43 protein-coding genes (1 of these 43 running past the window's edge) are annotated in these 57,671 nt (G+C 76.7%); 17 read left to right on the top strand and 26 right to left on the bottom strand.

Going from position 1 to position 57,671, the window contains the following annotated elements; genetic code table 11:
• Positions 1–508, top strand: partial view of a TetR/AcrR family transcriptional regulator gene (locus tag VER05_RS07680; protein WP_324844788.1) — the 3' portion only. It extends 119 nt beyond the left edge of the window; 508 of the gene's 627 nt are visible here — the last part of the coding sequence; the start codon falls outside the window, past its left edge; its stop codon occupies positions 506–508.
• Between the two features lie 43 nt (positions 509–551).
• Here the strand turns inward: VER05_RS07680 and VER05_RS07675 are convergent, their stop codons facing one another.
• The 9 genes from VER05_RS07675 to VER05_RS07635 all read right to left on the bottom strand — a co-directional run bounded on the left by VER05_RS07675 (position 552) and on the right by VER05_RS07635 (position 10,669).
• Positions 552–1,421, bottom strand: a complete 870-nt coding sequence (locus VER05_RS07675) for an EI24 domain-containing protein (protein WP_324844787.1) — start codon at positions 1,419–1,421, stop codon at positions 552–554.
• A 9-nt stretch (positions 1,422–1,430) separates the two neighbouring features.
• The gene (locus VER05_RS07670; RefSeq protein ID WP_324844786.1) at positions 1,431–2,954 is read right to left on the bottom strand and encodes an MATE family efflux transporter; all 1,524 of its coding nucleotides are present in this window, start codon (positions 2,952–2,954) and stop codon (positions 1,431–1,433) included.
• Between the two features lie 170 nt (positions 2,955–3,124).
• Positions 3,125–3,835, bottom strand: a complete 711-nt coding sequence (locus VER05_RS07665; RefSeq protein ID WP_324844785.1) for a CoA pyrophosphatase — start codon at positions 3,833–3,835, stop codon at positions 3,125–3,127.
• The gene (locus tag VER05_RS07660; RefSeq protein WP_324844784.1) at positions 3,832–4,536 is read right to left on the bottom strand and encodes a type 1 glutamine amidotransferase; all 705 of its coding nucleotides are present in this window, start codon (positions 4,534–4,536) and stop codon (positions 3,832–3,834) included. Before VER05_RS07660 ends, VER05_RS07665 begins: the two co-directional genes overlap by 4 nt.
• A 137-nt stretch (positions 4,537–4,673) precedes the next feature.
• A complete protein-coding gene (locus VER05_RS07655) occupies positions 4,674–6,128 on the bottom strand; it encodes a GuaB1 family IMP dehydrogenase-related protein (protein WP_324844783.1) in 1,455 nt (484 codons plus the stop codon).
• Positions 6,129–6,223: 95 nt separating this feature from the next.
• The gene (locus VER05_RS07650) at positions 6,224–7,042 is read right to left on the bottom strand and encodes a carbohydrate ABC transporter permease (RefSeq protein WP_324844793.1); all 819 of its coding nucleotides are present in this window, start codon (positions 7,040–7,042) and stop codon (positions 6,224–6,226) included.
• A 92-nt stretch (positions 7,043–7,134) separates the two neighbouring features.
• Complete coding sequence (locus tag VER05_RS07645) at positions 7,135–8,316, bottom strand: sugar ABC transporter permease (RefSeq protein WP_324844782.1); 1,182 nt, start codon at positions 8,314–8,316, stop codon at positions 7,135–7,137.
• A 5-nt stretch (positions 8,317–8,321) separates the two neighbouring features.
• Positions 8,322–9,596, bottom strand: coding sequence for a sugar ABC transporter substrate-binding protein (locus tag VER05_RS07640; protein WP_324844781.1), 1,275 nt, complete (start codon positions 9,594–9,596; stop codon positions 8,322–8,324).
• 44 nt (positions 9,597–9,640) lie between these two features.
• A complete protein-coding gene (locus tag VER05_RS07635) occupies positions 9,641–10,669 on the bottom strand; it encodes a LacI family DNA-binding transcriptional regulator (RefSeq protein WP_324844780.1) in 1,029 nt (342 codons plus the stop codon).
• A 192-nt stretch (positions 10,670–10,861) separates the two neighbouring features.
• Here VER05_RS07635 and VER05_RS07630 point away from each other — a divergent pair, with 192 nt between their 5' ends.
• From VER05_RS07630 to pflA, 4 genes are all read left to right on the top strand, one after another.
• Positions 10,862–12,931: a glycogen debranching N-terminal domain-containing protein gene (locus VER05_RS07630; protein WP_324844779.1), complete on the top strand. Its 2,070-nt coding sequence runs from the start codon at positions 10,862–10,864 to the stop codon at positions 12,929–12,931.
• Between the two features lie 169 nt (positions 12,932–13,100).
• A complete protein-coding gene (gene dxs / locus VER05_RS07625) occupies positions 13,101–15,008 on the top strand; it encodes a 1-deoxy-D-xylulose-5-phosphate synthase (protein ID WP_324844778.1) in 1,908 nt (635 codons plus the stop codon).
• A gap of 140 nt (positions 15,009–15,148) precedes the next feature.
• Positions 15,149–17,416 carry a formate C-acetyltransferase gene (pflB, locus tag VER05_RS07620; protein ID WP_324844777.1) on the top strand — a complete coding sequence of 756 codons (2,268 nt, stop codon included), beginning with the start codon at positions 15,149–15,151 and terminating at the stop codon, positions 17,414–17,416.
• A 113-nt stretch (positions 17,417–17,529) separates the two neighbouring features.
• Positions 17,530–18,417, top strand: a complete 888-nt coding sequence (gene pflA / locus VER05_RS07615) for a pyruvate formate-lyase-activating protein (RefSeq protein WP_324844776.1) — start codon at positions 17,530–17,532, stop codon at positions 18,415–18,417.
• Positions 18,418–18,432: 15 nt separating this feature from the next.
• Here the strand turns inward: pflA and VER05_RS07610 are convergent, their stop codons facing one another.
• From VER05_RS07610 to VER05_RS07595, 4 genes are all read right to left on the bottom strand, one after another.
• Positions 18,433–20,664: a 3-hydroxyacyl-CoA dehydrogenase NAD-binding domain-containing protein gene (locus VER05_RS07610; protein WP_324844775.1), complete on the bottom strand. Its 2,232-nt coding sequence runs from the start codon at positions 20,662–20,664 to the stop codon at positions 18,433–18,435.
• A 340-nt stretch (positions 20,665–21,004) separates the two neighbouring features.
• Positions 21,005–22,339, bottom strand: a complete 1,335-nt coding sequence (locus VER05_RS07605) for an HRDC domain-containing protein (protein ID WP_324844774.1) — start codon at positions 22,337–22,339, stop codon at positions 21,005–21,007.
• A gap of 86 nt (positions 22,340–22,425) precedes the next feature.
• The gene (locus VER05_RS07600; protein ID WP_246855068.1) at positions 22,426–23,001 is read right to left on the bottom strand and encodes a helix-turn-helix transcriptional regulator; all 576 of its coding nucleotides are present in this window, start codon (positions 22,999–23,001) and stop codon (positions 22,426–22,428) included.
• A gap of 148 nt (positions 23,002–23,149) precedes the next feature.
• Positions 23,150–23,731 (bottom strand): DUF3000 domain-containing protein, encoded by a 582-nt coding sequence (locus VER05_RS07595; RefSeq protein WP_324844773.1) that lies wholly within the window; start codon positions 23,729–23,731, stop codon positions 23,150–23,152.
• Between the two features lie 111 nt (positions 23,732–23,842).
• Between VER05_RS07595 and gndA the strand changes: the two genes are divergently transcribed.
• Both gndA and VER05_RS07585 read left to right on the top strand, forming a co-directional pair.
• The gene (gene gndA / locus VER05_RS07590) at positions 23,843–25,282 is read left to right on the top strand and encodes an NADP-dependent phosphogluconate dehydrogenase (RefSeq protein ID WP_324844772.1); all 1,440 of its coding nucleotides are present in this window, start codon (positions 23,843–23,845) and stop codon (positions 25,280–25,282) included.
• On the top strand, positions 25,279–26,550 hold the full coding sequence (locus VER05_RS07585) for a hypothetical protein (protein ID WP_324844771.1): 1,272 nt from the start codon (positions 25,279–25,281) through the stop codon (positions 26,548–26,550). The genes gndA and VER05_RS07585 overlap by 4 nt, the downstream gene beginning before the upstream one ends.
• A gap of 84 nt (positions 26,551–26,634) precedes the next feature.
• Here the strand turns inward: VER05_RS07585 and VER05_RS07580 are convergent, their stop codons facing one another.
• Both VER05_RS07580 and VER05_RS07575 read right to left on the bottom strand, forming a co-directional pair.
• Positions 26,635–27,120, bottom strand: a complete 486-nt coding sequence (locus VER05_RS07580) for a hypothetical protein (RefSeq protein ID WP_324844770.1) — start codon at positions 27,118–27,120, stop codon at positions 26,635–26,637.
• Positions 27,121–27,173: 53 nt separating this feature from the next.
• The gene (locus tag VER05_RS07575; RefSeq protein WP_324844769.1) at positions 27,174–27,977 is read right to left on the bottom strand and encodes a dihydrofolate reductase family protein; all 804 of its coding nucleotides are present in this window, start codon (positions 27,975–27,977) and stop codon (positions 27,174–27,176) included.
• On the opposite strand from VER05_RS07575, the gene zapE reads away from it, so the two are divergent.
• Positions 27,976–29,064, top strand: coding sequence for a cell division protein ZapE (zapE, locus tag VER05_RS07570; protein ID WP_414647581.1), 1,089 nt, complete (start codon positions 27,976–27,978; stop codon positions 29,062–29,064). The two genes, VER05_RS07575 and zapE, sit on opposite strands and share 2 nt — an antisense overlap.
• A 159-nt stretch (positions 29,065–29,223) precedes the next feature.
• Here the strand turns inward: zapE and treZ are convergent, their stop codons facing one another.
• Genes treZ through glgX form a run of 3 tightly spaced genes read right to left on the bottom strand, consistent with a single transcriptional unit; the run spans position 29,224 to position 35,869 of the window.
• Positions 29,224–31,080 carry a malto-oligosyltrehalose trehalohydrolase gene (gene treZ / locus VER05_RS07565; RefSeq protein ID WP_324844767.1) on the bottom strand — a complete coding sequence of 619 codons (1,857 nt, stop codon included), beginning with the start codon at positions 31,078–31,080 and terminating at the stop codon, positions 29,224–29,226.
• Positions 31,077–33,608, bottom strand: a complete 2,532-nt coding sequence (gene treY, locus VER05_RS07560) for a malto-oligosyltrehalose synthase (RefSeq protein ID WP_324844766.1) — start codon at positions 33,606–33,608, stop codon at positions 31,077–31,079. Before treY ends, treZ begins: the two co-directional genes overlap by 4 nt.
• Positions 33,605–35,869, bottom strand: coding sequence for a glycogen debranching protein GlgX (gene glgX, locus VER05_RS07555; RefSeq protein ID WP_324844765.1), 2,265 nt, complete (start codon positions 35,867–35,869; stop codon positions 33,605–33,607). Before glgX ends, treY begins: the two co-directional genes overlap by 4 nt.
• Before the next feature lie 275 nt (positions 35,870–36,144).
• Between glgX and VER05_RS07550 the strand changes: the two genes are divergently transcribed.
• On the top strand, positions 36,145–36,354 hold the full coding sequence (locus tag VER05_RS07550; RefSeq protein ID WP_166942434.1) for a hypothetical protein: 210 nt from the start codon (positions 36,145–36,147) through the stop codon (positions 36,352–36,354).
• Positions 36,355–36,481: 127 nt separating this feature from the next.
• On the top strand, positions 36,482–37,666 hold the full coding sequence (locus VER05_RS07545; protein ID WP_324844764.1) for a class I SAM-dependent methyltransferase: 1,185 nt from the start codon (positions 36,482–36,484) through the stop codon (positions 37,664–37,666).
• Here the strand turns inward: VER05_RS07545 and VER05_RS07540 are convergent.
• Entirely contained in the window at positions 37,648–40,938 is a 3,291-nt protein-coding gene (locus VER05_RS07540) for an AfsR/SARP family transcriptional regulator (protein ID WP_324844763.1), read from the bottom strand. The two genes, VER05_RS07545 and VER05_RS07540, sit on opposite strands and share 19 nt — an antisense overlap.
• Positions 40,939–41,126: 188 nt before the next feature.
• Here VER05_RS07540 and VER05_RS07535 point away from each other — a divergent pair, with 188 nt between their 5' ends.
• Positions 41,127–42,425 (top strand): amidohydrolase, encoded by a 1,299-nt coding sequence (locus VER05_RS07535; protein ID WP_324844762.1) that lies wholly within the window; start codon positions 41,127–41,129, stop codon positions 42,423–42,425.
• A gap of 17 nt (positions 42,426–42,442) precedes the next feature.
• Positions 42,443–43,282 carry an RNA methyltransferase gene (locus VER05_RS07530; RefSeq protein ID WP_324844761.1) on the top strand — a complete coding sequence of 280 codons (840 nt, stop codon included), beginning with the start codon at positions 42,443–42,445 and terminating at the stop codon, positions 43,280–43,282.
• Positions 43,283–43,313: 31 nt separating this feature from the next.
• On the opposite strand, the gene VER05_RS07525 is transcribed toward VER05_RS07530, so the two are convergent.
• The 3 genes from VER05_RS07525 to VER05_RS07515 are packed head-to-tail and all read right to left on the bottom strand — an operon-like array spanning position 43,314 to position 46,248.
• A complete protein-coding gene (locus tag VER05_RS07525; protein ID WP_324844760.1) occupies positions 43,314–43,709 on the bottom strand; it encodes a hypothetical protein in 396 nt (131 codons plus the stop codon).
• A complete protein-coding gene (locus tag VER05_RS07520) occupies positions 43,706–44,335 on the bottom strand; it encodes a nucleotidyltransferase domain-containing protein (protein ID WP_324844759.1) in 630 nt (209 codons plus the stop codon). Before VER05_RS07520 ends, VER05_RS07525 begins: the two co-directional genes overlap by 4 nt.
• A gap of 44 nt (positions 44,336–44,379) precedes the next feature.
• Positions 44,380–46,248 (bottom strand): SpoIIE family protein phosphatase, encoded by a 1,869-nt coding sequence (locus VER05_RS07515; protein ID WP_324844758.1) that lies wholly within the window; start codon positions 46,246–46,248, stop codon positions 44,380–44,382.
• A gap of 282 nt (positions 46,249–46,530) precedes the next feature.
• On the opposite strand from VER05_RS07515, the gene VER05_RS07510 reads away from it, so the two are divergent.
• Together VER05_RS07510 and VER05_RS07505 are read left to right on the top strand one after the other, a co-directional pair.
• Positions 46,531–47,172: a M15 family metallopeptidase gene (locus tag VER05_RS07510; protein WP_324844757.1), complete on the top strand. Its 642-nt coding sequence runs from the start codon at positions 46,531–46,533 to the stop codon at positions 47,170–47,172.
• A 63-nt stretch (positions 47,173–47,235) separates the two neighbouring features.
• Complete coding sequence (locus tag VER05_RS07505; RefSeq protein ID WP_324844756.1) at positions 47,236–48,267, top strand: serine hydrolase domain-containing protein; 1,032 nt, start codon at positions 47,236–47,238, stop codon at positions 48,265–48,267.
• Positions 48,268–48,308: 41 nt separating this feature from the next.
• On the opposite strand, the gene VER05_RS07500 is transcribed toward VER05_RS07505, so the two are convergent.
• On the bottom strand, positions 48,309–48,521 hold the full coding sequence (locus tag VER05_RS07500; protein ID WP_324844755.1) for a DUF3072 domain-containing protein: 213 nt from the start codon (positions 48,519–48,521) through the stop codon (positions 48,309–48,311).
• Positions 48,522–48,665: 144 nt separating this feature from the next.
• Between VER05_RS07500 and VER05_RS07495 the strand changes: the two genes are divergently transcribed.
• Both VER05_RS07495 and VER05_RS07490 read left to right on the top strand, forming a co-directional pair.
• On the top strand, positions 48,666–50,375 hold the full coding sequence (locus VER05_RS07495) for a BCCT family transporter (RefSeq protein WP_414647580.1): 1,710 nt from the start codon (positions 48,666–48,668) through the stop codon (positions 50,373–50,375).
• An 84-nt stretch (positions 50,376–50,459) separates the two neighbouring features.
• Positions 50,460–51,917 carry an amino acid permease gene (locus VER05_RS07490; RefSeq protein WP_324844754.1) on the top strand — a complete coding sequence of 486 codons (1,458 nt, stop codon included), beginning with the start codon at positions 50,460–50,462 and terminating at the stop codon, positions 51,915–51,917.
• 16 nt (positions 51,918–51,933) lie between these two features.
• Here VER05_RS07490 and VER05_RS07485 read toward each other — a convergent pair whose 3' ends face one another.
• Positions 51,934–52,557 carry a LysE/ArgO family amino acid transporter gene (locus VER05_RS07485; RefSeq protein WP_324844753.1) on the bottom strand — a complete coding sequence of 208 codons (624 nt, stop codon included), beginning with the start codon at positions 52,555–52,557 and terminating at the stop codon, positions 51,934–51,936.
• Between the two features lie 119 nt (positions 52,558–52,676).
• On the opposite strand from VER05_RS07485, the gene VER05_RS07480 reads away from it, so the two are divergent.
• A complete protein-coding gene (locus tag VER05_RS07480) occupies positions 52,677–53,561 on the top strand; it encodes a LysR family transcriptional regulator ArgP (protein WP_324844752.1) in 885 nt (294 codons plus the stop codon).
• A gap of 25 nt (positions 53,562–53,586) precedes the next feature.
• Here VER05_RS07480 and VER05_RS07475 read toward each other — a convergent pair whose 3' ends face one another.
• Together VER05_RS07475 and VER05_RS07470 are read right to left on the bottom strand one after the other, a co-directional pair.
• Entirely contained in the window at positions 53,587–55,908 is a 2,322-nt protein-coding gene (locus VER05_RS07475; RefSeq protein ID WP_324844751.1) for a glycoside hydrolase family 65 protein, read from the bottom strand.
• Positions 55,909–55,967: 59 nt separating this feature from the next.
• The coding region (locus VER05_RS07470; RefSeq protein WP_324844750.1) for a DEAD/DEAH box helicase at positions 55,968–57,671 on the bottom strand (1,704 nt) is incomplete at its 5' end.

Here is a 57,671-nt window from a genome sequence, read left to right as displayed (position 1 = left end):
CCCGACCGCCACCGTCGCCCAGGTCGCGCAGGCCGCGGGCGTGGGTCGGGTGACGCTGTACGGGCACTTCCCGACGCGGGAGGACCTCGTGCGGGCGGCGCTGGACGAGGCGGTCGACCGCGCGCGGCGGGCGCTCGAGGTCAGCGGCGCCGTCGGCCCGGACGGGGCGGCCCCCGCCGGGGATCCCCTCGGCGCGCTCGCCGCCCTGCTCCGGGCCGGCTGGTCCGCGCTCGCCGAGGGGCACGGCGCCGTCGACGCGGCCTGCCGGGTGCTGCCGGCCGGCGAGGTGGACGCGCGGCACGAGCCCGTCGTGGCACCGCTGCGCACGGTGCTCGCGGAAGGACGCGCGTCCGGCGCCGTCCGGGACGACCTCGGCCTCGACTGGCTCGTCGCGGCCGTCTCCGCGCTCGTGCACGCCGCCGCGGAGCAGCGGGCCGCCGGGCTGCTCGACCAGGGCGAGGCGACGCGCAGCCTCACGGCGTCGGTGCTCGCGCTCGTCCGGGCCTGACCGCCCGGCCCCGCCCCGGCGCGAGCCCGCCGTGCCCGACGCGTCAGCGCCGCTCGGTGTCGTCCCCGGTCGGCACCGGCAGGGACGCCGCCCCGGCTGCGCGCGCCGGCCCGGGCCCGCCCGCCACCGGCGCCGACGCGCCGGGCACCCTCGCGCCGGGCGCCCCGCCCGCCACGCGCGCCCCCGCGCCCCGCGGCAGCACCGACTGCGCGAGCAGCGTGGACCCGGCCACCGCGGCCGGCATCGTCGCCACCGCGCCGCCCGGCACGAGGAAGCACAGCTGGGTCGCGACGCCGAACCCGAGGGCCCGGGTCCGGTGCGCGCGCAGCAACGCGTTCCGCTCGCGGCGGGACAGGCCCCGGGCCACGAGCGCGCGGGAGGACAGCTCGTGCGCCAGCACCCAGCCGGTGAGCACGACGCCCGCGAGCCACCCCAGGGCCGTGCCGACCAGCGGCACCAGCCCGAGCAGCCCGGCGACCGCGGCTGCGACCAGGCCCCGCGCGACCAGCGCCACGCCGTCGGCGGCGCCGCGCCACACGCCGGTCGAGCCCTCGGGCACGGTGCCGGTGGTGTCCTGCTCGACGGCGCGCCAGATCCGGTCGTAGAACGGCTCGCCGACCGCGAGCGTCAGCGCGGTGAACGTGACCACGACCAGCACGACGGAGCCGACGAGGACCACGCCCTGCGCGGCGAGCTCGGCGGCGCGCTCCCAGCCGGGGGACCAGCCGTCCGCGAAGGGGGTGAGCGCGTCGCCGACGGCACCGAGGTTGGCCACGAGGGCGATCAGCGCTGCCAGCACGACGGCGCCCACGATCACGGCGGGGATCAGGCCGCGCGCCATCGTGCCCGGTCGCCGCCGCCACCAGGACCAGCCGCCGCCGAGCAGGCGGGCGCCCGCGAGGAACTCGTGCATGCGGCCAGCCTAGGTCGCGGGGACGTCGTCCCGCCGCCGGAGCGCGTCGTCCGCCGGGCCGACGGGGTTCGGGACGCCCGCCCCCGCCGCCACGTCGCCCGCGGGCAGCGGCACGACCGCGTCGACGACCATCGACCCGTCCGTCGGCCCCTCGACCGGCACCGGCACCGGCGTCGCCCCGACCCGGTCGAGCGGCGCGATCGGCTGCCGCCCGAGCGCGCGGTGCGCCCGCAGGTACGCCGGCACGAGCAGCACCACGGCGCCGGCCCAGGCGAGCGGGTTGCCCCACACGACTCCGACGAACCCGAACGCCGCGCCCAGCACGACGGCCGCGCCGACCCGCATCGCCAGCTCGATCACGCCGGTGAGCGTCGGCACGCCGGTGCGGCCGAGCCCCTGCAGCGCGCCGCGGAGCACGAACAGCACGCCGAGGATCGCGTAGAGCGCGGCGTTGATGTGCAGGAACCGGGTCGCCATGCCGACGACCTCCGCGGCGCCGTCACCGACGAACAGCCGGACCAGCGAGGCGCCGGACGCGAACAGCACGACGCCCAGGACCGCCGAGCCCGCGACCGCGAGCCAGGTCGCCTGCACGACGCCCTGCCGGATGCGGTCGGGGCGGCCGCCGCCGAGGTTCTGCGCGACGAACATGGACACCGCGAGGCCGAGCGACTGGAGCAGCGCGACGGCGAGGCCGTCCACGCGCGCCGCGGTCGTGTAGGCCGCCACGGCGTCGGCGCCGAGGGTGTTGAGCCGCACCTGCACGGCCAGCGTGCCGATCGCGATGATCGACGCCTGGAAGCCCATCGGCAGGCCGAGGCGCAGGTGCTCGGCGAGCTCGGCGCGGGGGACCCGCCAGTCGGCGCGGTGCACGTGCAGCACCGGCACCCGCCGGCGCACGTACTCCAGGCAGAGCAGGACGGACAGCGCCTGCGAGACCACGGTCGCGAGGGCGGCGCCGCCGACGCCGAGGCCGAGCGGCCCGACGAGCAGCACGACCAGCACGACGTTGAGCACGCACGCGAGGGTGAGGAACCACAGCGGCGTGCGGGAGTCGCCGATCGCGCGGATGACCGCGGCGAGGAAGTTGAAGAACATGAGCGCGCCGGCGCCGAGGAAGCTCACCTGCGCGAAGGTGGTGGCCTCCGCCATGAGCGACGACGGGGTCTGGAGCAGGGCGAGCGCCGGGCCGGCCAGCAGGGGCGCCCCGACCGTGAGCAGCACGCTGGTCGCGCCGGTGAGGATCGTGCCCGCGGCGACCGAGCGGCGCACGGCGGCGGCGTCGCGGGCGCCGAACGCCTGGGCGGTGGGGATGGCGAAGCCCGAGGTCATGCCCCAGGCGAACCCGAGCAGCAGGAACAGCAGGCTGCCCGTCGCGCCGACCGCGGCGAGCGAGTCGACGCCGAGGTGGCGGCCGACGACGACGGCGTCGGCGAACTGGTACAGCTGCTGGACGACGTTGCCCACCAGCAGGGGGACGGCGAACACGAGGATGACGCGCCAGGGACTGCCGGCGGTCAGGACCTTGGCCATGACGAGAGTGCTCCGGGGCAGGGCGGGGGTGGGTGGGGACCGGTCGAGCGGGAGGGGACGGGCGCCGGTCGAGCCGTCGCGCCGCGGCACCGATCGTATCGTTTCGACGGTCGTTGACCAGAGGGTTTTCCGGGCGATTCCACCCGTTCGACGGTCCGCTGCGGCCGACGTCACACCGGCGCGGGCACCGTCCGGCCCTCGTCCCACGGCACGGCCCACCCGACCGCGTCGAGCAGCCGGTCGAGGATGAACGCGGTGAAGCCCCAGACGAGCACGCCGTCCGCGTCGAACGCCGGCCCGCGCCACTCGTGCCCGCCGCGGCGCAGCACGGTGGTGACGCGGCGCGCGGGGTCCACCAGGTCCGCCACCGGGACCCGGAACACGTCGACGGTCTCCGCCGGGTCGGCCGCCGCGACGGCCGAGGGGCGGTCCCACCACGCGAGCACGGGCGTGACCAGGTTGCGGCTGACCGTGACCGGCAGCAGCGGCAGCGTGCCCAGCACCCGCACGCCGGACGGGTCGAGACCGGTCTCCTCCCGGGCCTCGCGGAGCGCCGCGGCCTCGGGCCCCGCGTCGGTCGGGTCGATCCCGCCGCCGGGGAACGACACCTGGCCCGGGTGGTGGCTCAGGGTGGGGGAGCGCCGGGTCAGCAGGACGTCCAGGTCCGCCGGCACCGCGGGGTGGTCCGCGCGCGCGTCCGCGGCGTCGAGGACGCCGAACAGGACCAGGACCGCCGACCGCCGGACGGGCCGGGCGTGCGCCGCCTCCCGCCCGGGCGGCGGGGCGTCGAACGCCCGCTCGGGGTCCGGGGCCCACACCGGCCGCTCGGCGCACAGCGCGACCAGGTCGGCGAGCGCCCCGGCGCCCGGCCCCGCCGTCACGCCCGCTCCCGCACGGCCGCCGCGAACGACGCCAGCCCCAGGTCCGCGCCCGGCCGCAGCGCGGCGAGGTGCTGCCGCGAGCCGAGCCGGATCGCGGCCACCTCGTCCGGGTCCAGGTCGGCGACCATCTGCGGGGTCGACAGCCACAGGTCGAGCACCGTCGGGTCGACCTCGAGGTGGAACTGGGTGCCGACCGCCGAGCCGGCGCGGAACGCCTGCACCGGGGTCGCGTCGGTCGAGGCGAGCAGCGTCGCCCCGGCGGGCAGGTCGACGGCGTCCGAGTGCCAGTGCAGCACGGTCGGCCGCGGGCCGGCGGGGGCGAGCAGCGGGTCGTGCGCGACGACGTCGACCGGCGCGAACCCGATCTCGGTGCCGTGCCGGCGGTGCAGGGGCGCGCCGAGCGCGAGCGCCAGCAGCTGCATCCCCAGGCAGACCCCGAGCGTGGGCAGGCCGGCGTCCACGGCCTCCGCGAGCAGCCGGCGCTCGGCGGCCAGGCCGGGGTGGCCGGCGTCGTCGTCCGCGTCCTGGGGGCCGCCCATGACGACGAGGCCGGCCAGGTCGGCCACGGCCGGCAGCCGGGGCGCGGGGTCGTCGAGCACGGTGCGCGTCGTGATCGGGAGGCCGTCGAGCGCGCGGGCGACGAGGCCCGGCCCCTCGTGCGCGACGTGCGTGAGGACGAGGACGGGACGCGGCTGGCTCACGGGGCGACCCTAACCGGTGCGCCGCGCGCCGCCCGGCGGGACGCCGACGGGCCCGGTCCGGGGCGTCGCACTCCGGGCCCGGGCCCGTCGGTCAGCGGGTCACGCGCCGCCGCCACCGGGGCCGCGCCGCGCGCCGGTCACCACCCGTCGGGCAGCGGCCGGCCCTCGTCGTAGCCGGCGGCGGACTGGATCCCCACGACGGCGCGCTCGGCGAGCTCGTCGAGCGAGGTCGCCCCGACGTACGTGCAGGAGGACCGCACGCCGGAGGTGATCCGGTCGACGAGGTCCTCGACGCCGGGGCGCTCGGGGTCGAGGTACATCCGCGAGGAGGAGATGCCCTCCTCGTACAGCGCCTTGCGCGCGCGGTCGAACGCGGACCCGCCGCGGGTGCGGGCGGCGACGGCGCGGGCCGAGGCCATGCCGAAGCTCTCCTTGTAGAGCCGGCCGCTGCCGTCGGCGTGCAGGTCGCCGGGCGACTCGTGCGTGCCGGCGAACCAGGACCCGACCATGACCTGCGACGCGCCGGCGGCCAGCGCGAGCGCGACGTCGCGCGGGTGCCGCACGCCGCCGTCGGCCCAGACGTGCTTGCCGAGCTCGCGGGCGGCGGCGGCGCACTCGAGGACGGCGGAGAACTGCGGCCGCCCGACGGCGGTCATCATGCGGGTGGTGCACATGGCGCCGGGGCCGACGCCGACCTTGACGATGTCGGCGCCCGCGGCGATCAGGTCGCGGGTGCCCTCGGCGGTGACGACGTTGCCGGCGACGACCGGCACCCGCGGGTCGAGCGACCGCACGGCCTCGAGGGCGTCGAGCATCTTGCGCTGGTGGCCGTGCGCGGTGTCGACCACGAGGACGTCGACCTCGGCGTCGAGCAGCGCGGCGGCCTTGCCCTTGACGTCGCCGTTCACACCGACGGCGGCGGCGACGCGGAGCCGGCCCTGCGCGTCGAGCGCGGGGGTGTAGATGGACGACCGCAGGGCGCCGACCTGGGTCAGCACGCCGACGAGCCGCCCGTCGCGGACGACGGGGGAGAACTTGCGGCGCGAGCCGTGCAGCCGCTCGAACGCCGCCTCCAGGCCGGCGGTCCCGCCGGACTCGACGACGGACAGCTCGACGGTCGTCGGGTCCCCGGACATGACGTCGGCGATCTGGGTGAACCGGTCGACGCCCTCGCAGTCGGCGGGCGTGACGACGCCGACCGGCCGGTCGCCCTCGACGACGACCGCGGCGCCGTGCGCGCGCTTGCCGATCAGGGTGAGCGCGGTGTGCACGGTGTCCTGCGGGGACACCACCACGGCGCTCTCGACCACGGTGTGCTTGGCCTTGACGGACGCGACCACGTCGGCGACGACCTCGGTCGGCACGTCCTGCGGCAGCACCGCCAGGCCGCCGCGGCGCGCCACGGTCTCGGCCATCCGGCGGCCGGCGACCGCGGTCATGTTGGCGACGACAACCGGGATGGTCGTGCCGGTGCCGTCGGTCGACGACAGGTCGACGTCGAAGCGGGAGGCGACCTCGGACCGCGACGGGACGAGGAAGACGTCGCCGTAGGTGAGGTCGGAGGAGGGCTGGTGCCCGGGCAGGAAGCGCATAGGTGTGTTCCCCTTTCCGCCCGATGCTACCGGGGACCGCGCGGCCACCACCCGCGGACCGCGGGACCCCGCACCGGGGCCCCGCGGGACGCGCACTACTCCTTCACAGCGCCGGCGCTCTGGTTCATGATCCGCTTCTGGAACACGAAGAACAGCACGGCGACGGGGATGGTCATGATCGCCGCGGCGGCCAGCTTGAGCGGGTACTGGGTGCCCTGGGACAGCTGCCCGGACGCGAGCTGCGCGACGCCCTTGGTGAGCGTGACGAGCTGCGGGTCCTGGGACGCCACGATGAAGTGCGACAGCTCGTTCCACGAGCCCTGGAACGACAGGATCACGATGGTGACCAGCGCGGGCCGGGCCATCGGCAGCACGACCGACCAGAACACCCGGAAGGTCCCGGCGCCGTCCATGCGGGCGGCCTCCTCGACCGACGGCGGGATGGACTCGAAGAAGTTCTTCATGATGAAGATGCCGGCGGCGTCCGCGAGCAGCGGGATGATCAGGCCCGCGAACGAGTTGTAGATGCCGGCCTGCTTGATCACGAGGAACTTCGGGATGAGCAGCACGACGTTCGGCACGGCCATGACGGCGACGAGCCCCGCGAACACCAGCCCGCGCCCGCGGAACCGCAGCCGCGCGAGGGCGTACCCGGCGAGCGAGTTGATGAACACCCGCCCGATCGTCACGACGACGGTGACGATCACCGAGTTCCGGAACCACAGCGGGAAGTCGGAGCGGAGGAACAGCCGCTCGTAGGCCGCGGTGGACCAGGTCTGCGGGACGAGGGAGATCGCGTTCTGCGCGGCCTCGGCGTCGGTCTTGAACGACGTCGCCACCTGGATGAGGAACGGGTAGACGTACAGGATCGCGAGGACCACGAGCACCGCGTAGGTGAAGGACGTCGCGAGCATCCGGCGCCGGCTGCGGCGCGGGCGCGGGGCGGTGCCCCGGCCGGTCGGCCCGGACGTGCCGCGGGACGGTCCCCGGGTGACGGTGGCGGCGGTCATCGGTCGCTCCCGGTCGTCGACGTGGCGGTCGTGGTGCCCGCGCCGGGCCCGCCGGTCGCCGTGGCGGTCCCGGCGACGGCGGCCGGGGGAGCGGGCGGGGTCCGGTGGAACCGCTTGCGGCGGGGCACGCCCCGCTCGCGCAGCACGACCCGCTGCAGGACGGTGAGCAGCACGATGATCGCGAACAGCACGAACGCGATGGCGGCGCCGCGGCCCCACTCGTTGTTCTGGAACGCCGCGGTGTACGACAGGTACGCCGGCGTCAGGGTGGTCTTGGCGGGCCCGCCCTGGGTGCCGGTGTAGATCTGGTCGAACACCTGCCAGGTGCCGATCAGGCCGAGCGTCACGACGGTGAACACCGTCGGCTTCAGCATCGGCAGCGTGACCCGGAAGAACCGCTGCCGGGCGTTCGCCCCGTCCATCAGCGCGGCCTCCTCGACCTCGTGGGACACGGCCTGCAGCGCCGCGAGGAACAGCAGCATGAAGGTGCCCGAGGTGGTGAAGATCGCCAGCAGGATGAACGCGGTCATCGCCACCGAGGGGCCCGCGGCCCACTCCCACAGCGAGATGCCGAGGAACCCGTGCTGCGCGAGCGCGGCCGGCGCGGCGTCGACGCCGACGGTGCCGAGCAGCAGGTGGATCACGCCCTGCGGGTCGTTGAACCAGTTGGGCCCGGTGATGGACAGCTTCGCCAGGATCGCGTTGATGGTGCCGGAGGCGGAGAACAGGAACAGCCAGAGCACGGTGATCGCGACGGACGACGTCACCGACGGGAAGTAGAACGCCGTCCGGAAGAAGCCCTTCCCGCGCAGGGCGGCCCGGTTGACCATCGTCGCGAGGAACAGCGCGAGCGCGGTCTGCAGCGGGACGACCAGCAGCACGTAGTAGGCGTTGTTGCGCATCGCCGTCCCGAAGTCCTGGGTGGCGAGGCCCCCGCCGAGCAGCAGCCGCCGGTAGTTGTCGAGCCCGACGAAGCCGACGTCGGAGGACAGCGGGCTGCCGCGCCCGGTCCAGTCGGACAGGCTGACCCAGAGCGCCATGAGCACGGGCACGACGAGGAACAGCCCCAGGATGACGAGCATCGGGGTGAGGAACAGCCACCCCGACGCGGCCTCGCGGCCCCGGGAGGACCCGGGGCCGCGACGCCGGCGGCGGAGCGGCACCGCCAGACTGGTCATCGGTGTCAGGACGCGTTCTCGTCGAGGACGGCCTGCAGGTTGGTCTGCACCGAGCCGAGGATGGCGGCCGGGTCGCCGGTCTTCAGGCCCTCGAGCTGGGCGTTGAAGTCGGTGATGACGTCCGCGGCGCCGCGGGCGTTGACGACGTTCTGCGCGAAGTCGGCCGAGTCGATGAACGCGGTCATCTCCGGGAACAGCTCCTTCCAGCCGTCGGCGGCCGACTGCACGGACGGCATGACGCCGAACGCCTCGGAGAACGCGAGCTGCTGGTCGGTGGCGGTCAGGTACTGCACGAGGTCGACGGCGTCGGACTGGCTGGACGAGTCGGCGGCGACGCCCCAGCAGTTGGTGAACTGCAGCGTGCCCTGGCCGGCGGGGCCGGCGGGGAGCTCGACGACGCGGTAGTCGACGTCCGGGTAGTCGTTCTCCATGGCGCCGGTGATCCAGTTGCCCTCGATCGTCATCGCGGCGGCGCCGGTGCCGAACGCCTCGCCGCCCCAGCCGGTGCCGAGGTCGGCGGCGTAGGCCGCGGAGCCGGAGGCGAGCAGCTGCTGGACGTAGGTGAGGCCCTCGACGTTCTCGGCGGAGTCGGCGGTGGCCTCGGTGCCGTCCTCGCTGACCAGCGTGCCGCCGGCCTGGGCGAGGAACGCGCCGACGCGGGCGTACTCGCCGGAGAAGCCGAGGCCGACCTGGTCGCCCGTGGTGAGCGTGCCGGCGACGTCGGTGAGCTGGTCCCAGGTGGTCGGGACGTCGGCGTCGGTGAGCCCGGCCGCCTCCCAGGCGGCGGTGTTGATGATCAGGCCGAGCGTGGAGAAGTCCTTCGGCGCGCACACGAGCTGGTCGTCGTAGGTGAACTGCTCGACGAGCGACGGGTAGAAGTCGTCCGCGTTGTCGAGCTCCGAGCCGTACGGGTACAGCGAGCCGTTGGCCGCGTAGGTCTGGAACTGGTCGGCGCTGACGTAGAACACGTCGGCCGGGTCACCGGACGCGAAGCCCTGGCTGAGCTCCTGGGTGAGGTCGGAGGCGACCTGGACCGTCGCGTCCACGCCGGACTCCTCGGACCACGCGGCGACGGCGGCCTCGACCGCGTCGGTCTCCGCGTCGCCGGACGAGCCGATGAGGATGCTGAGCGAGCCGCCGCCCTCGGTGGAGGCGGCGTCGGCGCCGTCGTCCTCGAAGCCGGAGCCGCCGCCGCAGGCGGACAGGGCGAGGACGCCGGCGCCGATGACGGCGGTGGGCGCCAGGAGGCGCCGTCCTCGCGCGGGGATGCGGTGCTGCATGGGGGTTCTCTCCTTCAGGGGGTGGTGCACGGAGGGCGGGGTGGTCAGGGGGTGCGGCTGGACGCCCGCTCGACGAGGTGCGGGGCCAGCAGCACCTCGCGGCTGCGGGTCCCGCCGGTGCCGTCGAGCTGGTCGAGCAGCAGGTCGAGGGCGCGCTGGGCGGCCTCGGAGAGCGGCTGGGCGACGGAGGTGAGGCCGACGGCGGCCGCCACGGGGGTGTCGTCGAAGCCGACGACCGCGAGCGTCGTACCCTGGCTGCGGGCGACGGTCAGCGCGCCGAGCGCCAGGGAGTCGGAGGCGCACACCACGGCGGTGGGCGCGGCGTCCGCGAGCACCCGCTCGATCGCCTGCGCGCCGGCCGCGACGCCGTCGGGGACGCGGGCGTGCAGCCGGCGCAGGAGGCCGCCGTCGTGCCCGGCGTCGACCATCGCGGCCGCCCAGCCGGCGGCGCGGTCCTCGCCGACGTCGGAGCCGTCGGGCCAGCCGAGGTAGGCGATCCGCTCGTGGCCGAGCCGGCGCAGGTGGGCCACGGCGGCGCGGGTCCCGGCGGAGCCGTCGACGTCGACCCACGGGTGCGCGGCGGCGTCCTCGGGTCGCGCGCCCCACGGCCGGCCGAAGGTCACGAACGGCACGTCGCGCTCGGCGAGCCAGGCGGCCCGCTCGTCCTCGCGGTGCGTGCTGGTCAGGACGAACGCGTCCAGGTCGGCGGTGTCGAGCAGCTCGCTGTACTGGGCGATCTCGCCCGCGTCGTCGTGCGCGGTGAACAGCATGACCCGGTAGCCCCGCGCCTGGGCGCTCTCGGTCAGCGCGTGCAGGAACCGGTCCAGCACCGCGCCGTTGATCCCGTCGTGCACCGGCTCGAGCCGCAGCCCCAGGACGCGGGACCGGCCGGTGCGCAGCTGGCGGGCCGCGGAGGAGGGGCGGTAGCCCAGCGCGTCGATCGCGGCGCGGACCCGGTCGGTGGTGTCGGCGCGCACCAGGTGCGGCGCGTTGAGCACGTTCGACACGGTCTGGCGGGACACCCCGGCGCGCTGGGCGACGCTCTCGAGCGTCGGCCTCGTCGTGGCGTCCATGGGTGCTCCCTCGCGTCGGTTCCTGTGCATATGATCGTTCCAAGTCGCGATTGGAACGCTCAAACCGTCGCCCCTAGAGTTGCCAGCGCCCCCGGGCCTGTCAAGCCGGACGGGGCCGCCCCGGGTCACGATCCGGTCTCGGCGGACCCGCCACCCGACCACCGCACACCCCTGCAGAACGACGAGGTACCCATGGAGCTCCAGCCCCTGCTGCACGACCTGCTGGTCGCGATCCACGCACCCACGCAGGCGTGGTCGGCCGCGGACGGCCAGATCGGCCTGGCGGACGGCCGCGGCGCCCAGGGCGTCTACCACGGCGACGTGCGGGTGCTGTCCGGCGCACGGCTGACCGTCGGCGGCGTCGCGCCCGAGGCGGTCGCGTCGGGGGCGGACGGCCCCGGGCGCGCCCGGACGGTGCTGCTCGCCCGCTCGGTCGACGGCCCCGGCGCGGACCCGACCGCCCGCCTGGAGCGGCTGCGGGAGGTCGTGCCGGGGCGCGTCACGGAGACGCTGACGCTGTCCTGCTCGACCGCGGAGCAGGTGGCCGCGCGACTCGAGGTGGCGCTGCGCCCGGACGGCACGCCGATGGACTGGATCAAGTCGGGGTCGCCGGTGCAGGGCGCCCCGGAGCCGCAGCGCACCGCGGGCGGCGCGCGCTGGCAGGCTGACGCCGACGTCGCCGCGGTGCTCGCCGCCCCCGGCGCGGACGTCGCGGTCGACGCCGACGGCACGGTGCGGCTGGCGTGGGACGTGACGGCCGCGAGCGGCGAGCCGGTGCAGGTCGCCTGGACCCTCGACGTCACCGACGCCGCCGGCCCGGTCACCGCCCCGCGCCGCGCGGAGCCGGAGTGGCAGCCGCTGGAGGTCGAGGCGGCGGACCGCCGGCTGCCCGCGCTGCTCGACCAGGCCCTGGCCGACCTCGGCACGCTGCGGCTGAGCGCCCGGTTCGCGCCGGACGACGTGTTCCTCGCCGCGGGCGCCCCGTGGTTCTTCACCCTGTTCGGCCGGGACTCGATCTGGGCGGCCCGGATGCTGCTGCCGCTCGGGACCGAGCTCGCCGCGGGGACGCTGCGCACGCTCGCGGCGCTGCAGGGGACGATGACCGACCCCGCGACCGCCGAGCAGCCCGGCAAGATCCTGCACGAGGTCCGCCGCGCCGAGCTGTCGATGCCCGGCGAGGGCACGGTGCTGCCGCCGGTCTACTACGGCACAGTCGACGCCACGCCGCTGTGGGTCTGCCTGCTGCACGACGCGTGGCGCTGGGGCATGCCGGCCGAGGAGGTCGAGGCGCTGCTCCCGGCCATGGAGCGCGCGCTGGCCTGGATGTCCGACCACGGCGACTCCGACGGCGACGGGTTCCTCGAGTACGTCGACGAGACTGGCTCCGGCCTGGCGAACCAGGGCTGGAAGGACTCCGGCGACTCGGTGCAGTGGAAGGCCGGCGGGCTCGCGACCGGCCCGATCGCGCTCGCCGAGGTGCAGGGCTACGCCCACGAGGCCGCCGTCGCCGGCGCGGCGCTGCTGGACGCGTTCGGCCGCGAGGGCGGCGACCGGTGGCGCGCGTGGGCGGCGGCGCTGGCCGAGCGGTTCCGGGCGGCGTTCTGGACGTCGGACGACCGCGGGGCCTACCCGGGCATCGCGCTGGACGCGGACAAGCGCGTGGTCGACACGGTGACGTCGAACATCGGCCACCTGCTCGGCACCGGCCTCCTGTCCGCCGAGGAGGAGGCGACGGTCGCCGCCCGGCTGGTCGGCGACGACATGGACTCCGGCTACGGCCTGCGCACGATGTCGACGGAGTCGGCCGGCTACTGGCCGCTGCGCTACCACGGCGGTGCGGTGTGGCCGCACGACACGGCGATCGTCGTGCAGGGCCTGGCCCGCGCCGGGCACGCCCGCGAGGCGGCGGCGCTGGCGGAGGGGCTGCTCGCGGCGGCGCAGGACTTCGACCAGCGGCTGCCCGAGCTCTACGGCGGCGACGCCCGGGGCACCGTGCCGCGCGCCGTGCCGTACCCGGCGGCCTGCCGCCCGCAGGCCTGGTCCGCCGCGGCGTCGGTGTCCGTGCTGGGCGCGGCGCTCGGGCTCGCCCCCGACGTGCCGGGCGGCCGGCTGACCGTCGCCCCGCCGGTGCCGTCGCCGCTGGGCGCGGTCGCCGTGCGCGGGCTGCGCCTGGGCGGCGCGCCGCTCGCGGTGCGGGTCGGCGCGGACGGCTCGGTGCAGGTCGAGGCCGAGGCCGACGTGGCGGTGCACCTGCGGTCCTGACGCGCGCCGCGCGGCGGTCGCACGGGAGCCGCGCGGCGGCCGCCCGGGCCGCCGCGCGGGGGTCGCCGCCGGTCGCGGGCACGTCGCCCGCGACCGGGGCGACCCCGCCCCGTAGGGTGGGGTCCTCTCGTGCGCGGGCCGCGCGGACGACGGCGACGGGCGGTGGGACATGGGGCTGCTGGACCGGATCGGGTCCCCGGCCGACCTGCGCGCGCTCAGCGCCGGCCAGGTCCGCGCGCTGGCCGCCGAGATCCGCGGCTACCTGGTGGACCAGGTCTCCCGCACCGGCGGCCACCTCGGGCCGAACCTGGGCGTCGTCGAGCTGACGATCGCGCTGCACCGGGTGTTCGAGTCGCCGCGGGACACGCTGGTCTTCGACACCGGCCACCAGGCGTACGTGCACAAGCTGCTGACCGGGCGGCAGGACTTCGCCCGGCTGCGCCGCCGCGGGGGGCTCTCGGGCTACCCGAGCCGCGCCGAGTCCGAGCACGACGTGGTCGAGAACTCGCACGCGTCGACGGCCCTGTCCTGGGCGGACGGCATCGCGCGGGCGAACGCGCTGGCCGGGCGCGCGGACCGGCACGTGGTGGCCGTGGTCGGCGACGGCGCCCTCACCGGCGGCATGGCCTGGGAGGCGCTGAACAACATCGCGGACGGCTCGGACCGCCGCCTGGTGGTCGTCGTGAACGACAACGGCCGGTCCTACGCGCCGACGATCGGCGGGCTCGCGCTGCACCTCGACGCGCTGCGCACCACCCGCGGGTACGAGACGGTGCTGTCCTGGGGCAAGAGCGCGCTCAAGCGGTCCGGCCCGCCGGGGCGGATGGCGTACGACGCGCTGCACGGCCTGAAGAAGGGCATCAAGGACGTCGTCGCCCCGCAGGGGATGTTCGAGGACCTCGGCCTCAAGTACGTCGGCCCCGTCGACGGCCACGACGAGGCGGCCGTGGAGTTCGCGCTCCGCCGGGCGCGGTCGTTCGGCGGGCCGGTCATCGTGCACGTCATCACCGAGAAGGGCCGCGGCTACACGCCGGCCGAGCAGGACGTCGCGGACCGGTTCCACGCGGTCGGGCAGATCCACCCGGAGACCGGCCTGCCGGTCGCGCCGTCGCGGTTCGGCTGGACCGGGGTGTTCGCGGACGAGATCGTCCGGATCGGCCGCCGCCGCCCCGACGTCGTCGCGATCACCGCCGCGATGCTGCAGCCGGTGGGCCTCGCGCCGTTCGCCGAGGCGTTCCCGGGGCGCACGTTCGACGTCGGGATCGCCGAGCAGCACGCGGTGACGACGGCCGCCGGGATGGCGTTCGCCGGGCTGCACCCCGTGGTGGCCGTGTACGCGACCTTCCTCAACCGCGCGTTCGACCAGGTGCTGATGGACGTGGGCCTGCACCGCGCGGGCGTGACGTTCGTGCTGGACCGCGCCGGGCTCACCGGCGACGACGGCGCCTCGCACAACGGGATGTGGGACATGGCGCTGCTCGGCGTCGTCCCGGGCCTGCGGCTGGCGGCCCCGCGGGACGAGGACACGCTGCGGGCGGCGCTGCGCGCCGCGGTGGACGTCGACGACGCCCCGACCGTCGTGCGGTACCCCAAGGGCGCGCTGACCGAGGCGCTGCCGGCGGTCGACGAGGTGGACGGCGTGGACGTGCTGGCGCGGCACGGGGGCGGGGCGGCCGGCGGCGCCGTGCCCGACGCGGGCGCGCGGTCCGTGCTGGTGTGCGGGGTCGGCGCGATGGCGCGCACGGCGCTCGCGCTGGGCGAGCTGCTGGCGCAGCACGGCCTGCGGGTGACGGTCGTCGACCCCCGGTGGGTGCTGCCCGTGCCGGCGGCGCTCGTGAAGCTCGTGGGGGAGCACGACCACGCGGTGACGATCGAGGACGGCGTGCGCGAGGGCGGCGTCGGGTCGGCGCTCGGGCTGCGCGCGCGGGACGCGGGCATCCCGACGCCCGTGCAGGCGTTCGGGGTGCCGCGGCGGTACCTCGAGCACGCCAGCCGGGACGAGCTGCTGACCGGGCTGCGGCTGACCGCCCCGGACCTCGCGCGCGACGTGCTCGCGGCGCTCGGCGCGACCGCCTGACGGGACCTCGGTCCGCGACGTGAGCACCGTCACGCGGCCGTCCCGCGCCCCTGACGAGGGCGGGGGACCTCGGTCCCAAGACATCCCATGACCTCGTGAATAGCGTCGCAAGTACGACGCACTCAGCGAGGGAGCTTCAGATGTCCACCACCGCAGTACCCACGACCGGGTCCGACGCCACCGCGCCGGCCTGGGACGGTTTCGTCACCGGACCCTGGTGTGACGGGATCGACGTCCGCGACTTCATCCAGCGCAACTACACGCCGTACACCGGCGAGGCCGACTTCCTCGCCGGCCCCACGGACCGGACCACCGGCATCTGGGCGAAGCTCAGCGCGATGTTCCCGGCCGAGCGGGACAAGGGCGTCTACGACATCGACAACCACACCCCGTCGACGATCGTCTCGCACCCGGCCGGCTACATCGACCAGGAGAACGAGCTGATCGTCGGCCTGCAGACCGACGCCCCGCTCAAGCGCGCCATGATCCCCAACGGCGGGTGGCGCATGGTCGAGAAGAGCCTCGAGACCTACGGCTACGACGTCGACCCCGAGGTCGCCAAGATCTTCACCACGTACCGCAAGACGCACAACGACGGCGTCTTCGACGTGTACCCGCCCAACGTCCGGGCCGCGCGCTCGTCGCACATCATCACCGGGCTGCCGGACGCCTACGGCCGCGGCCGCATCATCGGCGACTACCGCCGCGTCGCCCTCTACGGCGTGGACGCGCTGATCGAGGCCAAGCGCCTCGAGCGGCACGAGATGGACATGGAGCCGTCGGTCGAGGACGTCATCCGCGACCGCGAGGAGAACGCGGAGCAGATCCGCGCGCTCGTCGAGCTCAAGCAGATGGCCGCGTCCTACGGCTACGACATCTCCAAGCCGGCGACCACCGCCCGCGAGGCCGTGCAGTGGCTGTACTTCGCGTACCTCGGCGCCGTGAAGGAGCAGAACGGCGCGGCGATGTCGCTCGGCCGCACCTCGACCTTCCTCGACGTGTACCTGCAGCGCGACCTCGCGTCGGGCGCGATCACCGAGGAGTTCGCGCAGGAGCTGATCGACGACTTCGTCATCAAGCTGCGCATCGTCCGGTTCCTGCGGACCCCGGAGTACGACCAGCTGTTCTCCGGCGACCCGACCTGGGTCACCGAGTCGATCGGCGGCATCGGCGAGGACGGGCGCCCGCTCGTCACCAAGTCGTCGTTCCGGTTCCTGCAGACGCTGTACAACGTCGGCCCGGCCCCGGAGCCGAACCTGACCGTGCTGTGGAGCAACCGGCTGCCCGAGGGCTTCAAGAAGTTCTGCGCGCAGGTCTCGATCGACACCTCGGCGATCCAGTACGAGTCCGACGACCTGATCCGCACCTCCTGGGGCGACGACGCGGCGATCGCCTGCTGCGTGTCCCCGATGCGGGTCGGCAAGCAGATGCAGTTCTTCGGCGCCCGCGTCAACATCGCCAAGGCCCTGCTGTACGCGATCAACGGCGGCCGCGACGAGGTGTCCGGCAAGCAGGTCGCGCCGGTGTCCGCGCCGGTCGAGGGCGACGTCCTGGACTACGAGGACGTGGCGGCGAAGTACGACAAGCTGCTCGACTGGCTGGCCGAGACCTACGTCGACGCGCTGAACTGCGTGCACTACATGCACGACAAGTACGCGTACGAGCGGCTCGAGATGGCGCTGCACGACCGGCAGATCCTCCGGACCATGGCCTGCGGCATCGCCGGCCTGTCGGTCGTGGCGGACTCGCTGTCGGCCATCAAGTACGCCAAGGTCACGCCGGTGCGCGACGAGGACGGCCTGGTCACGGACTACGTGATCGAGGGCGACTTCCCGAAGTACGGCAACGACGACGACCGGGCCGACGACATCGCCGTGGGCATCACCAAGGCGTTCATGGAGAAGATCCGGCAGCACAAGACCTACCGGAACGCGCTGCACACGCAGTCGGTGCTGACCATCACGTCGAACGTCGTCTACGGCAAGGCCACGGGCAACACCCCCGACGGCCGCCGCGCCGGCGAGCCGTTCGCCCCGGGCGCCAACCCGATGAACGGGCGCGACTCGCACGGCATGCTCGCCTCCGCGATGTCGGTCGCGAAGCTGCCGTACTCCGAGGCGATGGACGGCATCTCGCTCACCTCGACGGTCGTGCCCTCGGGCCTCGGCCGCACCAAGGAGGAGCAGGTGGCGAACCTGGTGGGCCTCATGGACGCGTACAACGTGTCCTCCGGCTACCACCTCAACGTCAACGTGCTGAACCGGGACACCCTCGAGGACGCCATGGAGCACCCCGAGAACTACCCGCAGCTCACCATCCGGGTGTCGGGCTACGCCGTGAACTTCGTGCGGCTGACCCGCGAGCAGCAGCTCGACGTGCTGTCCCGGACGTTCCACGGCGGCATCTGACGCCGGTGGGCACCGCCCGGCCCGGGGGAGCAGCCCCGGGCCGGGCGGCCCGCCACCCGCACGACCCGCAGGACCCGTACCACCCAGCAGGACCCCGCGAGGAGGTCGCGACCATGAGCAGCAGTCAGTCCGTCGTCGGCGAGGGCGGCGCCCCCGTCATCGAGCTCGGCCTGCCCGTCACGGGCGGCTCGCACGAGCGGTCGACGGCCGGCACGGCGGGCCTCGCGGTCAGCGACGCGGAGCGCAGCGCCAAGTTCGCGCAGATGCGCGCCGGCGAGCTCGGGTCGCTGCACTCGTGGGAGCTCGTCACCGCGGTCGACGGCCCCGGGACCCGGCTCACGACCTTCCTGGCGGGCTGCCCGCTGCGCTGCCTGTACTGCCACAACCCGGACACGATGGAGATGCGCCGGGGCGAGCCGGTGCTCGCCGAGGAGCTGCTGCGCCGCATCAGGCGCTACGTGCCCGTGTTCGCGGTGACCGGCGGCGGGCTCACCATCTCCGGCGGCGAGCCGCTCATGCAGCCCGCGTTCGTCGCGCGGCTGCTGCGCGGGGCGAAGGAGCTCGGCGTGCACACCGCGATCGACACCTCCGGGTACCTGGGCGCGCACTGCTCGGACGCGATGCTCGCCGACATCGACCTGGTGCTGCTCGACGTGAAGTCGGGCATCCCCGAGACGTACAAGCGGACCACCGGCCGCGACCTGCAGCCGACGCTCGACTTCGGCCGGCGGGTCGCCGCCAGCGGCACCGAGATCTGGGTCCGGTTCGTGCTGGTGCCCGGGCTGACCGACGCGCCGGAGAACGTCGACGCGGTCGCCGACTACGTCGCCTCGCTGTCGACCGTCAGCCGCGTCGAGGTGCTGCCGTTCCACCAGATGGGGCGGGACAAGTGGCAGAGCCTCGGCATGGCGTACGAGCTGGAGGACACGCAGCCGCCGAGCCCGGAGCTCGTGGCGCGGGTGCGGCAGCAGTTCCGGGACCGCGGGCTGACGGTGTTCTGAGCCGCCGCGCGGCCGTCAGGCGGCCGTCGCGCTCGCGTCGGCGACGCCCGGCGGCAGCAGCCGGCGGCCGAGCACGCGCTCGGACCAGCCGGTGCGGTCCAGCCAGGGGCAGATCCCGCCGAGGTGCGCGGGCCAGCCGGCGCCGAGCAGCATCGCCAGGTCGACCTGGTCGGCGGACGGGACGACGCCCTCGTCGAGCAGCGCGCCGATCTCCTCGGCCAGCCCCCGCGCGACCCGGTCGAGCACCGCGGCCTCCTGCTCCGCGCGCGTCCCGCCGGCCGCCGGCGCGCCGAACGCGTCCTGGATCGCCGGGTCGACGACGGGCAGGCCCGCGGGCCCGGGGGCCGCGACGGTGCGGCCCTGCTCGACGAGCGCGTCCAGGCCGGGCGACCGCGGGTAGCGGTCGCCGAGCTCGTCGTGCAGCGTCACGAGCACGTGCCGGGCGACCGGCAGGCCGACGAGCTGCAGCAGGGCGAACGGGCTCATCGGCAGGCCGAGCGGGCGCAGCGCGGCGTCGGCGGCCTCGACCGGCGTGCCGTCCTCCACCGCGCCGAGCACGTCGGCCAGCATCCGCAGCAGCACCCGGTTGACGACGAAGCCCGGGCGGTCGGTGGTGCGCACGACGGTCTTGCCCGCGCCCCGGGCGACGTCGACCGCGGTGGCGAGCGCCGCGGCGTCCGACGACGAGGTCGCGACGACCTCGACCAGCGGCATCTGGGCCACCGGGTTGAAGAAGTGCAGCCCGACGACGCGCTCCGGGTGCGCGAGGCCCTCGGACATCGCGGTGACGGACAGGGCGGAGGTGTTGGTGGCGAGCACGCAGTCCGGGCGGACCAGGGTCTCGACCTCGGCGAACACCGCGCGCTTCACGTCGAGCACCTCGGTGACGGCCTCGATGACCAGGTCGGCGTCGGCGAGGTCGGCCAGGTCGGTGCCGACCCGGACGCCGTCGAGCAGGGCACGCCCCGCGTCCTCGGCCAGCCGGCCGCGGGACACGGCGGACTCCACGAGGTCGCGCACGCGCTCGCGGCCCGCGGCGGCGCGCTCCTCGTCCACCTCGCGCATCGCGACCGGGACGCCGAGCCGCGAGCCGAGCAGGACGGCGAGCTGCGCGGCCATCAGCCCGGCGCCGACGATGCCGACCCGGCGGACCTCGCGCGGCGCGGCGTCGTCCGACTCGGCGCGGGCGGCGCGCCGCGCGCCCCGGCCGGTGAGCTCGGCGGCGTAGAGGGCCGCGCGGGCCTCGTCGGAGGCCAGCAGCCGGGACAGGGCCTCGTCCTCCGCGCGGAACCCCGCGTCCCGGTCGCGGTCGCCCGCGCGGGCCAGCAGGTCGAGCACGTGGGCGTAGGCCGGGGCGGCGCCGTGCAGCCGGGCGTCCAGGGCGGTGGCGGCGCGGGCGAGCGGGTCCGGGTCGCCCTCCGGCACCGGCGGCACGGTGGCGGCGCGGCGGTCGGGGGATCCGGCGCGCAGCACGCCCGCGGTCCAGGCGAGCGCGGACTGCTCGAAGCCCTCGACGGGCAGCACGGTGTCGACCAGGCCGAGCTCGAGCGCCTGCTCGGCCGTGGTGAGCCGGTTGGTGGCGAGCGGGCGGAGCACGGCCAGGTCGACGGCCGCCGGCAGCCCGACCAGCCGGGGGAGCAGCCAGCAGCCGCCCCAGCCCGGCACGATCCCGAGCGACGCCTCGGGCAGCCCGATGCTCCGGACGCCCGCCGCCGCGACGCGGTGGTCGCAGTGCAGCGCGAGCTCCAGCCCGCCGCCGAGCGCGTGCCCGGTCAGCCAGGCGAACGTGGGGACCGGCAGCTCGCCGAGCGGGCGCAGCGCGGCGTGCCCGGCCTCGGCGAGCGCGCGGGTCTGCGCCAGGCCGTCGAGGCGCCGGGCGACGGACAGGTCGGCGCCCGCGACGAAGCAGCCCGGGCGGCCGGTGACGGCCACGGCGGCGATCTCGCCGGCCTCGGCGCGGGTGCGCACGGCGGCCAGGGCCTCGCGGAGCACGGTGAGGCCGCGGGGGCCGAGGGTGGTGGGGCGGCGCTCGTCGGTCGCGGTGAGCGTGAGCAGGGCCAGCACGCCGGCGCCGTCCGGCAGGTCGACGTCCCGGGCGGTGACGCGCAGGACGTGGTCGTCGGCCTCGGCGGGCAGGGCGCGGTCGGCGGGTGCGGCCGCGGGCGTGCCGGCGGGGGTGTGCGCACCCGCGGGCGCGGGGTCGCGCGGGGCGGACGACGGGGACGGCTCGGTGGCGGCGTGGCGCATGCAGCACTCCCTGGGGACGACGGTGTCCGGTCGGAACACCCGCGACCCTAACGCCGGCGGTGCGCGCTGTCGCGGTGCGTGGCCGACGGCGCGCCGCGCCCCCGCAGGTCAGCGCCCGCGCGGGGCCTCGCGCCGCGCGGGCGGCACGCGCTCGTCAGCCGCGCCGACGCGCGGCCCGGCACACCGCCTCTCCCTGCGACGCCCGCACGCCGACGCCTACGCGACGCCGAGGGGACAGGAAACGTGTCGAGTGCCTATCCCGTGGATAGGCACTCGACACGTTTGGTGTGCACTCGACGAGCGGGCGGGGGCGCCGCGCGCCAGCGGCGCGCGGGGGCCGTCAGGCCGGGGTCGCCACCGCGGCGAACGCCTCCGCCAGGCGCGGGGCCAGCAGCCCGACCTGCCACGGCCGCGCGCCGCCGGCGGCCAGCCGCTCGGCGAGGTGCGGCTCGTCGGCCGGGGTCGGCGGGGCCCAGCACACCCGGCGCAGCAGGTCCGGCTGCAGCAGGTTCTCGGCCGGCACGGTGTGCGCCTCGGACAGCTCGGCCACCACGGCGCGCGCCGCGGTCAGCCGGGCCGCGGCGGCCGGGTCCCGGTCCGCCCACGCGCGGGGCGGCGGCGGGGCGTCGGTGCGCGGGCCGCGGCTGCTGGGCAGCTGGTCGTCCGGGAGCTGCAGGCCGGTGTCGATCGCCCGCTGCCACAGCGCGGCGCGCCGGCGGGTGCCCTTGCCCGAGAACTGCGGCAGGGCGACGAGCTGCGGCACGGACCGGGGGAGCGCCTGCGCGGCGGCCACGATCGCGGCGTCGGGCAGCACCCGGCCCGGGGAGATGTCGCGCTGGCGGGCGTTCTCGTCGCGGGTCTCCCACAGCGAGCGGACGACCGCGAGCCGCCGCGGGTCGCGGATGGCGTGCACCCCGGACACCCGGCGCCACGGCTCGACGCGCGGCGCGGGCGGCGGGGCGAGGCGCACGGCCTCGAACTCCTCCGCGGCCCACTGCGCCTTGCCCGCGACGGCCAGCCGCTCGGCCAGCACCTCGCGCAGCTCGACGAGCACCTCGACGTCGAGCGCGGCGTACCGGAGCCACTGCTCGGGCAGCGGGCGGGTGGACCAGTCGACGGCGGAGTGCTCCTTGGCGAGCCCGAGGCCGAGCAGCTCGGCGACGACGGCGGCCAGACCGACCCGCTCCAGCCCGAGCAGCCGGGCGCCGAGCTCGGTGTCGAAGACGCGCGACGGGCGCATGCCCTGCTCGGCGAGCGCGCCGAGGTCCTGGGACGCGGCGTGCAGCACCCACTCGACGCCGACCAGGGCGTCGGACAGCGGCGACAGGTCGGGCAGCGCGACCGGGTCGATGAGCGCGGTGCCCGCGCCCTCGCGGCGCACCTGCACCAGGTAGTTGTGCTGGCCGTAGCGGTAGCCGGACGCGCGCTCGGCGTCGACGGCGACGGGGCCGGTGCCCGCGCCGAACGCCTCGACCACGCGGGCGAAGGCCTCAGGGGTGTCGACGACGGCGGGCACGCCCTCGGCGGGCTCGGTCAGCGGGACGACGGCGGGGGCCTCGGCGGGCTCGGGGAGACCCGCCGGCGCGGTCGCGTCCGCGGGGACGTCGGGGTCGGCGCCGGCCGGGGCGCTGGTCTCCTCGGCCGGGGTACCGGCCGGGTGCGGGACTGACTGCATGGGACAACCGTAGGCCGTCGGGGCGCCGCTCCCGGTCCGGCGCGCAGGGGCGGCGCCCGGTGCGACGTCCGGCACAGTTGCCGCCGTCAGGCGAGCAGGCCGGTGCGGATGGAGATGGCGACGAGCGCGGCGCGGTCGCCGGTGCCGAGCTTGCGGGAGATGCGCGCGAGGTGGCTCTTCACGGTGAGCGCGGACAGGCCGAGCTCGTCGCCGATGGCGCGGTTGCTGAACCCGTCGGCGACGAGGCGCAGCACGCTGAGCTCGCGCGAGGTGAGGTCGGGGCGGGTGCGCGCGAACGGCGACGGGACCGCGCCCGGGGCGGCGCCGGGCTGGCCCACCGTGGCGTTGGGCTCGGTCGCGACCGCGCCGCGCAGGCCGCCGGTCAGCAGGCCGACCAGGTCGCGGCGGCCGGCGCGGCGGGCGAGCAGGATGACCCGGCCGGAGCCGCGGCGGCGCAGGTTGCGCACGAGGGTCTGGCCGTCGCCCTCGGCGAGCTCGGTGACGACCACGCACATCTGGCCGAGCGGCCGCCGGCGCGGGTCCGTGCCGGTGCCGGCGCCCTGCGAGCCGGGGCGGCGCGCCTGCGTGGCGACCGCGCCCGCGCGGGCGCCCGGGACGCCCGGCGCCAGGCCGGTGCCTCGTCGAATCGGCTCGATGCTCACTGCGGTGCCCCCTTGACGGTCCAACACTTGCCCCCTCTATCGGCCCGCCGCCCCGGTGTCTTGAGCAGATCGGGTGACATCGTGACCCGCCCGTGACCCGGTTGTCACGGGTGCCTGCGCCCCGGGACCCCCGCGGGCGGCCGCGAGGTCAGTGCCGTGGTCCCAGCGCGACGACGCCCTCGGGCAGCGGCGGCAGCCCGGCGACCGTGCACAGCAGGGTGCTCCACGCGCGCAGGTGCGGGGCCAGGTCCTCGTCACGCGCCGTCCAGGAGGCGCGCAGCTCGAGCTCGCAGAGCTCCGGGCGCTCGTCCAGGGCGCCGAACGACTGGGACAGCACGCGGGTCACGGTGCCGCCGGCCGCGCGGGCGTCGACGCCGGCGGACGCGAGCGCGTCGGAGAACCAGCTCCACGCGACCTCCGCCAGCAGCGGGTCCTGGCCCACCTCGGGCTCGAGCGTCGCGCGCACCAGGGTCACGAGCCGGAACGCCCCGTCCCAGGCCTCCTGGCCGGCGGGGTCGTGCAGGACGACGAACCGGCCGGAGGCGAGCTCCTCGGCGTCGGGGTCGCGGCGGCCGCTGCGGACGTCCGCGACGAGGGCCGCGGTGTACGGGGCGATCCGCGCGGGCCCGGGCGCCTCCTCGAGGGACACCTCGGGCCGCAGGGTGACGCCCCGCAGCGACCGCAGGGCGCGCAGGAACTCCGGTGGCGCGTCGCGGGGGCCGGTGCTCACAGCGCCGAGCGTAGGGCGGACGCTCTCGACCTGCGGTCGCGGCACGCCGGGCGGCGACGCCCCGGACTAGGGTGAACCTGCCCTGGCACCCCCTCGAAGGAGCACCCGCGCATGTCTGCACCCGCCGCACAGATCGGCGTCACCGGCCTCGCCGTCATGGGCCGCAACCTCGCCCGCAACCTGGCCCGGCACGGCTACACGGTCGCGGTGCACAACCGCTCGCAGGCGAAGACCGACTCCCTGATCGCCGACCACGGCGACGAGGGCACGTTCGTGCCGTCGGTGACCACCGAGGAGTTCGTGGCGTCGCTGGAGCGGCCGCGCAAGGTGATCATCATGGTGAAGGCCGGCGGCCCGACCGACGCCGTGATCGACGAGCTGGTGCCGCTGCTGGACGAGGGCGACATCGTCATCGACGCGGGCAACGCGCACTTCCCGGACACCCGCCGCCGCGAGGCCGCGCTCCGCGAGAAGGGCCTGCACTTCGTCGGCACCGGCGTGTCCGGCGGCGAGGAGGGAGCCCTGAACGGCCCGTCGATCATGCCGGGCGGCTCCCGCGAGTCGTACGCGGTGCTGGGCCCGATCCTCGAGGACATCTCGGCCAAGGTCGACGGCACCCCCTGCTGCACCTACGTCGGCCCCGACGGCGCCGGGCACTTCGTCAAGATGGTGCACAACGGCATCGAGTACGCCGACATGCAGCTGATCGCCGAGGCGTACGACCTGCTCAAGCAGGGCCTGGGTGCCTCCGCCGCGGAGATCGCCGACATCTTCCGCACCTGGAACGAGGGCGACCTGGAGTCGTTCCTCATCGAGATCACGGCCGAGGTGCTGACGCAGGTCGACGCCGAGACCGGGTCCGCGTTCGTCGACGTCGTCCTCGACCAGGCGGAGCAGAAGGGCACCGGCCGCTGGACCGTGCAGAACGGCCTGGACCTGGGCGTGCCGATCACCGGCATCGCGGAGGCCACGTTCGCCCGCGCGCTGTCCGGCTCGGTCCCGCAGCGCACCGCCGCCCGCGGCACGCTGCCGGCGCACGCCGGCACGTTCGAGGTGACCGACCGCGACGCGTTCATCGAGGACGTCCGCCTCGCGCTGTACGCGTCGAAGGTCGTCGCGTACTCGCAGGGCTTCGACCAGATCGCCGCGGCGTCCGCCGAGAACGGCTGGGACATCGACCGCGGCGCGATGGCCCGCATCTGGCGCGGCGGCTGCATCATCCGCGCCCGGTTCCTCAATCGGATCACCGAGGCCTACGAGCGGGACGCGGACCTGCCGCTGCTGCTCGCCGACGAGTACTTCACCGGCGCGGTCGGCAACGGCGTCGCCGCGTGGCGCCGGATCGTGGCCCAGGCCGCGCTGGCCGGCGTGCCGACCCCGGCGTTCTCCTCCTCGCTGTCGTACTACGACGGCGTGCGGGCCGACCGGCTGCCGGCGGCGCTGATCCAGGCGCAGCGCGACTTCTTCGGCGCGCACACCTACAAGCGCGTCGACAGGGACGGCACCTTCCACACCGAGTGGTCCGGCGACCGCGCCGAGCACACCGCGTGAGCGCGGCGACGCCGGCGCCGGGCACGGAGGGGCTGCGCGACCTGCAGCCCGTCATGCTCGGCGCCGACATCGGCGTGTACGCGCTGGCGCGGGCCTTCCACGAGGCGTACGGGGTCCGGTCGATCGTGGTGAGCGGCGCGGCCCTCGGGCCGGTCGCCGACTCGCGGATCGTCGACAACCGGCTGGTCGCGGACGGGCACGACCCGCGCCAGCTGGTCGACGCCGTGCTGGAGGTGGCCCGCGAGCAGGCGGGGAAGCGGCTGGTGCTGCTGGCGAACTCGGACTGGCTGGTCCGGGTCGTCGTCCAGCACCGCGCGGAGCTCGAGCCGCACTACGTGGTGCCGTTCCTCGGCGAGGAGCTGATGGACCGGCTGTCGGACAAGGCGACGTTCGCGGAGATCGCGACGGAGCTCGGCCTGGCCGTGCCGCGGACGATCGTCCAGGACTTCGCCCTCGCGGACGACCCGGCCTGGGCGCCGGTCCCGGTGGACGTCGGCTACCCGCTGATCGCCAAGGCGGCCAGCAGCGCCGACTACCAGGAGGTCGAGTTCGCGGGGAAGAAGAAGGTCTTCGAGATCTCCTCGCCCGACGAGCTGGACGCGCTGTGGGCGTCGCTGCGCGGGGCCGGCTACCGCGGCCGGTTCGTCGTCCAGGAGCTCGTGCCGGGCGACGACACCCAGATGCGGTCGATCACCGCGTACGTGGACTCCCGCGGGTCGATCACGCTGCTGGCGTCCGCGCACGTGCTGCTCGAGGAGCACACCCCGTCCGGCCTGGGGAACCCGGCCGCGATGGTGGTGACCCGGGAGCAGGGCATGCTCGACCAGGCGGCGGCGTTCCTGCGCGGCGTCGGCTACGTCGGGTTCGCGAACTTCGACGTGAAGGTCGACCCGCGCGACGGGTCGTTCCGGTTCTTCGAGGTCAACCCCCGCATCGGCCGGAACAACTACTACGTGACGGCCGCCGGGGCGAACGTCGCGCGGTTCCTCGTCGAGGACCGGGTGCTGGACCGGGCGGTCGAGCCGGTGGTCGTGGACACCGAGGTGCTGTACTCGATCCTGCCGCACCGGCTGCTGCTGAGGTACGTGCTCGACCCGGCGCTGGCCGGGAAGGTGCGCGGGCTGATCCGGGCCGGGCGGGTGGCGCACCCGCTGCGGTACCGCCGCGACGCCGGGCTCAAGCGGCGCTGGTACGTGCTGGCCGCCGGGCTGAACCAGGTGCGCAAGTTCCGCCGGTACTACCCGGAGCCGACGAGCACGGGGTTCTGACCCCGGAGCCCCGCGCTGCGACGTGCGACGGCCGGTGCCCCCGAGCGGGGCGCCGGCCGTCGTCGTGCGGGCGTGCGGCGGGGCTCAGCCCAGCTCGGACGTGCCCGAGTACAGGTGCAGCACCGGGACCCGGAGCTCCTCGCGGGCGCGGGACGCCCAGTCGCGGTGGAAGGTGTCCTCCAGCGCGTGCGGGTAGGTCACGACGACCACCTCGCGGGCACCCTCGGACGCCACGGCGGCGCGCAGCGCGGGCAGCGGGTCGTCGTCGACGACCGTGCCGGACGCGCTCACGCCCGCGTCGGCGAACGCGGCCAGGCTGTCGGCGAGCTGCTCGGCGGCGTCGGCGGTGGCCTCGGTCGGCTCCGGCTCGCGGCCCAGCACGGTGTCGAGCGCGTCGCGCAGCTCGCCCATGCTGAGCTGGTCGACGAGCGACACGAGCACGTTGCGCTCGGTGTCGGCGGGGACGAGCACCCGGTACTGCAGCTGCTCGCCGTCGTGCAGCGAGACGATGTGGGCGACGTCGGCGGCGGCGAGGGTGTCCTCCGTGAGGACCAGGATCGTGTCGGTCACGGCTCGACCCTAGCGGGCGTCGGCGCTGCTCACCCGGCCGGGCCGCGCGCGGGTCAGCCGGCGGCGGGCCCGGCCGGGCCGAGCACCCAGCGGCCCAGCAGCATCCCGTCGCTGTGCAGCAGGTGCGCCGGGCGGGCCGGCAGCGGGTCGAGCCACTCGGGGGCCTGGACCGCGCGCAGACCCGGCCCGCCGACGAGCAGCGGGCTGGTCGTCAGGCACAGCTCGTCGACCAGGCCGGCGCGCACCAGGTCGGTGAGCAGCCTCGGGCCGCCCTCGGCGAGCACGCGGGTCAGGCCGCGCTCCGCGAGCGCGGCGAGGGCGGCGGCGAGGTCGACCTCGTGCTCGCCCGCGACCAGCACCCGGTCCTCGCCGAGCTCCGCGCGCAGGTCGGCGAGCCGGGGGTTGGCGGCGACCGTGACGACGTACGGGGGCCGGTCGGTTCCGCGCAGGCCCTCGGGCAGCTCGCCGGACCCGGTGACGAGGGCGAGCTCCAGGTCGGGCGCCTGGTCACGGGCGGCGCGGGCCGCGCGCAGGTCGGCGGGGACCGCGAGCGGGGTGTACCCCTCGGCGCGGGCCGTCCCGGCCCCGACGAGCACCACGTCCGCGACGGCCCGCATGACCCGGAACACCCGCCAGTCCGCGGGGCCGTTGATGCTCCGGGACCGGCCGTCCGGGCCCTGGGCCGAGCCGTCCACGGTCGCGATCATGTTGGCGCGCACCGCGGCGGGCCGTCCGGGCGCGGGGTCCGGGTGCGCGTACAGGTTGTGCAGGGCGGGCTCGCCGGCCTCGGGGGCCAGCGTCGCGCCGGCGCGGTCGAGGGGCAGCAGCACGTCCAGGGGCGGGAGCTCGCGGGGCATGGCGGTCAGGCTAGTCGTAGGCTGTGCGGCCGTGAGCCCCAGCCCCGCCACGCCGACGACGGCGAGCCTGACCTCCCGGCGCCCCGACGTCGGCCGCGACCGCCTGCTGTCGGAGCGCGTGCCGCCGCCGCACTTCGCCGGCGAGTCCTTCGACACCTACCGGCCCGACCCGGCGTACGCGAGCCAGGCGGCCGCGGTGGCCCGGCTGCGGGAGGTCGCGGCGACCCTGACCGGCGCGGGTGGGTCCGGGGGTCTGCTGAGCCGGCTGCGGCGCAAGCCCGCCGCGGTGCCCGCGGTGTACCTGGACGGCGGGTTCGGCGTCGGCAAGACCCACCTGCTCGCCTCGCTGGCCGCCGCGGTGGGGCCGGAGGCGGCGGCGTACGGCACGTTCGTCGAGTGGACCAACCTGGTCGGCGCGCTCGGGTTCCGGCCGACCGTGGACGCGCTCGCCACCCGGAAGCTCGTCTGCATCGACGAGTTCGAGCTCGACGACCCCGGCGACACCGTGCTGATGTCCCGGCTGCTGCGCGAGCTGACCGACCGGGGCGTGGCGCTCGCGGCCACCTCGAACACCCTGCCCGAGTCCCTCGGCGAGGGCCGGTTCGCGGCCGACGACTTCCTGCGCGAGATCCAGGACCTGTCCGACCGGTTCGAGGTGCTGCGGATCGACGGCGAGGACTACCGGCGGCGCGAGGCGGTCACGGACGCGCCCGGGCTGGACGACGACGCCGTGCGGGCCGCGGCCGCGGGGGTCGCCGGCGCGACGCTGGACGACTTCGGCGACCTGCTCGCGCACCTGTCGACCGTGCACGCCTCGCGGTACGGGGCGCTGCTGGACGGGGTGGAGCTCGTCGGGCTGACCGGGGTCGGGCCGGTGCCGGACCAGGACGTCGCGCTGCGCCTGGTGTCGCTGGTGGACCGGCTGTACGACCGGGACGTGCCGGTGCTGCTGGGCGGCGCGGGGGAGTCGGTGCTGTTCACCGAGCAGATGCTGGCGGGCGGGTACCGGAAGAAGTACTACCGGGCGCTGTCCCGCCTGGGCGCGCTGGCCGAGCGCGGCCGCCAGGAGGCCGCGGCCCGCGGCTGACGCCCGGCACTCCCGCCGTCCCCGCCCGGCACGCCCCGCGTTCCTCCTCACGGTGGAACGTCGTGACCGACACGCCGACGGCGTGTCGGTCACAACGTTCCACTGTCAGACGAGCCGGGACGAGCCGGGGCTCGTCGGGTCGAGGCCGGAGGTCGGAGGTCAGGGGGCCAGGACCGCCACCGAGCGCGGGCCCAGGAGCAGCTGCGCCGGGGCGCCGTCCGGGCCGGCCGGGACCACCCGGGCCGTCGCCCAGGACGCCAGCACCCGCAGGTCCCCGTCCGACGCCAACGGGACCGTGCGATCCGCGTCGGCCAGGTTCACCACCACGCGCGCGTCGCCGCGGTGCAGGACCAGCCAGTCGGCCCACGCCCCGTCGACGGGCTCGGCCGCCCCCGGGCCGTCGGCCCAGGTCAGGTCCGTGCGCGCCCGGTCGCCCGACGCCAGGTCGGGCACCTCGCGGCGCAGCCGCGCGAGCGTCCGGTACCAGTCGAGCATCCGCTCGCCGCCGGGCAGGGTCGGCTCGTCCCAGTCGAGCCGGCCGGCGTCGAACGTCGCCGCGGCCTGCGGGTCCGGGACCTCGAAGGTGTCCTCGTCGGCGCCGTACATCTCCGCCCAGCCGTGGCCGCCGAACTCCCGGGACCGGCCCTCGCGGACCGCCTGGGCGAGCTCGGGCTCCGGGTGGTCCGTGACGTACATCCACGGGGTGCGCGCGCCCCACTCCTCGCCCATGAACAGCATCGGCGTGAACGGGGACAGCAGCACCAGAGCCGCGGACGCGGCCAGCGCGCCGTCGTCCAGCGCGGCGGACGGCCGGTCGCCGAGCGCGCGGTTGCCGACCTGGTCGTGGTCGGAGCCGAACACCACGAACCGGTGCCCGTCGACCCCCGGCGGCACCGGCGCGCCCCAGTCCTCGCCCCGGAACGTCGAGTACCCGCCGTCGTGCACGAACACGTCCCGGTACGCCTTGCGCAGCGTCTCGGGCGCGCCGAAGTCGACGTAGTAGCCGTGCCGCTCGCCGGTGAGCAGGGCGTGCAGCGCGTGGTGCACGTCGTCCGCCCACTGCGCGGTCATGCCCCAGCCGCCCTCGGCGGTCGGCGTCACCGACACCGGGTCGTTGAGGTCGACCTCGGCGATCAGGGACAGCGGCCGGCCCACCTCCGCGGACAGGGCCGCGACCTCGTCGGACAGCTGCGCCAGCACGTGCCGCGGCGAGTCGTCGACCAGGGCGTGCACGGCGTCCAGCCGCAGGGCGTCGACGTGGAAGTCCCGGAACCAGCGCAGCGCGCTGTCCACGATCCACCGCCGCACCTCGCCGGCGCCGTCCCCGTCCAGGTTGATCGCCGCGCCCCACGGGGTGTGGTGCGCCTCGGTGAAGTACGGCCCGAACTCGCCCAGGTAGTTGCCGGACGGCCCCAGGTGGTTGTGCACGACGTCGAGGCAGACCGCCAGGCCCGCGGCGTGCGCGGCGTCGACGAACCGCTGCAGGGCGGCCGGGCCGCCGTACGGCTCGTGCACCCCGTACAGGCTGACGCCGTCGTAGCCCCACCCGCGCTCGCCGTTGAACGGCGCGAGCGGGAGGAGCTCGACGACCTGGACCCCGGTGGCGACCAGGTGGTCGAGCCGCCCGGCCGCGGCGTCCAGCGTGCCCTCCGGCGTGAACGTGCCGACGTGCAGCTCGTAGACGACCGCGCCGCGCACGTCGCGCCCGGCCCAGCCGTCGTCGGACCACGCGTGCCGGGACGCGTCGAACACCCGGCTCGGCCCGTGCACGCCGGCGGGCGCGGCGGGGCCGCGGGGGTCCGGCCGCGGGTCGCCGCCGTCGAGCACGAAGGCGTAGTCCGTGCCGTGCGGGAGCTCGCGGTCGGTGGTCCACCAGCCGTCGCCGGCCGCCGTCAGCGGCACCGTCTCGGCCCCCGCGTCGTCGGCCGCGGGCAGGTGCAGCGCGACGGACGTCGCGTGCGGGGCCCAGACGTCGCCGGGGCGGACCTCGCGGGGCGCGGGTCGGGTCTCGGTCACGCGTCGGTCCTCCTCACGAGCAGGGCGACCGGCAGGCGGTCGAGCAGGTCGGCCAGCGGCCGGACGCCGCCGTCGACGGGGCGGTCGGCCAGCACGTCGTGCCACTCGCCCTCGGGCAGGGCGACCGTGTGCTCGCCCCAGCCGCCGAGCCGGTCGACCATCGCGGCCAGCCGGGTGGCCACCACGGCGACCCGCGGCTCGCCGTCGGCGGTGCGGGCGTAGGTGAGCACGTGCCCGGACGAGTGCGGCAGCGGCGTGATGCCCGCGCCCGGCCCGACGAACGCCTCGGGCAGGTCGCGGCGCAGCCGCAGCGCCCGGGAGGTGACCAGCAGCTTCTCGTCCGCGAGGTCGCGGGTGCCCGCGCCCTCGTCCAGCCGCGCCAGCCGCGCCGCGATCGCGTCGTGGTCGACGGGCCGGCGGTTGTCCGGGTCGACCAGCGCGACGAACGGCACCTCGGTGCCCTGGTAGACGTCGGCGATCCCGGGCAGCGTGAGCTGCACGATCTTCTGGCCGAGCGTGGCGGCGCGCACGGCGTCGCGGGTGCGGTGCTCCCAGTCGGTCAGCAGCGCGGCCACCCGCTCGTCGGCCAGCGCCTGGGTCGCGACGTCGAGCACCGCGCGCTCGTACGCCTCGTCCGGGCTGGTCCACGACGTGCGGTCCTTGGCCTCGCGGACCGCCTTGGTCAGGTACTCGGTCAGCCGCTCGGCCGCGATCGGGCCCTCGGCCGTCCACGTCCCGGCCAGCGTCTGCCACAGCAGGTTCTCGGCGCGGCCGTCGAGCAGCGTGCTCCGGTAGGCCGCCGTGGCGTCGCGGAGCCGCCCGACCAGCTCGGCCCACTCGACCGGCAGCTCGGACAGGACGCCGAGCCGGGCCCGGACGTCCTCGCTGCGCTTGGTGTCGTGCGTGGACAGGGTGGTCATGCCGAGCGGGGTCTGCTGCTGGGCCCGCACGGCCCACGCGAGCAGCTCGGTGGGGGACAGGGCGAACCGCTCGGGCTCGCCGCCGACCTCGGTCAGCGACACCAGGTGGGTCCACCGGTAGAACGCCGTGTCCTCGACGCCCTTGGCCATGACCGCGCCGCAGGTCTGCTGGAACCGCACGACGAGCTCGTCGCGCTGCGGCTCCCGGGTGCGGCCGGCGCTGCCGACCTCGCGGCCGAGCAGCAGGTCGACCAGGACGTCCATCGTCGCGGCTCGCTCCGGGGACAGCCGCGCGCGGGCGGCCCGGGCGGCGTGCTCCAGCACCTCGACGTCGGCCGGGTGCGGGGTGCGGCCCGGCACGACGTAGGCCCGGTACCGGTCCATCGCGACCAGCAGCTCGACCAGGCAGTCGTGCAGCGAGCGCCACGTGTGGTCCCGCAGCCGCAGGTCGCCGCGGCACACCTCGGCGGCGAGCTCGGTGAGCCGGTACACCTCGGCGTACAGCGCGCGGTCGACGATCTGCCGCTTGGCGGTGTCGACCACCTCGGGCAGGGCGTCGGACGACTCGCCCGTCAGGCGGTGCATGAGCGCGCCCAGCCGGGCGCCGCCGCCCGGGTCCACGAACGCCTGCTGGATCCGCCACAGCGCCTCGTAGCCCGTGGTGCCGGCGGTGTCCCAGTCGGCCGGCAGCTCCTCGTCGCCCTGCAGGATCTTCTCCACGACGACCCACGCGCCGCCGGACCGCTCGCGCAGCCGCTCCAGGTAGCCGCCCGGGTCGGCCAGGCCGTCCGGGTGGTCGATGCGCAGCCCGTCGAGCACCCCCTCGTCGAGCAGCCGCAGCACCAGGGCGTGCGTCGCGTCGAACACGGCGGGGTCCTCGACCCGGATCGCGGCGAGGGTGCCGACGTCGAAGAACCGCCGGTAGTTCAGCTCCTCGTCGGCGACCCGCCAGTACGCCAGCCGGTAGTGCTGCCGCTCCAGCAGCTCGGCGAGCGGCAGCGCCTCGGTGCCCGGGCGGACCGGGAACGCGTGGTCGTAGTAGCGGAGCACGGGCTGCGGCTCGGCGCCCTGGCCGGGGACGACCTCGTGCTCGAGCCGGATCTCGCCGGACGCGAGCACGGCGCCGATCCGGTCGCCCAGCACCGGCATGAGCACGTCGCCCGCGCCCGCGGACCAGTCGACGTCGAACCAGGAGGCGTAGGGCGACTCCGGGCCCTCGGCGAGCACGGACCACAGCGCCTTGTTGTGCCACGCCGGGGTGGGCACGGCCATGTGGTTCGGCACGATGTCGAGCACCAGGCCGAGCCCGGCGGCGTGCGCCCGGTCGGCGAGCCGGCGCAGGGCCGGCTCGCCGCCGAGGACGGGGGAGACCTCGTCGTGATCGACGACGTCGTAGCCGTGCGTCGAGCCCGGCGCCGCGGTCAGGATCGGCGACAGGTAGACGTGCGTGACGCCGAGGTCGGCCAGGTACGGCACGAGGTCGGCGGCGTCGTCCAGCGTGAGGTCGGCCCCGAGCTGGAGCCGGTAGGTGGACGTCGGGACCGGGCGGCCCGCCGCGGGCAGGCGGCGGGTGGGCGTGCGGGGCTCCGTCCCGCGGTCGACGGTCACTTGCCCCGCTTCCGGTCGGCCGCGCCGTCGGCGGGTGCGGGCGCGCCCGACGGCGTGCCCGGGGTGCCGGGCAGCCCCGTCGGTGCGGGCGGCTCGGCGCCGGTCGGCAGCGACGTGACCGCCGGCGCCTGCGTGATCGGGTCGACCTGCTGGATCGGCGGGCGGGACAGCACGACGGTCGACCGGTGCGCGATCTCGAGCGTCGTCGAGTGCGCGATCTCGTCGCCCGGCTCGAGCTGGTGGTCGCTGTCGAGCGCGACGGTCCACGTCTCGCCGTACTCGGCGTCCGGCAGCGTGAAGGACACCGGCTCCGGCTGCGCGTTGAACAGCACCAGGAACGAGTCGTCGACGATCTCCTCGCCGCGCAGGTCCGGCTCGGCGATCGCGTCGCCGTTGAGGAACACCATGACCGCGCGCGCGAACTCCTCCTGCCACTGCGCGTCGGACATGTGCGTGCCGGCGGGCGACAGCCAGGCGATGTCGCGCAGGTCGGACTCGCCGCCCCGCTCGGGCGCGCCCGCGAAGAACCGGCGCCGGCGGAACACCGGGTGGTCCTTGCGCAGGTGCACGACGGCGCGCGCGTACTCGAGCAGCTCGGTGTCGTGCTCGTCGAGGTCCCAGTTCTGCCAGGAGAGCTCGTCGTCCTGGCAGTACACGTTGTTGTTGCCCTGCTGGGTCCGGCCCATCTCGTCGCCGTGCAGGATCATCGGCACGCCCTGGGACAGCAGCAGGGTGGTGAGGAAGTTCCGGCGCTGCCGGCCGCGCAGGTCGAGGATCTCCGGGTCGTCCGTCGGGCCCTCCACGCCGCAGTTCCACGACCGGTTGTGGCTCTCGCCGTCCCGGTTGTCCTCGCCGTTCGCCTCGTTGTGCTTCTCGTTGTACGCGGTGAGGTCGGCCAGCGTGAAGCCGTCGTGCGCCGTGACGAAGTTGACGCTCGCGATCGGGCGCCGGCCGGTGTGCTCGTAGAGGTCCGACGAGCCGGACAGCCGGCTCGCGAACTCGGCCAGCGTCGACGGCTCGCCGCGCCAGAAGTCGCGCACCGTGTCCCGGTACTGCCCGTTCCACTCCGACCACAGGGGCGGGAACCCGCCGACCTGGTAGCCGCCGTCGCCGAGGTCCCACGGCTCCGCGATGAGCTTGACCTGGGAGATGATCGGGTCCTGCTGCACGATGTCGAAGAACGCGCTGAGGCGGTCGACCTCGTGGAACTGGCGGGCCAGCGTCGCCGCGAGGTCGAACCGGAACCCGTCGACGTGCATGTCCTGCACCCAGTAGCGCAGCGAGTCCATGATCAGCTGCAGCACGTGCGGCGAGCGCATGAGCAGCGAGTTCCCGGTGCCCGTGGTGTCGAAGTAGTGCGCCTGGTCCTCGTCGACGAGCCGGTAGTACGACGCGTTGTCGATGCCCCGGAACGACAGGGTGGGGCCCAGGTGGTTGCCCTCGGCGGTGTGGTTGTAGACCACGTCGAGGATGACCTCGATGTCGGCGGCGTGCAGCGCCTTGACCATCGCCTTGAACTCCTGCACCTGCTGCCCGGTGCTGCCGAAGGCCGCGTAGGCGTTGTGCGGCGCGAAGAAGCCGATCGTGTTGTAGCCCCAGTAGTTCGACAGCCCGCGGTCCTGCAGGGACGGGTCGTTGACGAACTGGTGCACCGGCATGAGCTCGACGGCGGTGACCCCGAGGTTGGTCAGGTGCTCGATGACCGCCGGGTGCGCCAGGGCGGAGTACGTGCCGCGCATCTCCTCCGGGACGGCCGGGTGCAGCTGGGTCAGGCCCTTGACGTGCGCCTCGTAGATGACCGAGTCGTGGTACTCGTGCTGCGGCGGGCGGTCGTGGCCCCAGTCGAAGTACGGGTTCACCACGACGGAGGTCATGGTGTGGCCGGCGGAGTCCTCGGTGTTCCGCTCGTCCTCGGCGCCGAACGTGTACGAGTACAGCGACGGGTCGTTGTCGATCTGCCCGTCGATCGCCTTGGCGTAGGGGTCGAGCAGCAGCTTCGACGGGTCGCAGCGGTGGCCCTGCGCCGGGTCGTACGGGCCGTGCACGCGGTAGCCGTACCGGGTGCCGGGCTGGAGCGCGGGGACGTAGCCGTGCCACACGAACGCGTCGACCTCGGGCAGGTCCACCCGCGTCTCGTTCCCCGCCTCGTCGAACAGGCAGAGCTCCACCCGCTCCGCGACCCCGGAGAACAGCGCGAAGTTGGTGCCGCTGCCGTCGTAGGTCGCGCCGAGCGGGTAGGGGCGTCCGGGCCAGATCCTCATGCGCGTCAGTCCTCCGGGGACGGTGGGGTCAGGCGGCTGGTCGCCGCTCCTGGGCACAGCGTGCCAGGGGTCCCCCCAGGTGCGCAGGACGAACGGGTCCGGCGGGGGTCCGGCGGGGTCCCGGCCGGCGGCGCGGGGACGTGCCGCCCGGGCGGGGGCGGGGGCTCGCGCTGGGCCGAACGGGCGGCGGGACCCGGGAGTTCACCCCCCGCGACGGCCCCGTTCACCCCCATGGACTATCGCATAACGGGCAAAACGGACGCATGCTCTGACCCATGGCGGAACAGGACGACGCGCGGGTGGTCATCACCAACGCGGACATCGCGGCGGCGAAGCGCGACTGGCAGCTCGCCCGCAGCCGCGGGGACCTGCCCGCCCGGGTCGACGCGGCCTACGACCTGTACCGGCGGCTCGTCTCGGCCCAGGCCCAGCAGATCGCCGACACGTTCCGCGCCACGGGGGCGCTGCGCGCGGACCAGGGCTGAGCCGCGGGACCGGCGCCGCCGGGTGCGGCGCTGCGAGCGGGCTGCGAGGCGCGTGCGAGGGGCGCGGCGCCTCCTGGTGGGGTCCCGCCGGCGACCGGCCGGCGGCCCGACCCGCGAGGGGGACCGCATGTCCACGACCACGCCCGCGGCGCGCACGGCCACGGCGCCGCCCGCCGACCGCGCGGCCGACGGCACCGCCACCGGCGGCGCGAGCCAGGACCGCGGCGCCGCCCGGCCCGGCGACCTGCTCGAGCCCGCGGGCCCGAGCACGGCGGAGGTGGCGGACCGCGTGTTCGCCGCCAGCCTCGGCGCCCAGGAGCTCGCGGCGGTGCACGCCGGCGACCGGCTCGGCTGGTACCGCGCGCTCGCCCGGTCCGGCCCGTGCACCCCGGACGAGCTCGCCGCCCGGACCGCCACCCACCCGCGGTACGCCCGCGAGTGGCTGGAGCACCAGGCGGCCGCCGGCTACGTCGTCGCGGCGGGCGGGGCGTACGCGCTGACCCCGGGCGCCGCGGCGGTGCTGGCCGACCCCGACTCGCCGGCCTACCTGGCGCCGCTGGGCCGGATGCACGCGGCCAGCGTCCGGGTGTCGGACGAGCTGCACGCCGCGTACCGGTCGGGCGGCGGCGTGCCCTGGGAGCGGCTGGGCGCCGACGCGCGCGAGGCCCAGGCGGCGCTGAACCGGCCGTTCTTCCTGGGCGGGCTCGCGGACGTCCTGGCGGCGTGGCTGCCCGACCTCGACGACCGGCTGCGCCGGGGCGCCCGGGTGGTCGACGTCGGCTGCGGCGAGGGCTGGTCGTCGATCGGCCTGGCGCTGGCGTACGAGGACGTCGAGGTCACGGGCGTCGATCTCGACGCGGCGTCGGTCGCGGCGGCCCGCCGGCACGCGGCGGCGCGGGGCGTCGAGGACCGCGTCCGGTTCGTGGCGGCGGACGCGGCGGCGCTCGCCGGGGACGCCGCCGGCGGGTACGACGTGGGGCTCGCGTTCGAGTGCGTGCACGACCTCGCCGACCCGGTCGGGGTGCTCGCGGCGGTGCGGCGGCTGGTCGCGGCGGACGGCTGGGTGCTGGTGGCGGACGAGCGGGTGGCCGAGGAGTTCACCGCGCCCGCCGGGCCGCTCGACCGCTGGTACTACGGGTTCTCGCTCGGGGTGTGCCTGCCGGACGGGCTGTCGCACCCGGGCGGCGTGGGCACCGGCACGGTGATGCGGCCGGCGACGCTCGCCGGGTACGCGCGCGGCGCGGGGTTCGCGGCGACCGAGGTGCTGCCGGTCGAGCACGACCTGTTCCGGTTCTACCGGCTCCGGGGCTGACGCGGGGCGGCGGCCGCTGCGGCGCGGCGCGCGGGCCCGGGGGCACCGTCGGCGGGCGGCGCGGGGACCGGCCGCGCGGGGGCCGCCGCCGGCCGGGCGGGCGCGGGGGGCACCGGTCGCGCCGCGCCGGCGGGAGCCGGGCCACCGCGGGCGGCACCCGCGCCCGCCGGCGGCGCGGCCAGCCGGTCGACCGCGGCCCCGAGGTCGTCGTCGGCGCCCGCGTCGACCAGCGCCGCCAGCCGCGGCGCACCGAGCGCCGCGGCGAGCCCGGCCCGCGCGCCGGCCAGCGCGTCGGCCTCCACGCCGTAGGTCACGGGCAGGTCCGGGGCGGTGACGGCGCCGAGCAGCAGCGCCGCCTCCTCGGGCCGGTCCAGGCGGAGCAGCAGCGGGACGGCGTTGCGCAGCGCCGTGAGCAGGTGGGTCCGGTCGCCGGCCGGGGCCCAGTCGCGAGCGAGCGCCAGCAGCTCGTCGAGCGCCCCCGCGGGGTCCGGGCGGCGCGCGACCGCGGCGACGGTGGCCGCGCGCGCGACGCCCGACAGGTACCGGTCGCCCACCGACTCGGCGAGCTCGCGGGCGTCCGCGAGCGCCGCGACGGCCGCGGCCGGGTCCGTGCGCGCCAGCACCTCGCCGGTGGTGAACGCGAGCCAGGCGCGGTCGGACGGCGCCGCGAGCACCGGGTGCACGGCGCGGCGCAGCACCGCCAGCGCGGCGTCGGCGGCCAGGGGGCGGTCCCGGTAGGCCGCCACGAGCGCCGGGTAGGTCAGGCCGATGACCCGGTAGTGCGGGTCGGCGGCGTGCTGCGCCTCGGCCGCGATCCGGCCGCCGAGCGCGACCGCGTCGTCGGTGCGGCCCTCGAACAGCGCGAGGTCGGCCAGCACCTCGAGCGCGTGCAGCCGGTCCGCGGCGTCCGCGGCGCCGGCGAGGGCGTGGTGCGCCCGCCGGCCCGCGCCGCCGCGGTGGCCCTGCACCAGCGCCCGGGCCGCGAGCGCCGCGAGCACCGCCGGCGCGTCCTCGCGCCCGGGGACCGGCCAGGCCAGCACGTCGGTGCGCAGCGCGTCGACCGCGTGCCGGTGCAGGGCGCGGGTCAGCCGCACGGCCAGGTCGGGGTCGTGGGTCGCGGCCCAGGCGTGCGCCACCCGGAGGTCGGGGAGCAGCGCCGTCAGCCGCGCCCGCGCCTCGGGCTCGCCGGGGCCGCGCAGGGCCCGGTCCGCGTCCCGGGCGACGTCGAGCAGCACGGCCGCGTGCCGGGCGCGCACCGGCTCCGGCGGCGGGCCGACCACGGCGCGCACGGTCTGCAGCATCCGGTACCGGGTGCGGCCGCGGGCGTCGTCCCGCACGAGCAGCGACGCCGCCGCCAGCTGCTCGGCGGTGCGCGCCGGGACGTCGAGCACCCGCGCGGCGAGGTCGGGCGGGCACGCGGTGGCGAACACCGGCCAGCCGTCGAGCGCCGTGCGGGCGTCCCGGCCCAGCAGCTCGCGCGACCAGCCGACCAGGGCGGCGAGCGACCGGTGCCGCGCGGGCGCGTCGCGGCGCGGCTGCACCAGGGAGTCGAGGCGGGCGTCGAGCAGGTCGGCGAGGTCCGCGACGCTCAGCGTGGCGGTGCGGGCGGCGGCCATCTCGACCGCGAGGGGCAGGCCGTCGAGGCGCGCGACGATGCGGGCGACGGGGTCGGGCGCGCCGGGGTCCGCCGCTGCCGGGTCCGCCGCCGGGTCCGCCGCGGCCGGGTCCGGCCCGGTCGCCCGGCCGGAGGCGGCCCGCGCCCGGTCCCGGAACAGCCGGGCCGCGGCCGAGCGGGGCCCGTCCGTGCCCAGGGGCTCGACGAGCAGCACGTGCTCCCCGGCGACGCCGAGCGGCGTGCGGCTGGTCGCCAGCACCCGGAGCGGGCCGGGCTCGGACAGCAGCAGGTCCACGCACTCCGCGACCGCCCCCGCCACGTGCTCGCAGTTGTCCAGCACCAGGACGGCCGGGCGGGTGCCCGCGCGGGCCAGCACCTGGGCGGGCGGGTCCGCGGGGTCGGCGTCGAGGGCCTGGGCGATCGCCGTGGCGACCGCCGCGGGGTCCCGCACGGCCGCGAGCTCGACGAACCGCGGGACCAGCGGGGCGGTCGCGCGGGCCGCCGACTCCAGGGCGAGCCGCGTCTTGCCGACCCCGCCGGGGCCGACGAACGTGACCAGCGCGTTCTGCGCCAGCAGGGCGCGGGCGGCGCGCAGCTCGGCCTCGCGGCCGACGAACGAGGTCCGGGGGCGCGGGAGCGGCGGGGGCGGGTGGCCGTCGGCGCGGAGGCTGTCGCGGGCGGCCGCGGCGGGGGACGGGCCGGCGGGGGACGGGCCGGCAGCGGCGGGGCGGGCGCGGGGTGGGGCGTCGGCAGCGGCGGTCGCCGCGGCGGGCGCGGGTCCCGGTGCGCCGCCCGGCGCCGGAGGCGGCACGGTCCGCGGGCCGGTCCCGGCGGCGCCCCGCCGGGCGAGCCCGTCGGCCCGGGCCCGGGTCCCGGCCCCCGGGCGCGACGACCCGCGGTGCGCGCCGGCCGGCGCCACGGGCCGCCCCGCGGCGAGCGCGCCCGCGTGCGCCTCGCGCAGCTCCTGCGACGGCAGCAGCCCGATCTCGTCGAGCGCCGCGGCGGCCCGGAGGTACGCGAGGACCGCCTCGCCGGGCCGGCCCTCGGCGGTGCGCGCCCGGACCAGCAGCGCCCACGCCCCCTCGCGGTACGGGTCGCCGTCGAGCGCGCGCTCCGCCGCCTCCGCGGCGCGCTCCGGGTCGGTGCCGACCAGCGCGCGGGCGAGCGCCTCGTGCGCGCTGCGGCGGGCCGTCTCCAGCCGCTCGGCCTCCGCCTGCACCTCGGGCAGGTCGGCCTCGCTCCCGAACGCCGGGCCGCGCCACAGAGCGAGCGCCTCCGCGAGCACCTCGGCGCCGGCGCCGGGTGCGTCCCGGGCGGCGTCCGGCCGGCCGCGGGCGGAGCCGCGGGTGACGGCGCGGACCGCCCGGTCGAACCGGTCCGCGTCGAGGTCCTGCGGGTCGAGCCGGTACCCGCCCGGGACCGCGCGCAGGTCGGCGCCGACGAGCGCGCGGATCCGCGACGCGTGGCTGTGCAGGGTGTGCTCGGCGCTGGGTGGCGGCCCCGCCGGCCAGAGCGCGGCGATCAGGCGCTCCCGGGGGACGAGCGCGCCCCGGTGCGCCAGGAGCACCGCCAGCAGGGCGCGCTGACGTGAGCCGCGGACTGGCTCTGCCCCCTCCGCGGTCACGAGCTCCACAGGCCCCAGGACCCCGTACCGCATGGGCCGATGGTGGCCCCCGCGGGGTGGGCGCGGCAAGGGGTCGGGGGTCGCGGCGCAGGTGCCCGGCACCCGAGCGCGCGCGGCGGGTGCGGGCGGGCGTCCCCGCGAGCGGGCCGCCCCGCCCCGCGTCCGGCCGCGGGGTACGGTGCGGCGAGGAACGCCGACCGACCCCGGAGGGACCCCGCCGCATGGCCCTGGACACCGCCCCGACCGCCGACCCGACGCGTGCCGCCCGGCTGCTCGACGCCGCCGACACCCGCGACGCGCACTGGCGCGACCTGTACCGCGACCTGCACGCGCACCCCGAGCTGTCGGGGCGGGAGCACCGCACCGCCGCCGCGCTCGCGGCCGAGCTCCGGGCGTCCGGGCTCGAGGTCACCGAGGGCGTGGGCGGCACCGGCGTCGTCGGCGTGCTGCGCAACGGCGACGGCCCGGTCGTCATGCTGCGCGCCGACATGGACGGCCTGCCCGTGCTCGAGGAGACCGGCCTGGCGTACCAGAGCCGGCACACCGACGTGAACCCGGCGGGGGAGACCGTCGCGACCATGCACGCCTGCGGCCACGACATGCACGTGACGGCGCTCGCCGCGGCGGTGGACGCCCTCGCCGGCGCGCGCGACGCGTGGTCCGGCACGCTGCTCGTCGTCGGCCAGCCCGCCGAGGAGACCGCGACCGGCGCGAGCGCCATGCTCGCCGACGGGCTGTTCACCCGGTTCCCGAAGCCCGACGTGGCGCTCGGCCAGCACGTCGGCCCGCTGCCCGCGGGGGTGGCGAACCACTCCCGCGGCCTGCTGATGGCCGCGGCGGCGACCCTCGACGTGACGATCCACGGGCGCGGCGGCCACGGCTCCCGCCCGTTCGTCACCGTCGACCCGATCCTCACCGCGGCGTACGCCATCACCCGGCTGCAGACGATCGCGGCCCGCGAGACGTCGCCCGAGGACCCGCTGGTCGTCACGGTCGGCACCTTCCACGCCGGCACGAAGTCGAACATCATCCCGGACACCGCGACCTTCACCGTGAACCTGCGGGCGCGGTCGGACGCCTCGATGGCGCGGGCCGTCGCGGCGGTCGAGCGGATCGTCGGCGCCGAGGCCCAGGCCGCCGGCTGCCCCGAGCCGCCCACCCTCACGATGCGGGAGAACCCGCCGGCCACGGTCAACACCGCCGAGGTGGTCGACCGGGTGATGGCGGCCCAGCGGGCCGTCATGCCGGAGGGCGCCGTGCGGACCGCCGAGCCGCTGATGGGCTCCGAGGACTTCTCCGAGTACGGCCTGCCGAAGGGCCGGTACGCGGGCGACCCGGTGCCGTACGCGTTCTGGTTCTGGGGCGGCATGGACCCCGCGCTGTTCCCGGACGGCTACGTGTCCGGGTTCTCCGCGGCCGTGCCGGGCAACCATACGGCGCAGTTCGCGCCGCTCGACGAGCCGACGATCGCCGCCGGCCGCCGCCTGCTGGTCGCCGCCGCGCTGGAGTTCCTGGCCTGAGGCCCGGACGGGGGATGATGTCGGGCGTGCCCGCGCTCGACATCGTCCACCTGACCGACCCCGACGACGAGCGGCTCGCCGACTACGTCGCGCTCACCGACGTCGCGCTGCGCTCGCGGCACGAGCCCGAGAAGGGGCTCTACATCGCGGAGAGCTCGACAGTGCTCGGGCGGGCGCTCGCGGCGGGGCACCGGCCGCGGTCGGTGCTGGTGTCGCCCCGCTGGCTGCCGGACCTCACGGCGATGCTGGAGGCGCGCGACCCCGGCGGCGAGCCCGTGCGGGTCTACGTGGCGGAGCCCGCGGTGCTGGAGGCCATCACCGGCTTCCACGTGCACCGGGGGGCGCTCGCGGCCATGCACCGGCCGCCCCTGCCCCCGGTCGCGGACGTCATCGCCGGCGCGCGCCGGGTGGCCGTGCTGGAGGACGTCGTCGACCACACGAACGTCGGCGCGGCGTTCCGGTCCGCCGCGGCGATCGGCGTGGACGCGGTCCTGGTGACCCCGCGGTGCGCGGACCCGCTGTATAGGCGGTCGGTGCGGGTGTCGATGGGCACCGTGTTCCAGGTGCCGTGGACCCGGGTGGACCCGTGGCCCGGCGGGATCGACCTGCTGCGCGAGGCCGGGTTCGTCACCGCGGCGCTGGCGCTGTCCGACGACTCGGTGAGCCTCGACGCGCTGGAGGCCGACCCGCCCGAGCGGCTGGCGCTGGTGCTGGGGGCGGAGGGCGACGGGCTGAAGCCGGCGACGATCGCCGCGGCGGACCTGACCGTGCGGATCCCGATGGCCGGCGGGGTGGACTCGCTCAACGTGGCGGCGGCGGGCGCGGTGGCGTTCTGGGCGACCCGCGTGCGGGGCTGACCGGGCTGCCGACGCCTGCCCGCCGGTCGTCTCATCCGGCCGCGCGCGCGACCCCGAGCAGCACGTCCATCGCGCGCCCGGCCCGGACCGCCCGATCCCGGCTGACGGGTTGGTGGCTGTACCCCGCGAGGGTCTTCATCGCCAGCAGCGCGCGCAGGTGCGGGGCCGCGGACGGCTCCGCGCTCGCGAGCAGCGTCACCGCGGACCCGTGGTCCTCGCCCCGCGCGCAGCGCCCGAGCCGGGCGGCGCACACGGTGTCGGCGGCCGCGATGCCCGCGTGCACGCACAGGGTGACGTAGGCGTCGGCCACGTCGGACGCCTCGTCGGCGAGGGCGCGGACCACCACCGCAGCGTCGGCGAACTGCTCGGCCTTCGCGAGCCGGCCCCGGCGCACGCGGTCGTCGGCCGGCACGGTGCGGGCCGTCACGACGCCGCGCCCTCGCGGAGCGCGCGGCGGAGCCACCCCTCGGGCCCGATCAGGGGCAGCCCGTCGTCACGGACCGACGCGAGGACCGGGTCGCCGGACGCCGCGCCGGCCCGGACCTCCGACTCGGTCATCGCCAGCACGCGGGTGTCGTTCCCGGTCCACCGCGTGACGTCCCTGCTCAGCGCGTCGACCTGGTCCTCCCACCGGTCGGCGGGAGCGTCGTCCGGGCGCACGAGGAACAGGTCGACGTCGCTGCCCAGATGCATGTCGCCGCGCGCCGCCGAGCCGAACAGGGCGGCGTGCACCGGCCGCGGGCGCCAGGCCGCCAGGCGTTCGCGGACGCGGGTCAGCAGCGTGGAGCGCTGGCGGGCGACCGCGACGACGGCGTCGGCCGCGAGGTGCTCCCGGTTCAGCCGGTACCGCACCGTACGCCCGACCTGCTCGGCGTCGACGACGCCGTGGCCGACGAGCCGGGTGAGCGCCCGGCGGATGCCCTCGATCGACCGGTCGGGCACGAGCCGGGCGACGTCGCCCGTGGTGAAGGCGGCCTCGGCGCCCGCGAGCACCGCGAGCACGTCGCCGTCGACGGTGGGCGTGATCACGCCGAACGGGTGCTGCAGCAGCACGACGCACCTCCTGACCGGTGCCAACAATACTCCGCTTGAGCGCACTATAGTCCGCCCAGGTGCGCCTGTCCGGCCGTCGACCCCGGGCGCGGATCGGGGATGCGGTCGACGCCCAGCACCGCCGCCAGCGCCACCACGTCGTCGTCCCCGACGCCCGCCGGGAGCAGCGCGTCCAGCACCTCGTCGAGCAGCCGGTCCGGGTCGACCGCCGCGGAGCCGCCGGCACGGGCGACCCGCTCCCGGAGGACGGCCGCGAGCCGCGCGCACCCGGCGCGCAGGTCCTCGCCGCGGCGCTCCACCAGGCCGTCGGTGTGCAGCAGCAGGAGCGAGCCCCGCGGCACCGTCGCGGTCGCGCCGGCGCGCGCGGTGCCCGGGACGCAGCCCAGCACCAGCTCCGGGTCGGCGCGCAGCGGCCGGACCCCGCCGTCGGGGGTGACCAGCAGCGGCGGCAGGTGGCCGGCGCTGGCCCAGCGCAGGACGACCTCGCCGTCGCCGGCCGGCGCCACCCGCACCACCACCGCCGTGGCCATCGTCGACTCCCCGAGGCCGGCCATCGCGTCGTCGAGCTCCGCCAGCAGGGCCGCCGGCGTGCCGCCCGTGGCGTGCGCGATGCCGCGCAGCAGGGTGCGGACCTGGCTCATCGCGGCGGCGGCCAGGGTGTCGTGGCCCATGACGTCGCCCACCACCAGCAGGCAGCCGCGCGCGCCCTGGTCGAGGACGTCGTACCAGTCGCCGCCGACCTGCGCGGCCACGGCGGCGGCGCGGTACCGGGCGGCGACGCGCACCCCGCGCGGCTGGGCGGGCTCGGGGAGGAGGGCCCGCTGGAGGGTCTCGGCGATCTCCCGGTGCCGCTCGTGCCGCCGGGCGCTGACGAGCAGCCCGCCCGCGCGGTCGGCCACCTCGACCAGGGTGGCGACGTCGTCGGCGGTCAGCGCCGCGGCGCCGGGGTCCTGGTACAGCGAGAGGACCCCGACCACCCGGTCGCCGGCGCGGATGGGCACCGCGTAGGCGGCGTCCGGGGCCAGCCCGACGAGCACGGCCCGCGCCTCGCCGGCGACCATCGCGGGCAGCACGGTCCGCCCGTCGCGGACCACCACCGGCCGCCCGGTGCGCAGCGCCTCGTGCAGCATCGAGTCGTCGGTGAGCGCGCGGAGCCGCAGCGCCGCGTACCGGGCGACCGCGGCGCGGCGGTCCGGGTCGGCGTGCCAGCTCGCCAGGTCGTCGAGCCCGCCGTGCTCGTCGACGAGGGTGATCACGCACCACGAGCCGAGCGCGGGCACCAGGCGCCGGGTGAGCAGCCGGACGGCGTCGCGCACGTCGTGCGCGGCGGCGAGGTCCTCGCTGATGCCGGCCAGCAGCGCGAGCCGGTCGGCGTCCCGCGCGCCCGCCCCGGCGGCGGCCTCGATCGCGGCGGTCGCGGTCGCGGCGAGGCCCTGGAGCGCGTGCACGTCCGTGCTGGTCCACCGGCGCACCTCGGGGCCGTAGACGCAGAGCGAGCCCAGGACGTGGCCGGCGGTGTCGAGGAGGGGCACGCCGAGGTAGGACCGCACGCGCCCGGCCGCGACGGGCGGCAGGTCGCGGAGCCGGGGGTCCTCGCGCGCGTCGGCGACGACCAGGGGCTCGGCGGTGGCGGCGGTCACGGAGCAGACCGCGTCGGCGAGGTCCGCGGTGGCCCCGACCGCGGCCGGCGCGGTCGTCGCCGCGACCGTGCGCGTGTCGGTGAGCAGCGACACCTGGGCGGCCTCCGCGCCGAGCGCCCGGCCGACGACGCGCACCACCCGCGCCAGCGGCTCGGCGCCGACGGCGGACAGCAGCCGGCGGGCCGCCGCGGTGCGCGCGTGGTCGGCGCGCAGCGTGCGCGCCGCGTCGTCGGCCGTCGCCGGTCGCCGGTCCGGGGTGCTGCCGTCCGTCACGTGGTCCCTCCTCGACTCCCGCGGCCGGGTCTCCGCCCGGCGTCCGCACAGGCTCGCACCGGGTCGGCGGCCGGGGGTCGGGCACGCCACCTACGCAGCCCGGGCCCCGCGCCGGGGCGGCCGCGGTCCACCTACCTGGACCGGCGGGTCGGGGGAGCGGCCCGCCGGCGCGGGGTCGGACGACGGGACCAGGCGGGCGTCCGACCGGGGTGGGACGCCGGCTCGGCGCGGTCGGCCCGCGGGGCGACGCGGTCGGACGGGGTCGGGCGGCACCGTCGGACCATGCCCCGACACGACCGCCCCCGCCCCGTCCCGCCGGGCCGCACGTCCGGCCCGCGTGTCGGCCGGCCGGCCGCCCTCGCCGCGGCGGGGGTCGCGCTCCTCGCCCTCGCGCTCGCCGGCTGCTCGGCCGCCGGCGGCCCCGGCGCCGAGCCGCGCGCCCTGCCCGCGGCGCCCGCCTCGGCCGCCGACGCCGCCGACGCCGCCGACGCCGGCGCGACCGGCGCCCCGCCCGGCGACGACGCGGGCGCGCCGCCGCTGGACGACGGCCTGGACGGCGTCGACGCCGACCTCGCCGCCCGGTACCGGGACGCCCGCGCGGCGGCCGACGCCGAGGGCGTCGAGCTGCGCGTCACGTCGGGCAGGCGCACCGCCGAGGAGCAGCAGCGCCTGGTCGACGACGCGGTCGCGAAGCACGGGGTCCCGGAGGCGTACCGCTGGGTGCTGCCGCCGGAGTCGTCCGCGCACGTGCAGGGCCTGGCGGTCGACGTCGGCCCGACCGAGGGGGCGTACTGGCTCGCGGAGCACGGGATCGACTTCGGGCTGTGCCAGACGTACGCCAACGAGGTGTGGCACTTCGAGAAGCTGCCGGACGGCGCGGACACCTGCCCCGAGCAGCACCCGGACTCGTCCTGGGGGTGGTGAGGCGCGCCCGCCGGCGGGGATATCCGCTGGCCGCCCGGCGGCCCGCGCCCGTACCGTCACCGCATGACGACCGCCGAGCACCGCCGCCCGACGACCGCCCCCGAGGACCTCGGTCCCGCCCTGCACGCCCGCGCGGAGGCCTCCGGCCTCAGCGGCGTCGTGCACGTCTCCCGCGCCGAGGAGGTGCTGTTCGCCCGGGCGTACGGCTGGGCCGACCGCGCCCGCCGGGTGCCCGCGACGACCGACCACCGGTTCGGCGTCGCGAGCGTCGCCAAGGGGTTCACGGCCCTGACCATCGCCTCGCTGGTCGAGGAGGGCCGGCTGGGCTGGGACGACCCGGTGCGCCCGGTGCTCGGCGCGGACCTGCCGCTCGTCGACGACCGGGTCACCGTCGACCACCTGCTCCGTCACACGTCCGGCATCGGCGACTACCTCGACGAGTCCGGCGACGGCGAGATCACCGACTACGTCCTGACGCTGGCGCCGCACGTGCTGGACGACACCGAGGCGTACCTGCCGATGCTGGCGCCCCACCCGCAGGTGTCGGAGCCGGGGGCGCAGTTCGCCTACAACAACGCCGGGTACGTGCTGCTCGCGGTGGTCGCGCAGCGGGTCGCCGGCGCGCCGTTCGCCGACCTGGTCGCGGACCGGGTGCTCGCCCCGGCGGGGATGACCCGCACCGGCTTCCCGCGCTCCGACGAACCCGCGGCGGACCTCGCGGTCGGCTACCTCGACGACGACGGCCCGCGGACGAACGTGCTGCACCTGCCGGTGCGGGGGAGCGGCGACGGCGGCCTCGCCACGACGGCCGCGGACCTCGCCGCGTTCTGGCGGGCGCTCACCGCCGGCCGGATCGTGCCCGCGGCCACCGTGGCCCGGCTCACCGAGCCGCTGCGAGTGGTCGAGGACGAGGGCATGCGGTACGGGCGCGGGTTCTGGCTGGGCCTCGACTCCGGCGACCTGGTCCTGGAGGGCTACGACGCCGGCGTGTCCGCGCGCACCCGACACGACCCGGCGACCGGCGTCACGGTGACGGTGATCGCGAACACGTCCGACGGGGCGTGGCCGGTGCTGCGCGAGCCCGAGGACGACTGACCCCGGCGGGCCCGCCCGCGCGTCACCGGCGCGCGGCCGGGTCAGCTCGCGCCGCGGCCCGTCTCGCCCTGGAGCCGGTCGATCATCTCGGACGCCTGCGCCTTGGTGAGGTCGTCCGGGACCTCCTCGCCGGCCTCGCGGGCGAGGGTGTGCAGGTAGGAGTCCTGCGGGCCGGTCATCGGCTCGTCGCCGGTGACCCAGTCGGCCGGGTCCTTGGCGGCGTCGGTGCTGGTGTCGGGGGTCTGGTCGCTCATGCCGGTCACGCTAGGCGGGGCCACCGACACGCGCGCGTCGAGCCCCCGGCGCGCGCGGTGCGAGCCCCGGGTCGATCCTGTGGTGGGTGGTGACGTCCCTGGCTAGGGTGGTCGCCGCCCTGCCGCCGACCGAAGAGGACCCCCGTGGCGACACCGACGACCGAGACCACCCCCGACGCGCGGGCGCCCCGACCCGGGGCCGGCCGCGGCCCGTGGGGCACGTCCCGCGCCGTGTTCTGGGGGTCCGTCGCCGTCGTGGCCGCGGTCTCCGGCTTCACGATCCTGTTCCCGGACACGGCGAACGACGTCATCGGCTCCGTGCAGTCGAACGTGGTCAGCGCGTTCGGCTGGTACTACGTGGCGCTGGTCGCCGGGTTCGTCGCGTTCGCGGTCTGGCTGGGCGTCGGCCGGTGGGGCGACATCACGCTGGGCAAGGACGACGACGAGCCCGAGTACCCGCTGGGCTCGTGGTTCGCGATGCTGTTCGCGACCGGCATGGGCATCGGCCTGGTGTTCTGGGGCGTCGCCGAGCCGCTCAGCCACTACGCCGACCCGAAGCCCGGCGTGACCGGGACCCCCGAGCAGCTCGCGCAGCAGGCCATGTCGCAGACGTACCTGCACTGGGGCCTGAGCGCGTGGGCGATCTACGTGGTCGTCGGGCTGTCGATCGCCTACACCGTGCACCGCAAGGGCCGGCCGGTGTCGATCCGGTGGTCCCTGGAGCCGCTGCTCGGCGACCGGGTCCGCGGCCGGCTCGGCGACGCCGTCGACGTCACCGCGGTCGTCGGCACCGTGTTCGGCGTCGCGACCTCGCTCGGCCTGGGCGTGCTGCAGATCACCGCCGGCCTGGAGCACACGGGCATCGCCACGAGCTCGACGACGCTCCAGGTGGTCCTCATCATCGCGATCACCGCCGTCGCCACGCTGTCGGTGGTCTCCGGCCTCGACAAGGGCCTCAAGTGGCTGTCGAACATCAACGTGTCGATGGCGGGCGTGCTGCTCGTGCTCGTCCTGGTGCTCGGCCCGACGCTGTTCCTGCTCCGCGAGTTCGTGCAGTCGATCGGCACGTACCTGTCCCAGGTGATCCCGCTGATGTTCAACGTGTCGGCCTACGCCGGCGCGGAGGGCGAGGCGTGGCAGGCGTCCTGGACCACGTTCTACTGGGGCTGGTGGATCTCCTGGTCCCCGTTCGTCGGGGTGTTCATCGCCCGGATCTCCCGCGGCCGGACCGTCCGGCAGTTCGTCGCCGGCGTGCTGCTGGTCCCGACGATCGTGTGCTTCCTGTGGTTCTCCGTGCTGGGCGGGTCCGCGCTCCACCGCGAGCTGTTCGGCGGCGGCGGGCTCGTCGGGCCGGACGGCGAGGTCGTGCCGGAGAACGCGCTGTTCGACCTGCTGGCCGGCCTGCCGGGCGGCGCGGTGCTGTCGATCGGGGCGATCATCCTCGTGGCGCTGTTCTTCATCACGTCGGCGGACTCCGGCGCCCTGGTGGTGTCGATGCTCGCGGCCGGCGGCGACCCGCACCCGCGCACCCCGCTGCGCGTCGTGTGGGCGGCGCTGGGCGGCGTGCTCGCGATCGCGCTGCTGCTCGCCGGCGGCCTCACCGCGCTGCAGACGGCCGCGATCCTCATCGCCCTGCCGTTCAGCGTCGTGATGATCGGCATGGTGGTCTCGACCTCCCGGTCGCTGCACGCCGAGCACACCGCGTTCCTGCGCGCCGAGCGCCGGCAGCTGCGCGCGCAGATCGACGAGCAGGTGTCCCGCCAGCTGTCCCGGCAGGTCGACCGGCGGGTGGACCGGCGGTTCGACGAGCGGGTGGTCCGGTGGCGGCGCTCGCGGGAGCGCGGCGGGAAGTAGCGCCGGGACGGCACGACCCCGCGCGCCCGCTACGGTGGACGGCGGCCGCGATCACCGCGGCCGCCCCCCGCACCAGGAAGCCGCATGCCCCGCGCCACCCCCGCCCCGTCCACCGCCGCCTCCGCCGCACCCGCCGGCGCCGACCCGGCCGCCCGCGACCACCTCGGACACGGGCTGCGCACCCGGCACCTGACGATGATGGGCCTCGGCTCCGCGATCGGCGCCGGGCTGTTCCTCGGCAGCGGCGTCGGCATCGCCACGGCCGGCCCGGCGGTCCTGGTGTCCTACGCGATCGCCGGCGTGCTGGTCGTCCTGGTCATGCGGATGCTGGCCGAGATGGCGTCGGCGCTGCCCGCGAGCGGGTCGTTCTCCGTGTACGCGGAGCACGCGCTGGGCCGGTGGGCCGGGTTCACGCTCGGCTGGGTCTACTGGTTCACGCTGATCATGGTGCTCGGCGCCGAGGTCACCGGGGTGTCCCGGATCGTCACCGGCTGGCTGCCGGGCGTCCCGCAGTGGGCGGTCGCGCTGGTGGTGGTCGCCGTGTTCGCGGCCGCCAACCTGGCGGGCGTGCGCAAGTTCGGCGAGCTCGAGTTCTGGTTCGCGCTGATCAAGGTCGTCGCGATCGTGGTGTTCCTGGTGCTCGGCGTGCTGCTCGTGCTGGGCCTGCTCCCGGGCACCGACCCGGTCGGCACCACGAACCTGCTCGGCCACGGCGGCTTCGCGCCCGCGGGCGTCGGCGGCGTCGCGGCCGGCCTGCTGGTCGTGGTGTTCGCGTTCGGCGGCATCGAGATCGTGACGATCGCCGCCGCCGAGGCGCGGGACCCGCAGCGCGCGGTCGGCCGGGCGACCCGGACGATCCTGTGGCGCATCCTGCTGTTCTACGTGGGCTCGGTGGCGATCATGGTGCTCGTCCTGCCGTGGGACGCGCCGGTGCTCCAGGAGGGGCCGTTCGTCGCGGTGCTCGACGTCGCCGGGCTGCCCGGCGCCGCGCGGCTGATGGAGGCGGTCGTCGTCGTCGCGCTGCTGTCGGCGTTCAACGCCAACGTGTACGCGACGTCCCGGATGGCGTACTCGCTGGCGGGCCGCGGCGACGGCCCCGCGGTGCTGCGCCGGGTGTCCCGCCGCGACGTGCCCTGGGTGGCGGTGCTGGTGTCGGTCGCGTTCGGCGTGGTCGCCGTCGGGCTCAACTGGGCGCTGCCGGACACGCTGCTGGGCATCCTGCTGAACGCGGTCGGCGCGGCGCTGCTGGTCGTGTGGGTGCTGGTCGCGGTGGCGCAGCTCCGGCTGCGGCCGCGGCTCGAGGCCGAGGCCCGGGCGCGCGGGGGGCGGCTGCCGCTGCGGATGTGGGGCTACCCGTGGCTGACCTGGGCGACGCTCGCGGCGCTGGCCGGGCTCGTGGTGCTGATGCTGGCCGACGGGTCCGCGCGCGGGCAGCTGCTGTCGACGGCCGGGCTGGTCGCGGTGGTCGTGGGCATCTACGGGGTGACGGCGCTCGTGCGCCGGCGCCGGGCCGCGCGGGCGCCGGCGGCGCCGGCCGCCTGACGGGCGACCGCCCGCCTCACAGCCCCAGGAGCAGGCTCGCCGCGATCGCGAGCATCACGAGCGCGATCGCGCCGTCCAGCACCCGCCACGCGCCGGGCCGCGCGAACAGCGGCCGCAGCAGCCGCGCGCCGTACCCGAGCCCGGCGAACCACAGCAGGCTGCCGAGGACCGCGCCGCCGCCGAACCACCACCGGTCCTCGCCGTGCGTGCCGGCCACCGAGCCGAGCAGCACCACGGTGTCGAGGTACACGTGCGGGTTCAGCCAGGTCAGCGCGAGGCAGGTGGCGACGACGGGCCACGCGCGGGCCGGCGCCGCGGCGTCGGCCTCCTCGGTCGTCAGCACGGCGCCCGGTCGCAGCGCCCGGCGCGCCGCGACCACGGCGTAGCCGAGCAGGAACGCCGCCCCGGCCAGCCGCGCCACGGTGAGCACGGCGGGGTGCCGGTCCACCAGCGTCCCGAGCCCGCCGACGCCCGCGGCGATCAGCGCGGCGTCCGACAGCGCGCACACCGCGACGACCGGGAGCACGTGGGTCCGGCGCAGGCCGGTGCGGAGCACGAACGCGTTCTGCGCGCCGATGGCGACGATGAGCGAGAGGCCGAAGGCGAGGCCGGTGAGCGCGGCGGCGAGGGAGGCGGGCACGCGCCGACGGTAGAACGCGGGGACCGCATCAGTCCAACGACTGCGTCTGATGTTCCATCAGCCGCGCTGATGGGACCTCCGGCCCCCGCGGGCCCGGCGGCGCTCGGTAGGGTCCCCGCATGGCCGAGGTCGACCTCCCGCAGCTCCGCGCCCTGCTCGCCGTCGTCGACGAGGGCTCGTTCGAGGGCGCCGCCGTCGCGCTGCACCTCACGCAGTCGGCGGTGAGCCAGCGCATCCGGGCGCTGGAGACCGCGGTCGGGCAGGTGCTGGTGCGCCGGACCCGGCCCGCGGGGGTGACCGACGCCGGCGAGGTGTACCTCCGGCTCGCGCGCCAGGTCGTCGCGCTGTCCGACGAGGCGCACGCGGCGGTGACGGCGGGCGCGACCGCGGGGCGGCCGGTGCTGCCGATCGCGGTGAACTCGGACTCGCTCGGCACCTGGGTGCTGCCGGCGCTGGCGCCGCTGGCGGACGACATCGTCTTCGACCTGCACCGCGAGGACCAGGACCACTCGGCCGACCTGCTCCGCGAGGGCACCGTGGTCGCGGCGATCACGACGGCCGCGCGCCCGGTGCAGGGCTGCACGTCGCACCGGCTCGGCGTGCTGCGGTACCGGCCGATGGTCGCGGCGCACCGCGCGGCCGCGCTGCTCCCGGACGGGCCGACGCCGGCCGCCCTCGCCGCCGCGCCGCTCGTGGTGTTCGACCGGAAGGACGACCTGCAGGACCGCTACCTGCGCGGCCGCGGCGCGGACCCGGCGCTGCCCCCGCGGCACCACGTGCCCGCGTCGGCGGACTTCACGCTGGCCGTCCGGCTCGGCCTGGGCTGGGGGATGCTGCCCGACGCCGACGCGAGCGCGGGGGAGGCCGACGGGACCCTGGTCGACCTCGACCCCGGCCGGCACGTCGACGTCACGCTGCACTGGCAGCAGTGGACCGTGCGGACCGCGGCGCTCGAGCGCACCGGCGAGGCCATCCGCGCGGCCGCGGCGGCGTACCTGCGCTGAGCCGCCGCGCCGGGCCGTGCCGCGGTCACGTCTCGTCGAACACCGGGTGCCGGCCCGGCGGCTGCGGCGGGCTCGGGTGGTGCTCCGCGGGCGGTTGCGGGCGCTCCTGCTCGGGGGCCGCGGTCGTCAGGTGCACCGGGTCGCCGTGGTGGGTCAGCCGGAGCTCGTCCCCGGACAGCAGCCGGTAGGTCACCAGGTCCTGCCGGACGTCGACCTCGGCCCGGGCGCCGCCCTGCAGCACGGTGAACGAGACCCGGGTGAGCCGACGGGGCAGCCGCGGGACCAGGTCCAGGGTGCCGCCGCGCTGCCGCAGGCCGCCGAGCCCGACCACGAGCGCCGTCCACGCCCCGGCGAGCGCCGCGACGTGCAGGCCCTCGCCGGTCTCCGCGCGGAGGTCCGACAGGTCGATCAGCGCGCACTCGCGGGCGTACGCGTAGGCGAGGTCCGGGTGCCCGACCTCGGCCGCGACCACGGCCTGGGCCGGCGCGGACAGCGACGAGTCCCGGACGGTGATCGCCTCGTAGTACGCGAAGTCGCGCCGCTTCTGCTCGACCGGGATGTCGTCGGCGGCGACGTGCAGCGCGAGCACCAGGTCGGCCTGCTTCGTCACCTGGCGCCGGTACAGCTCGGCGTACGGGTGGTGCTCCTGCAGCGGGTACCGGGCGTTCCGCTCGGCCGCGAAGTCCCACGGCGCCTGCCGGGTGAAGCCCTCGTGCTGCTCGGTGATCCCGAGCTCCGCGGAGCGCGGGACCATCATCCGGTCCGCCGCGCGCCGCCACTCCGCCCGCTCGGTGGCGGTGACGCCGAGCCGCGCGGCGACGTCGGGGTGCCGCTCGCAGGCGTCGGCGGCCGCGCGCAGGTTCTCCCGCGCCATGAGGTTCGTGTACAGGTTGTTGTCGACGAGCGCCGTGTACTCGTCCGGGCCCGTGACCCCGTCGATCCGGAACCCCTCGGGGGTGTGGTGGCCGCGGCCGGCCCACAGGCGGGCGGTCGGGACGAGGAGGTCGACCGCGACGTCCCGGTCGAAGACTTCGTCCCCGGTGGCGACCACGTGCCGGGCGGCGGCGCAGCCGATGCCGGCGTTGACGTGGTACGCGGCCGTGCTGGCCGGCCAGTAGCCCGAGCACTCCCGGCCGCTGATCGTCCGCCACGGGAACGAGACGCCGGGCAGCCCGAGCTCGGCCGCCCGGGCGCGGGCCTGCGGGAGGGTGCCGCGGCGCCAGCGCAGGTGGTCGGCGGCGGCGCGGGGGAGCACGTGGTCGAGCACCGGGAGCACGAAGCACTCCGAGTCCCAGAAGGTGTGCCCGTGGTAGCCGGTGCCGCCGAGGCCCTTCGCGCGGATGCCGGCGCCGTCCGCCTGGGCCGAGGCCTGCACGACCTGGAGCAGCGCGTACCGGGCGGCCTGCTGCAGCTCGTCGTCGCCCTCGACCTGCACGTCGCCGCGGGCCCAGATCCCGGCGAGCTCGGTCTCCTGCTCGTGCCGCAGGCCGGACCAGCCGGCGGCGCGCGCGCCGCGGAGCTCGGCGTCGGCCTGGGTGTGCAGCGCCTCGGGGTCACTTCCGCCGGCGTAGGCGGCGAGGACGACGAGCTCGACCTGCTGGCCGGCGCGGAGGTCGACGGTGAGGACGGCGCCGTGCGGGTCGTCGGTCGACCAGCGCGGGTCGACGCCCTCGTCCGCGGTGACCTCGTGCGCCGTGCGCACGACGAGCTCGCGGCCGGACCGCTCGGCCCGCTGGTGCACCGCGGAGCCCTCCGGGTCGTGCCGGCAGGTGAGCGTGCGCACGCCGGGCTCGTCCGCGGGCTCGGCGCCGGCGTGCCCGCAGCCGGGGACCGGTCGCGCCGTGAGCGTCACCGGGTCCTCGGCGCGCACCCGCCACCGGGTCGCGACCACGCCGCGCCGGGTCAGCGGCACCAGGCGGCGGGTGCTGAGCGTGACCGTCGCGCCGGAAGGGGCGGTCCAGCGCACCTCGCGGTCGAGGACGCCGCGGCGCAGGTCGAGCACCCGGTCGTCGTGCCGGGCGACGCCGGGGTCGGGGACGTCCGCGGGCGCGGCGTCGACCGGGTCGCCGTCGACGGCCCATCCCACGGCCCACGCGTCGACCACCGGGACGAGCACCTCGTCGACGTCGGGGTACGCGTACGCCCGCTCGGCGTAGGTGTGCGGCACCTCCTCGTACACCGTGGCGAGCAGCGTGCCGGGTCCCAGCCCGTGGCCGGGGCGCTCGGGCACGGCGCGCACGCCGAGGTAGCCGTTCGACAGCGTCAGCACGGAGGCGGCGGCCGCGGGGTGGTGCAGGTCCAGGCGGGACTGCCGGACGTGCCAGGGGTCGTCGGATCGGTGGAGCACGGGGTCACTCCACCACAGCCGCCGTGGCCCGGCGCGGGGAACGCGGGACGGCGGGCCGGTCAGCCGAGGAGGTCGCGCAGGTCGTCGGCGGTGAGCGCGGTCGAGAACAGGTCCCCGTCGTCCAGCACGGCGTCCACGAGGGCGGCCTTGCGCGCCTGGAGCGCGACGACCTTCTCCTCGATCGTGTCCTCGGCGATCAGCCGGTAGACCATGACCGGCCGGTCCTGCCCGATCCGGTGCGCGCGGTCGACGGCCTGCTGCTCGGCCGCCGGGTTCCACCACGGGTCGAGCAGGAACACGTAGTCGGCCTCGGTGAGGTTGAGCCCGGTCCCGCCCGCCTTGAGGCTGAGCAGGAACACCGGCGCGTCGCCCGCGCGGAACTCGTCCACCACCTCGCCGCGCCGGGTCGTCGAGCCGTCCAGGTACACGTACGGGACGCCGGCGGCGTCGAGCCGGTCGGCGGCGCGGGACAGGTAGGACGTGAACTGGCTGAACACCAGCGCGCGGTGCCCCTCCGCGACCACGTCGTCCAGCTGCTCCAGCAGCGCGTCGAGCTTGGCGGACGGCGTGCCGGCGAGCGCCGGGTCGATGAGCGACGCGTCCAGGGCGAGCATCCGCAGCAGGGTCAGCGACCGGTAGACGATGAACCGCTGCCGGTCCAGGTCCTCGATGAGGCCGAGCACCTTCTGCCGCTCGCGCTGGAGGTACCGGTCGTAGACCTCGCGGTGCGCGGGGTCGAGGGCGACCGTCAGCGTCTGCTCCTGCTTCTCCGGCAGGTCGGCGGCGACGAGGTCCTTGGTGCGGCGCAGCAGGAACGGGCGGATCCGCCGGCGCAGCCGGTCGAGCCGGCCGGCGCGCAGCCGGGCCGCCGACTCGGGCAGGTCGCCCGCGCCGGGGCCGGTGGCGATGCCGGCGTGCGCGTCCTCGATCGGCCGGACGTACTGCAGCGCGAACGTCGCGGCGGGCGGCAGCAGCCCGGGCGCGACGAGGTCGAGCAGGGCGTGCAGCTCGGTCAGCGAGTTCTCGACCGGCGTGCCGGTGAGCGCGACGGCGAACGGCGCTCCCAGGTCGCGTGCCGCGCGGTGCACGCGGGACGCGGGGTTCTTGACCTGCTGCGCCTCGTCCAGCACGAGCCCGGCCCACCCGACGGCCCGGTAGGCGTCGGCGTCCAGCCGGAGCAGCGCGTAGGAGGTGACGACGACGTCGGCCCCGGCGGCGACCTCGGCGAGCGGGGCGCGGCCCGCGGCCTGGGTCGCCTCGACGCGGCGCACGGTGAGCCCCGGGGTGAACCGCGCCGCCTCGGCCACCCAGTTCGGGGTGACCGACGTGGGGGCGACGACCAGGAACGGGCGCGCCACCTCGCCGGGAGCGCGCTCGTCGACGGCGTGCTGGAGCAGGGCCAGGGTCTGCAGCGTCTTGCCCAGGCCCATGTCGTCGGCCAGGATCCCGCCGAGCCGGTGCCGCCAGAGGAACGCCAGCCAGGCGAAGCCCTCGGCCTGGTACGGGCGCAGCTCCGCGCGCAGCCCGGCGGGGGCGGGGACGGGCGCTGGGGCGTCGCCGGACGCCTCGGCCAGCAGCCCGCGCCAGGCGTCCGGCGGCTCGGCCTCGTCCGCGAGCTCCGCGAGGTCGGCCCACAGGCTGGTCTGGTGCCGGCTGACCCGCAGGCCGGTCTCCCACTCGGCGAGCTCGCGCGCCTCCGCGACCAGGGCGGCCAGCGGCTCGAGCGCCGGGTGGTCGAGCGACAGGTAGGTGTGGTCGACCAG

The sequence above is a fragment of the Cellulomonas sp. genome (assembly GCF_035634735.1).
In the GTDB taxonomy this organism is placed as follows: Bacteria; Actinomycetota; Actinomycetes; order Actinomycetales; family Cellulomonadaceae; genus Cellulomonas.
The sequence above is the reverse complement of the archived record's forward strand: the minus strand, read 5'-3'. Positions and strand labels throughout refer to the sequence as shown.

Coding starts and splice junctions, on each gene's coding strand:
- VER05_RS07655 (WP_324844783.1), bottom strand. CDS start 6,128: ATGCGCTTCCTGCCCGGGCACCAGCCCTCCTCCGACCTCACCTACGGC.
- VER05_RS07510 (WP_324844757.1), top strand. CDS start 46,531: ATGCCCCGACACGACCGCCCCCGCCCCGTCCCGCCGGGCCGCACGTCC.
- VER05_RS07610 (WP_324844775.1), bottom strand. CDS start 20,664: ATGCGCCACGCCGCCACCGAGCCGTCCCCGTCGTCCGCCCCGCGCGAC.
- VER05_RS07575 (WP_324844769.1), bottom strand. CDS start 27,977: ATGCCCCGCGAGCTCCCGCCCCTGGACGTGCTGCTGCCCCTCGACCGC.
- pflB (WP_324844777.1), top strand. CDS start 15,149: ATGTCCACCACCGCAGTACCCACGACCGGGTCCGACGCCACCGCGCCG.
- VER05_RS07675 (WP_324844787.1), bottom strand. CDS start 1,421: ATGCACGAGTTCCTCGCGGGCGCCCGCCTGCTCGGCGGCGGCTGGTCC.
- dxs (WP_324844778.1), top strand. CDS start 13,101: ATGGGGCTGCTGGACCGGATCGGGTCCCCGGCCGACCTGCGCGCGCTC.
- VER05_RS07640 (WP_324844781.1), bottom strand. CDS start 9,596: ATGCAGCACCGCATCCCCGCGCGAGGACGGCGCCTCCTGGCGCCCACC.
- VER05_RS07645 (WP_324844782.1), bottom strand. CDS start 8,316: ATGACCAGTCTGGCGGTGCCGCTCCGCCGCCGGCGTCGCGGCCCCGGG.
- zapE (WP_414647581.1), top strand. CDS start 27,976: ATGGCGGTCAGGCTAGTCGTAGGCTGTGCGGCCGTGAGCCCCAGCCCC.
- VER05_RS07550 (WP_166942434.1), top strand. CDS start 36,145: ATGGCGGAACAGGACGACGCGCGGGTGGTCATCACCAACGCGGACATC.
- VER05_RS07530 (WP_324844761.1), top strand. CDS start 42,443: ATGTCGGGCGTGCCCGCGCTCGACATCGTCCACCTGACCGACCCCGAC.
- VER05_RS07545 (WP_324844764.1), top strand. CDS start 36,482: ATGTCCACGACCACGCCCGCGGCGCGCACGGCCACGGCGCCGCCCGCC.
- VER05_RS07635 (WP_324844780.1), bottom strand. CDS start 10,669: ATGGACGCCACGACGAGGCCGACGCTCGAGAGCGTCGCCCAGCGCGCC.
- pflA (WP_324844776.1), top strand. CDS start 17,530: ATGAGCAGCAGTCAGTCCGTCGTCGGCGAGGGCGGCGCCCCCGTCATC.
- VER05_RS07670 (WP_324844786.1), bottom strand. CDS start 2,954: ATGGCCAAGGTCCTGACCGCCGGCAGTCCCTGGCGCGTCATCCTCGTG.
- VER05_RS07605 (WP_324844774.1), bottom strand. CDS start 22,339: ATGCAGTCAGTCCCGCACCCGGCCGGTACCCCGGCCGAGGAGACCAGC.
- VER05_RS07480 (WP_324844752.1), top strand. CDS start 52,677: ATGGCCGAGGTCGACCTCCCGCAGCTCCGCGCCCTGCTCGCCGTCGTC.
- VER05_RS07500 (WP_324844755.1), bottom strand. CDS start 48,521: ATGAGCGACCAGACCCCCGACACCAGCACCGACGCCGCCAAGGACCCG.
- VER05_RS07630 (WP_324844779.1), top strand. CDS start 10,862: ATGGAGCTCCAGCCCCTGCTGCACGACCTGCTGGTCGCGATCCACGCA.
- VER05_RS07535 (WP_324844762.1), top strand. CDS start 41,127: ATGGCCCTGGACACCGCCCCGACCGCCGACCCGACGCGTGCCGCCCGG.
- VER05_RS07505 (WP_324844756.1), top strand. CDS start 47,236: ATGACGACCGCCGAGCACCGCCGCCCGACGACCGCCCCCGAGGACCTC.
- gndA (WP_324844772.1), top strand. CDS start 23,843: ATGTCTGCACCCGCCGCACAGATCGGCGTCACCGGCCTCGCCGTCATG.
- VER05_RS07540 (WP_324844763.1), bottom strand. CDS start 40,938: ATGCGGTACGGGGTCCTGGGGCCTGTGGAGCTCGTGACCGCGGAGGGG.
- VER05_RS07490 (WP_324844754.1), top strand. CDS start 50,460: ATGCCCCGCGCCACCCCCGCCCCGTCCACCGCCGCCTCCGCCGCACCC.
- glgX (WP_324844765.1), bottom strand. CDS start 35,869: ATGAGGATCTGGCCCGGACGCCCCTACCCGCTCGGCGCGACCTACGAC.
- VER05_RS07650 (WP_324844793.1), bottom strand. CDS start 7,042: ATGCTCGCGACGTCCTTCACCTACGCGGTGCTCGTGGTCCTCGCGATC.